Source organism: Bradyrhizobium sp. Mp27 (genome assembly GCF_029953005.1).
Taxonomy (GTDB): domain Bacteria; phylum Pseudomonadota; class Alphaproteobacteria; order Rhizobiales; family Xanthobacteraceae; genus Bradyrhizobium; species Bradyrhizobium barranii.
This window is the reverse complement of the sequence record NZ_JASAUS010000058.1, coordinates 1-51365: the sequence shown is the minus strand read 5'-3', so window position 1 is coordinate 51365 and position 51365 is coordinate 1. Positions and strand designations below refer to the sequence as shown.

Annotated in this window: 43 protein-coding genes and 2 pseudogenes; 33 read left to right on the top strand and 12 right to left on the bottom strand. The window is 64.7% G+C overall.

Translation table 11 applies throughout. The features are described from left to right. The first annotated feature begins 151 nt into the window (after window positions 1-151). Window positions 152-514, top strand: coding sequence for a hypothetical protein (locus QJT78_RS26410; protein ID WP_281460358.1), 363 nt, complete (start codon window positions 152-154; stop codon window positions 512-514). A 6-nt stretch (window positions 515-520) separates the two neighbouring features. On the opposite strand, the gene QJT78_RS26405 is transcribed toward QJT78_RS26410, so the two are convergent. The 6 genes from QJT78_RS26405 to hpaH all read right to left on the bottom strand — a co-directional run bounded on the left by QJT78_RS26405 (window position 521) and on the right by hpaH (window position 7012). Then, the gene (locus QJT78_RS26405; protein WP_028146919.1) at window positions 521-2146 is read right to left on the bottom strand and encodes a thiamine pyrophosphate-dependent enzyme; all 1626 of its coding nucleotides are present in this window, start codon (window positions 2144-2146) and stop codon (window positions 521-523) included. A 25-nt stretch (window positions 2147-2171) separates the two neighbouring features. Further along, complete coding sequence (locus tag QJT78_RS26400) at window positions 2172-3041, bottom strand: fumarylacetoacetate hydrolase family protein (RefSeq protein WP_028146920.1); 870 nt, start codon at window positions 3039-3041, stop codon at window positions 2172-2174. 193 nt (window positions 3042-3234) lie between these two features. Continuing rightward, entirely contained in the window at window positions 3235-4218 is a 984-nt protein-coding gene (gene hpaD / locus QJT78_RS26395) for a 3,4-dihydroxyphenylacetate 2,3-dioxygenase (RefSeq protein ID WP_028146921.1), read from the bottom strand. A 27-nt stretch (window positions 4219-4245) separates the two neighbouring features. Continuing rightward, a complete protein-coding gene (hpaE, locus tag QJT78_RS26390) occupies window positions 4246-5784 on the bottom strand; it encodes a 5-carboxymethyl-2-hydroxymuconate semialdehyde dehydrogenase (RefSeq protein ID WP_028146922.1) in 1539 nt (512 codons plus the stop codon). Beyond that, window positions 5777-6175, bottom strand: a complete 399-nt coding sequence (locus tag QJT78_RS26385; protein ID WP_028146923.1) for a 5-carboxymethyl-2-hydroxymuconate Delta-isomerase — start codon at window positions 6173-6175, stop codon at window positions 5777-5779. Before QJT78_RS26385 ends, hpaE begins: the two co-directional genes overlap by 8 nt. Window positions 6176-6205: 30 nt before the next feature. Further along, entirely contained in the window at window positions 6206-7012 is an 807-nt protein-coding gene (gene hpaH, locus QJT78_RS26380) for a 2-oxo-hept-4-ene-1,7-dioate hydratase (protein ID WP_038942990.1), read from the bottom strand. 125 nt (window positions 7013-7137) lie between these two features. On the opposite strand from hpaH, the gene hpaR reads away from it, so the two are divergent. The 22 genes and pseudogenes from hpaR (at window position 7138) to QJT78_RS26275 (ending at window position 33791) form a co-directional block, all read left to right on the top strand. Next, complete coding sequence (gene hpaR / locus QJT78_RS26375) at window positions 7138-7653, top strand: homoprotocatechuate degradation operon regulator HpaR (RefSeq protein WP_028146925.1); 516 nt, start codon at window positions 7138-7140, stop codon at window positions 7651-7653. A gap of 305 nt (window positions 7654-7958) precedes the next feature. Beyond that, entirely contained in the window at window positions 7959-9104 is a 1146-nt protein-coding gene (locus QJT78_RS26370) for an ABC transporter substrate-binding protein (RefSeq protein WP_014496849.1), read from the top strand. An 83-nt stretch (window positions 9105-9187) separates the two neighbouring features. Continuing rightward, window positions 9188-10063, top strand: coding sequence for a branched-chain amino acid ABC transporter permease (locus QJT78_RS26365; protein ID WP_038942989.1), 876 nt, complete (start codon window positions 9188-9190; stop codon window positions 10061-10063). Beyond that, a complete protein-coding gene (locus tag QJT78_RS26360) occupies window positions 10060-11838 on the top strand; it encodes a branched-chain amino acid ABC transporter ATP-binding protein/permease (protein WP_028146927.1) in 1779 nt (592 codons plus the stop codon). The genes QJT78_RS26365 and QJT78_RS26360 overlap by 4 nt, the downstream gene beginning before the upstream one ends. Continuing rightward, window positions 11838-12566, top strand: coding sequence for an ABC transporter ATP-binding protein (locus tag QJT78_RS26355; RefSeq protein WP_028146928.1), 729 nt, complete (start codon window positions 11838-11840; stop codon window positions 12564-12566). Before QJT78_RS26360 ends, QJT78_RS26355 begins: the two co-directional genes overlap by 1 nt. Window positions 12567-12581: 15 nt before the next feature. After that, window positions 12582-13667 carry a malate/lactate/ureidoglycolate dehydrogenase gene (locus QJT78_RS26350; RefSeq protein ID WP_028146929.1) on the top strand — a complete coding sequence of 362 codons (1086 nt, stop codon included), beginning with the start codon at window positions 12582-12584 and terminating at the stop codon, window positions 13665-13667. Between the two features lie 128 nt (window positions 13668-13795). Beyond that, a complete protein-coding gene (locus tag QJT78_RS26345) occupies window positions 13796-14572 on the top strand; it encodes an aldolase/citrate lyase family protein (RefSeq protein WP_028146930.1) in 777 nt (258 codons plus the stop codon). Window positions 14573-14737: 165 nt separating this feature from the next. Continuing rightward, window positions 14738-16261: an altronate dehydratase family protein gene (locus tag QJT78_RS26340; RefSeq protein WP_028146931.1), complete on the top strand. Its 1524-nt coding sequence runs from the start codon at window positions 14738-14740 to the stop codon at window positions 16259-16261. Window positions 16262-16453: 192 nt separating this feature from the next. Next, a pseudogene (locus tag QJT78_RS53195) lies at window positions 16454-16678 on the top strand (transglutaminase N-terminal domain-containing protein). Further along, a complete protein-coding gene (locus tag QJT78_RS26335; protein ID WP_348652391.1) occupies window positions 16639-19722 on the top strand; it encodes a transglutaminase family protein in 3084 nt (1027 codons plus the stop codon). The pseudogene QJT78_RS53195 and the gene QJT78_RS26335 overlap by 40 nt, the downstream one beginning before the upstream one ends. 27 nt (window positions 19723-19749) lie before the next feature. Further along, window positions 19750-22275 carry a circularly permuted type 2 ATP-grasp protein gene (locus QJT78_RS26330; protein ID WP_028146933.1) on the top strand — a complete coding sequence of 842 codons (2526 nt, stop codon included), beginning with the start codon at window positions 19750-19752 and terminating at the stop codon, window positions 22273-22275. Then, on the top strand, window positions 22272-23150 hold the full coding sequence (locus QJT78_RS26325) for a transglutaminase family protein (protein WP_038942986.1): 879 nt from the start codon (window positions 22272-22274) through the stop codon (window positions 23148-23150). Before QJT78_RS26330 ends, QJT78_RS26325 begins: the two co-directional genes overlap by 4 nt. A 205-nt stretch (window positions 23151-23355) precedes the next feature. Beyond that, entirely contained in the window at window positions 23356-24183 is an 828-nt protein-coding gene (locus QJT78_RS26320) for an HD domain-containing protein (protein ID WP_028146934.1), read from the top strand. A 123-nt stretch (window positions 24184-24306) separates the two neighbouring features. After that, window positions 24307-25197 carry an alpha/beta hydrolase gene (locus QJT78_RS26315; protein ID WP_038942985.1) on the top strand — a complete coding sequence of 297 codons (891 nt, stop codon included), beginning with the start codon at window positions 24307-24309 and terminating at the stop codon, window positions 25195-25197. A gap of 126 nt (window positions 25198-25323) precedes the next feature. Further along, the gene (gene folE / locus QJT78_RS26310) at window positions 25324-25950 is read left to right on the top strand and encodes a GTP cyclohydrolase I FolE (protein WP_028146936.1); all 627 of its coding nucleotides are present in this window, start codon (window positions 25324-25326) and stop codon (window positions 25948-25950) included. A gap of 32 nt (window positions 25951-25982) precedes the next feature. After that, window positions 25983-27506 carry an FAD-dependent oxidoreductase gene (locus QJT78_RS26305; protein ID WP_028146937.1) on the top strand — a complete coding sequence of 508 codons (1524 nt, stop codon included), beginning with the start codon at window positions 25983-25985 and terminating at the stop codon, window positions 27504-27506. Between the two features lie 129 nt (window positions 27507-27635). Next, window positions 27636-28211, top strand: a complete 576-nt coding sequence (locus QJT78_RS26300; RefSeq protein WP_014496836.1) for an HdeD family acid-resistance protein — start codon at window positions 27636-27638, stop codon at window positions 28209-28211. A 92-nt stretch (window positions 28212-28303) separates the two neighbouring features. Then, window positions 28304-28528, top strand: a complete 225-nt coding sequence (locus QJT78_RS26295; protein ID WP_028146938.1) for a hypothetical protein — start codon at window positions 28304-28306, stop codon at window positions 28526-28528. A gap of 113 nt (window positions 28529-28641) precedes the next feature. Then, a complete protein-coding gene (locus QJT78_RS26290; RefSeq protein WP_028146939.1) occupies window positions 28642-29853 on the top strand; it encodes an ABC transporter substrate-binding protein in 1212 nt (403 codons plus the stop codon). A 283-nt stretch (window positions 29854-30136) separates the two neighbouring features. Next, on the top strand, window positions 30137-31351 hold the full coding sequence (locus QJT78_RS26285; protein WP_028146940.1) for an acyl-CoA dehydrogenase family protein: 1215 nt from the start codon (window positions 30137-30139) through the stop codon (window positions 31349-31351). Between the two features lie 558 nt (window positions 31352-31909). Next, complete coding sequence (locus tag QJT78_RS26280) at window positions 31910-33133, top strand: hypothetical protein (RefSeq protein WP_244433428.1); 1224 nt, start codon at window positions 31910-31912, stop codon at window positions 33131-33133. Between the two features lie 148 nt (window positions 33134-33281). Continuing rightward, window positions 33282-33791, top strand: a complete 510-nt coding sequence (locus tag QJT78_RS26275; protein WP_028146942.1) for an AAA family ATPase — start codon at window positions 33282-33284, stop codon at window positions 33789-33791. A 33-nt stretch (window positions 33792-33824) separates the two neighbouring features. Here QJT78_RS26275 and QJT78_RS26270 read toward each other — a convergent pair whose 3' ends face one another. After that, window positions 33825-34139, bottom strand: a complete 315-nt coding sequence (locus QJT78_RS26270; RefSeq protein WP_028146943.1) for a hypothetical protein — start codon at window positions 34137-34139, stop codon at window positions 33825-33827. Window positions 34140-34447: 308 nt separating this feature from the next. After that, window positions 34448-36187: a HAMP domain-containing methyl-accepting chemotaxis protein gene (locus QJT78_RS26265; protein WP_038942982.1), complete on the bottom strand. Its 1740-nt coding sequence runs from the start codon at window positions 36185-36187 to the stop codon at window positions 34448-34450. A gap of 290 nt (window positions 36188-36477) precedes the next feature. On the opposite strand from QJT78_RS26265, the gene QJT78_RS26260 reads away from it, so the two are divergent. The 4 genes from QJT78_RS26260 to QJT78_RS26245 all read left to right on the top strand — a co-directional run bounded on the left by QJT78_RS26260 (window position 36478) and on the right by QJT78_RS26245 (window position 42963). Continuing rightward, a complete protein-coding gene (locus tag QJT78_RS26260; RefSeq protein ID WP_028146945.1) occupies window positions 36478-37860 on the top strand; it encodes an ethanolamine ammonia-lyase subunit EutB in 1383 nt (460 codons plus the stop codon). Window positions 37861-38012: 152 nt separating this feature from the next. Further along, a complete protein-coding gene (locus QJT78_RS26255; RefSeq protein ID WP_028146946.1) occupies window positions 38013-39599 on the top strand; it encodes a B12-binding domain-containing radical SAM protein in 1587 nt (528 codons plus the stop codon). Between the two features lie 6 nt (window positions 39600-39605). After that, complete coding sequence (eutC, locus tag QJT78_RS26250; protein WP_028146947.1) at window positions 39606-40388, top strand: ethanolamine ammonia-lyase subunit EutC; 783 nt, start codon at window positions 39606-39608, stop codon at window positions 40386-40388. 208 nt (window positions 40389-40596) lie between these two features. Further along, a complete protein-coding gene (locus QJT78_RS26245; RefSeq protein WP_028146948.1) occupies window positions 40597-42963 on the top strand; it encodes an MMPL family transporter in 2367 nt (788 codons plus the stop codon). 28 nt (window positions 42964-42991) lie between these two features. On the opposite strand, the gene QJT78_RS53190 is transcribed toward QJT78_RS26245, so the two are convergent. From QJT78_RS53190 to QJT78_RS26235, 3 genes are all read right to left on the bottom strand, one after another. Then, window positions 42992-43486 (bottom strand): hypothetical protein, encoded by a 495-nt coding sequence (locus QJT78_RS53190; RefSeq protein ID WP_348652390.1) that lies wholly within the window; start codon window positions 43484-43486, stop codon window positions 42992-42994. Beyond that, window positions 43480-43824, bottom strand: coding sequence for a hypothetical protein (locus QJT78_RS53185; protein WP_309248362.1), 345 nt, complete (start codon window positions 43822-43824; stop codon window positions 43480-43482). The genes QJT78_RS53190 and QJT78_RS53185 overlap by 7 nt, the downstream gene beginning before the upstream one ends. 75 nt (window positions 43825-43899) lie before the next feature. Beyond that, window positions 43900-44397, bottom strand: coding sequence for a hypothetical protein (locus QJT78_RS26235; protein ID WP_028146949.1), 498 nt, complete (start codon window positions 44395-44397; stop codon window positions 43900-43902). A gap of 457 nt (window positions 44398-44854) precedes the next feature. Here QJT78_RS26235 and QJT78_RS26230 point away from each other — a divergent pair, with 457 nt between their 5' ends. The 6 genes from QJT78_RS26230 to QJT78_RS26205 all read left to right on the top strand — a co-directional run bounded on the left by QJT78_RS26230 (window position 44855) and on the right by QJT78_RS26205 (window position 51014). Beyond that, window positions 44855-45088: a hypothetical protein gene (locus QJT78_RS26230; RefSeq protein WP_028143219.1), complete on the top strand. Its 234-nt coding sequence runs from the start codon at window positions 44855-44857 to the stop codon at window positions 45086-45088. Between the two features lie 192 nt (window positions 45089-45280). Next, window positions 45281-46165 carry a squalene synthase HpnC gene (gene hpnC / locus QJT78_RS26225; protein WP_028146950.1) on the top strand — a complete coding sequence of 295 codons (885 nt, stop codon included), beginning with the start codon at window positions 45281-45283 and terminating at the stop codon, window positions 46163-46165. Beyond that, window positions 46155-46994: a presqualene diphosphate synthase HpnD gene (hpnD, locus tag QJT78_RS26220; RefSeq protein WP_028146951.1), complete on the top strand. Its 840-nt coding sequence runs from the start codon at window positions 46155-46157 to the stop codon at window positions 46992-46994. The genes hpnC and hpnD overlap by 11 nt, the downstream gene beginning before the upstream one ends. Then, entirely contained in the window at window positions 46994-48250 is a 1257-nt protein-coding gene (gene hpnE / locus QJT78_RS26215) for a hydroxysqualene dehydroxylase HpnE (protein WP_028146952.1), read from the top strand. The genes hpnD and hpnE overlap by 1 nt, the downstream gene beginning before the upstream one ends. Window positions 48251-48300: 50 nt before the next feature. Next, window positions 48301-50268: a squalene--hopene cyclase gene (gene shc, locus QJT78_RS26210; RefSeq protein ID WP_028146953.1), complete on the top strand. Its 1968-nt coding sequence runs from the start codon at window positions 48301-48303 to the stop codon at window positions 50266-50268. Then, window positions 50265-51014: a phosphorylase gene (locus QJT78_RS26205; protein ID WP_028146954.1), complete on the top strand. Its 750-nt coding sequence runs from the start codon at window positions 50265-50267 to the stop codon at window positions 51012-51014. Before shc ends, QJT78_RS26205 begins: the two co-directional genes overlap by 4 nt. A gap of 70 nt (window positions 51015-51084) precedes the next feature. Here QJT78_RS26205 and QJT78_RS26200 read toward each other — a convergent pair. After that, window positions 51085-51261 (bottom strand): annotated as a pseudogene (locus QJT78_RS26200) (ROK family protein); the annotation flags it as partial. Window positions 51262-51365: the final 104 nt, after the last annotated feature.

Below are 51365 nucleotides of genomic sequence, written 5' to 3'. Positions count from 1 at the left end.
GCGGGCGTGGCGTTCGCGGTTGGAGGTGATGGGGTTGGCTTCGCAACCGAATCCTACGCCGCATCAGCGCTTTACCCCTGAGGCGCACTCTTACGAATAAGACGGGCTAGATGGGTCGTATGACAACGTTCTTGCCCACGGATATCTCTCTTTGGACGACCGACAGAAGTTAGAGCATGGCGTCATCCGCAACTATACGAGCAACTGTTTGTACCCACTGAACTTGCAAATCATCGATTGGCTTTCGAAGGACGATTATTTCAAAGGCGGAGGCAGACAACAACAGGCCAAAGAGCTCTCAGTAAGATTGCAGACCCTTTTTGCTCATTTGGTATTGTGGCGCGCCAAGTACGAATTTTGGATACCTTCCAGGCCGGAGCGCGCCATCGTATACATGGCTGACGAGGATGCTCACGGCATAAGTTTTCCCACCGGTATCGAGGACCTGATTTCTCGCGTGGCCGATGACATGATCGGCTCGCCGGGCGAGGCGGCGACTGGGAAGAGCCCGTGAGAAGCTCTACGGCTTCGGCGGGTGAATGAACGCCCAGGGGCTCACCTCCGAATCCCGGGTCACCTCGACCGAGATCAGATACGGTCCGCCATGGGCCAGCGCCTTCTCCATCGCCGCCTTGAACTGATCCGGCGCCGTCACACGCGCAGCCGCAACGCCAAAGGACTCCGCGAGCTTGACGAAATCCGGATTGACCAGATCGGACGCCACCACGCGGCCGTTAAAGCGCTCGCGCTGGTCGCGGCGGACATTGCCATAGGCGTTATTGTTGAACACCAGCGTCACCACGCCGATGTTGAACTGCACGGCGGTGGCAAGCTCCTGCACGCCGAACATGAAGCCGCCGTCGCCGGTGATCGCGACCACCGGCTTGTCGGGATTGGCGACCTTGGCGCCGAGCGCGGTGGGGAAGCCCGAGCCGAGCGTGCCCTGATAGCCCGACGTGATGAAGGTGCGCGGCTCGTAGATCGGAAAGCCGTACCAGGACGCGAAGCCGAACTGCGACAACTCATCGGTGACGATCGCGTTCGCCGGCAACACCTCGCGCAGGATGTTGAGATACGCCATCTGCGGCTGGATGCTCTGGATCTCTGCCACCGCGGACGCGGTGGCCTCGCGGATCGCGGCGCGGCGGCCGGCGGACTTGCTGTAGCCGGCCTTGTTGACCGCTTGGATCAGATCGGCGGTCGCGGTTTTGGCATCGGCGACGATGGCGGTGTCGGAGATGAAGCGCCGCATCTCGACGGGATCGATGTCGATGCGGATGCTCTTCAACCCGTCGGGCCGATACGGCCAGCGCGACATGGTCGGCAGCTCCAGCCGCGAGCCGATGCCGATCATGAGATCGGTCTTCGGCCATAGCTTGTAGGCGGCCGCCATCGTGAGCCCCAGCTCGTGCGCGTTGGAGACGATGCCGCGCCCGCTGCGGAAGGCGACGACGGGTGCATCGATCATCTCGGCGAGCTCGAGGATTTCGTCGCGCGCCTCGATCGCGCCGCTGCCGACAAAGATCATCGGCGCCTTGCTGCTCCTGATCACCGCGGCCGCCTGCGTGATCAGATCAGGATCGGGCAACGGCGCGGGCAGCGGCTCCAGCACCTTTGCGGCACAGGTGTCCGCGCGCTGGGTGAAGATGTCCCAGGGCATCTCGACCGAGGCGGGGCCGCGTCGCCCGGACGTCATCTCCTGGAAGGCGCGCGACACGGTGGTCGGCGCGTTGCCGGGCGTTTCGATGCGGTCGGCCCATTTCACATAGGTGCGCAAGGTGGCGAGCTGGTCCGGCATCTCGTGCAGGTGGCCGCGGCCCTTGCCCAGAAACTGCGTCGGCACCTGGCCGGTAACGCACAGCACCGGCTCGTTGCAGCCAAAGGCGGTGAGCAGCGCCGCGCTGGCGTTGAGCACACCGGGGCCGGGCACCACGCTGAACACGCCGGGCTTGCCGCTGGAGCGCGCATAGCCGAACGCCATGTAGCCGCAGGCCTGCTCGTGCCGCGCGCCGATCACGTTGAGCTTAGCCTGGTGAAAGGCGTCGAAAAGGCCGTAGACCTGCGCGCCGGGCAGGCCGAACACGGTGTCGACGCCATGGGCGACAAGGCCGTTTACGATCGCTTCGCCGCCGGTGAGGGTGGTCATTGCACTATTCCATTTCGATTGTTGTTCAGGCTTCGTCGACGACGCCATTCCGTAGCATGCCGATGCCTTCGGCTTCGACCTCGACGACATCGCCGGGCTTCAGATAGCGCGGCGGATCGAACCGCGCACCGGCACCGGTCGGCGTGCCCGTCACAATGATGTCACCGGGGACGAGCGTCGCGAAGGTTGAGATATAGCTGATGAGATAGCGGAACGGGAACATCAGCCGGCTGGTGCGGTCGTCCTGCCTGAGCTCGCCGTTGACATGCGTGGTGAGCCTGATGTCGGCGATCTGAGCTTCCCTGGTGTAGGGCACCAGCCACGGGCCGAGGCCGCCGCTGGAATCAAAATTCTTGCCCTGCGTGACGTTGAACTTGGCATGGCGCAGCCAGTCGCGCACCGAGCCTTCGTTGCAGAGCGTGAGCGCCGCGATGTGATCGAGCGCGGTACTTTCCGCAATGTGCCGGCCGGGCTTGCCGATCACCAGCGCGATCTCGCCTTCGTAGTCGAGCTGCGCTGACGCGCGCGGACGCACCAGCGGCGTGTCGTGGCCGACGAAGGAGCGGGGCGAGCGCATGAACATGCTCGGATATTTCGGTGCCTCCTGGCCGTCCTTGTACTCGGCATTGCGGTCGGGATAGTTGACGCCGATGCAGATGATCTTTTCCGGCGCGGCCACCGGCGGCAGCCATGTGATGTCGCCAACTGCATGATCCGGCGCGCGGCCGGCGGCCTCTTCGGCAAGGCTCACGAGCTTTCCGGCCGCGATCACCTCGCGCAGCGTCGGATAGTCTTTTGCGTGGCGTACGGAGAGATCGACGATGCCGCCCTCAAGGACGGCGCCGTACTTGGTTTCACCCTTGACGGAATAGGTGGCGAGGCGAGGGAGCTTCATAGGCAATCTATCTCTCTTGTCGTCCCTGCCTAGTGCGCAATTGCGCACGGGAGCAGGGACCCATACCGCGTGATCTATCGATAGCGTGCGATGACAATCCCGAACGACCAACCTTCGCCAAACTCCTCCCTGTGGTTATGGGTCCCTGCTTTCGCAGGGACGACGGGGAGAGCTATTTTGCCTGTCATAGGCATCAATCCGCCACCAGCACGTCGGCCACGAACTTCGGCTCGCGCATGGCTTGCCCGCTGAACGGCGAGCCCTGCTCGAACCAGGAGCGCGGCGCCGGCGCGCCCCACAGCGTCTGGCGGCGCGGATCGCGCAGCGACCAGCGCAGCGGCTCGTGGTCATGATCGCCGGTGAAATAATCGCTGGTGTAGAGTTCGAGACGGTGCCCGTCGGGGTCGCGCACGTAGAGGAAGAACGCATTCGAGATGCCGTGGCGTCCCGGCCCGCGCTCGATGTTCTTGACGAAGCCCTGCGAGGCCATGACGTCGCAGAGATGGATGATGTTCATCGCCGTCGGCGTCCAGTAGGCGAAGTGGTGCAGGCGCGGACCCTTGCCGTTGGTGATGGCGAAATCGTGCACGTTGCCCTTGCGATGCATCCAGGCCGCGGCGATGCGCCCGTTCGGCCCGTCCTCCTCGGCGTATTCGGTGAGACGGAAGCCGAGCCGCGCGTAGAACTCGACGGTGTCCTGCACCTCGGCGGCGAAGACGTTGAAATGATCGAGCCGCTGCGGGTGGCATCCCCTGTAGAGATCGTAGCGGCGAAGCAGATGCGGGCGGCGGTCCATCGACGCGTAGAGCTCGATCTGGAAGCCGAAGGGGTCGGTGAATTGCAGCGTGCGGCCCTGGAACGGCTGGTCGACGAAGGCGTAAGAGAGACCGTTCTCCGAAAGGAAGGAGGCGGCCTTGTCGAGGTCTTTGTCGTTGCCGACCTTGAAGCCGAGCCGGGCGCAGGCGGGCACCGCCGCCTTGCGCAACACCAGCGAGTGATGCTGGTGCTCCTCGGCTGCGCGCAGGTACACGACATTGTCGTCGGCGTCCTCGACATGCAGGCCAACGGTGGTCTCGTAGAACGCGCGGCTGAGCTTCAGGTCGGTCACGTCGAGCACGACGTGGCTGGAGCGGATGATGTTGAACGGCGGTTCGAAGATGTGTTGCGGTACGGGCATCGGCGTTTCCCCTCGGCTCGACGAGCGTCAGATTCCCAATTTCTGAATCTTGTGCGTGCCCCGCGCCAGCGAGACGTGCTTGGTTTCCATGTAGAAATCGAACGAGTAGTCGCCGCCGTCGCGGCCGATGCCCGAGGCCTTCATGCCGCCGAACGGCGTCGGCAGATGGCGGACGTTTTCCGAGTTGAGCCAGATCATGCCGGCCTCCAGCGCGTCGGCGACACGTAGCGCGCGGCCGACGTCGTTGGTCCAGACATAGCCGGTCAGGCCATAACGGGTGTCGTTGGCGATCTCGATGGCATCGGCTTCGTCACGGAAAGGCAGCACGGTGAGGAAGGGGCCGAACACCTCCTCCTGCGCCACGCGCATCTTGCCGTTCGCGCCGGTCACCAGCGTCGGCTCGACATAATGCCCGCCGCCCGGGCCGTCATAGGCCTTGCCGCCGACGGCGATGGTCGCACCATCCTGCCGAGCAACGTCGAAATAGGAGCAGACTTTTGCGAGGTGCCGCTCGTGGATCAGCGGTCCGATCTCGGTGGCGGGATCGAGCGGATGGCCGACCCTCAGCGCCTTCACGCGCGCGGTCAGCTTCTCGATGAATGTCTCGGCAATGCTTTGCTGGATCAGCAGGCGGCTCGACGATGTGCAGCGCTCGCCGTTGAGGGAGTAGATCATGAACACGACGGCATCGAGCGCGCGGTCGAGATCGGCGTCGTCGAACACGATCACCGGGTTCTTGCCGCCGAGTTCGAAATGCACGCGCTTCAGGGTCGGCGCGCCCTGGACCATGATCGCCGAGCCCGTCGAGCTCTCGCCGACGAAGCCGATCGCCTTGATGGCGGGATGCTCGGTCAGGGCCTTGCCGGCCTCCTCGCCAAAACCGTGTACGGTGTTGAGCACGCCGTCGGGAATACCGGCTTCCTTGACGAGCCTTGCCAGAATCGCGGCCGTCACCGGCGACCACTCGGCCGGCTTGTGCACGACGGTGCAGCCCGCGGCCAGCGCCGGAGCGATCTTCCAGGTCGAGAGCATGAACGGCGTGTTCCACGGCGTGATCACGCCGACCGGACCGATCGGCACGCGGGTCGAGACATTCCAGTGCTCGTCGCTCGGCGTGTTCTGGCCATCGCGCGCCTCGGCGCACTTGTCGGCGAAGAAGCGAAAATTCTCGGCGGCGCGGATCGCGGCCTTGGCCATGAAGCGATGGGCCTGGCCGGTGTCGATGCATTCGAGCACGGCGATGTCGTCGGCATTGTCCTCGATCGCGTCGGCGACGCGGTGCAGCAGCTTCTTCCGCATCGCCGGTCCCATGTCGCGCCAGGACTTAAAGGCGAGGGCGGCAGAAGTGGCTGCGGCGTCGATGTCCTCGGCGTTGCCGCGCGCGACGCTCGCAAGCGTGGCGCCATCGACCGGCGATTTCGTTTCAAAGGTTTCGCCCGAGATCGAGGCGACGGTCTTGCCGTCGATCATGTGGCCGATGCCGTCGGCCTGCAGCTTCTTCAGCAGCGGTGCGACGCGGTCACGATTGGCCTGGAACACATCGGCTTTCGGCGTGGGCTTATCCATGGGCAGCCTCCACTTTCAGGGCGTCGTGGATGTTGTTGCGCTTCCAGCTCGTGTCCTTGTCGTTGATCTGCATGTCGAACGACAGGGCGAACTTGCTGGCGGCGAAGACGGGATCGAGATGTTTTGAAAGCGCCTGGAAGACGTGCTCGCCGGCTTTCTGACGCGTGGGAAGGTCGCGGCCCTCGCCGATGCGCAGCACCATGTCGAGAAAGCCGTAGTCTTGCCGCGCGTCCGCGATCGCATAGTGCTCGCACCTGACGGCGCGGACGCGGATGCCGCCGAGCGGGAAGATGCCGGTCTCGACCGCCGCCTTCCGCACCACTTCGCAAACCGCGCCGATGTCGAGGCGGCCGTCGAGATTGGCCGAATATTCGATGGTGAAATGCGGCATCGCGGTTTCACTCCCTGTTTTTTTGTTCGTCTAAGCGAAGTAGCAGCTCACCGAGCCGTAGGCGCCATAATCGGCCTGAATTGTGTCGCCCTTGCGGGTCTCGATCGGACGGATGAAGGAGCCGGCGAGCACGATCTGGCCGGGCTCCAGCGCAAGGCCGAGCGGCGCGATCTTGTTGGCGAGCCAGGCCACGGACGTGGCGGGATGATTGAGCACGCCGGCGGCAAGGCCCGTCTCCTCGAGCTGGCCGTTTTTGAAGCAGAGCGCGCCGATCCAGCGCAGGTCGACGTCCAGCGGGCGGATCGGCCGTCCGCCGAGCACGATGCCGGCATTCGCCGCGTTGTCGGCGATGGTGTCGTAGATCTTTCGCGTGGCTTTCGTCTTGGGGTCGACACGTTCGATGCGCGTGTCCAGGATCTCAAGCGCCGGCACGACGAAGTCGGTGGCGTTGAGCACATCGAACATCGTGCAGTCGGGCCCCGTGAGGCGCTTGCTCATGACGAAGGCGAGCTCGGCCTCGACGCGCGTGGCGATGAAGCGCTCGGTCGGGACGAGGCCGCCATCGGCAAAGAACATGTCGTCGAGCAGCACGCCGGAATCCGGCTCGTCGATATTGAGCGCGCTCTGCATCGCCTTCGAGGTCAAGCCGATCTTGTGGCCCTTGACCGTGCGGCCCTCCGCGAGCTTGAGGTCGACCCAGGCCTTCTGAATCGCGTAGGCGTCAGCGATGGTAATGCCTGGAAAATCCTGCGAGAGCTGCCGGATCTGGGTGCGGGTCTTCTCCGCCTGATGCAGACGGTTCGCACAAGCTTGGATATCGTCGTTGGAAAGCGCCATCTGTGATCTTACAAATCGTGGTGCCCGGAGATACTTAACATGTTAAATGAATGCGTCAAACACAATTTGGGTTTGCTGCACTGCAAACATTTTGCGGCTTGAAAGGCCGGCTTTGAAAGGACGACATGGCGAAGAGACCGGCTGATCCCGCGAACGGAAGTGAGCCCGCCGCACGGCAGGTGCCGATGCGCGACTTCTCGCGCTCGCTGCCGATGTCGCTGCTCAGGGCACGTGAAGCGGTGATGCGGCAATTTCGTCCCAAGCTGCGCGAGCACGGTCTGACCGAGCAGCAATGGCGCATTCTCCGCGCATTGGCAGCCATCGAGGCCGCGGAGGTGACAGAGCTCGCGCGCACGGCCTTTCTCCTCGGGCCGAGCCTGTCGCGCATCCTGCGCGATCTCGAGGCGCGCAATCTGATCGAGCGCAAGACCGCGAAGGCGGACCAGCGCCGCAGCATGGTCTCGATCTCGAAAGAGGGCGTGAAGCTGATGGCCGCGGTCGCCCCATCCTCGGAGGCGATCTACGCCGAGATCACGCAACGCTTCGGCACGCGCAAGCTCGCCGAACTGCAGGAGATGCTCGGTCAGTTGGAATCGTGTCTCGCTTCCACTGACGCGAGTGACGTTACGGATGAAACGTAACGGCAAATTTGCATGATCACTTTCCAACTACGCATGACTGTCATCATTGCATAACGCTTGGGCAGCGCGATCGCCGCGAAATGCGTGAAAATGCCGTGAGAAATCGCTGAGAATAGAGAGCCGTCGCTGGTGTTGATCACTATTGGGTGCGCGCTCTGCGCAGTTAGTCGATGTTGGCGCAATATCAATTTACTCGTATCGGCAGAATTCGTAAGTAGCATCCGGTCCTGTATTCAGCGATAGAGCCAAAACAGAACCAAGACCAAGAAGGGCCGACAAGGATGCCCGGCCCCAGGGAGGAATGAATGAGACTGACGAGACGCGACTTCGCAGCCGGAATTGCTGCCGGCATTGCCGCGCCATACCTCATCAAGAGCGCGCACGCGCAAGGCGCCACCATCAAGATCGGCATGTGCGCGCCCGTTACCGGTCCCGCCGCCGAGTCCGGCGGCTACGCCGTCAAGGGCGCCAGGCTCGCGCTCGAAGCCGTCAACAAGGCCGGCGGTATCCTGGGAAAACAGGGCGAGTTGATCGTCGAGGACGATCAGACCACCAATCCCGGCATCGTGCTCGCGTTCTCGAAGCTTGCCGCGCAGTCCGACATCGTCGGGTTCCTCGGCTCGATCCGTTCGACCCAGGTCCATGCGATGGCGCCCGACGTGATCAAGCTCGGCAAGCCCGTGATGATCGGCGGTACCGATCCGAATCTCACCCATATGGGCAATCAGTGGCTGTTCCGCTGCCGTCCCAATGACAGCTATTCCGGCCGCGTCATCGCCGAATACGGCGTCTCCACGCTCGCCAAGAAGAAGTGGGCGGTGCTGCACTCGACCGATGCGTTCGGCACCGCAGGCGGCAAGGCGCTGACGGAAGCACTGACGAAACTCGGCGCGCCGCCGGTGCTCGATCAAGGCTACGCCAACCAGAGCCAGGATTTCACCCCGGTCGTGCTCGCGATCAAGCAGTCCGGCGCCGACATCCTCGGTTCCTACTTCACCTTCGAGAACGATCTCGGCATCTTCGCCCGCCAGCTCCGTCAGCTCGGCGTCAACATCCCGTGGGTCGGCTCGCCCTCGATCGTCAACATCACCGCGCTGAAGCTCGCAGGTCCCGCGCTCTACAACACGTATGGCGTGGCGGACTATGCCGAGGATTCCAGCGAAGGCTCGAAGGCTTTCGGCAAGATCTACCGCGATGCGGTCAAGGTCGCGCCCGACAACCAGAGCTCCTGGACCTTCGACGCGATCAACGTGCTGGCGCAGGGCATCAACAAGGCCGGCACGACCGATCCGGCCAAGGTTCGCGAGGCCATTCTCGCGATCAAGAAGTTCCCGGGAGCCGAGGGCGAGTACAATTTCGACCAGAACGGCGACGGTCTCCACGGCTACAACATCGTGAAGAACGACAAGGGCAAGATCGTCTTCGACAAGCACATCGAATTCAACGACTGACGTTGAAGCGGCCTCCCCGATGCCGGTCGGGGAGGTCGTGGCGTCTTTCGTCGAACGCATCTGACCTCCAACAAAAGCTTGTCATGGATCTCGCCCTACAACTCCTTTTTACCGGCATCGGTATCGGCGCCGTCTACGCGCTCGTCGCGCTCGGCTTCGTGCTGATCTTCCGTGCCACCAATGTGGTGAATTTCGCCCAGGGCGAATTCTCCATGGTCGCGGCCTATCTGATGGTCGTCGCGGTTGAAGCCGGTCTGCCCTATTGGGCGGCCTTCATCGTCGCGCTGCTCGGCATGGCGCTGCTCGGTGTCATCTTCAATCTCGGCGTCTATTATCCGCTGCGTCACCGCACCTATCTGCCTGTCATCATCATCGCCACCATCGGCGCCTCGATCCTGCTTGCCAATTCCGTGCTCGCGATCTACGGCCCGCAGCCGCAGGTGCTGGAAGGCTGGTTCGAGACGCCCGGCATTCAGGTCGGCCCGGTCTATCTCGATAGCCAGTATCTGCTGATCATCGGCGTTACCATCTGTCTCGTGATCTTCAATTTCTGGTTCTTCGAGAAGACGCTGCTCGGCAAGAAGCTGCAGGCGACCTCGCAGGACAAGGAGATGGCCTCGCTGCTCGGCATTTCCGTGTCCACCATGATCATGATCACCTTCATCTATTCGGCGGTGCTCGGCGGCCTTGCCGGCATCCTCGTTGCGCCCGTGCTGTTCGTCTCGATCCAGATGGGATCGACGATCGCGCTGAAGGCGTTCGCGGCCACCATCATCGGCGGCTTCGGCGACGTTGCCGGTGCCATCATCGGCGGGCTCGCGCTCGGCGTGATCGAGACCTTTGGTGCGGCCTATATCTCGGTGCCCTACAAGGACGGCTTCGCCTTCCTGGTGCTGATCGCCTTCCTGATCTTCCGGCCGCAGGGCATCTTCGGCGAACGCGTGGCGGAAAAAGCATGAGCGCGCCCAGCGACAACATGCCGATTCCGGCACCCGCCATTCATTCGAAGCCGCTGCTGGTCCGGCACCTGCCGTATTTCATCGGCGCCGCGATCCTGGTTGCGCTCGCCGCGACCATGCGCTTCGACGGATACGTTCACAACATCCTGCTTCAGGCCACCACGTTTTCGATCGCGGTATTCGGGCTCTCGGTGGTGCTCGGCCTGTGCGGCCAGATCAATCTGGCGCAGGCCGCGTTCTTCGGGCTCGGTGCCTATGCGGTCGGCATGGGCACGACGGATCTGCAGCTCAGCTTCTGGCTGTGCCTCGTCGGCGGCTGCGTCATCTCGCTGCTTGCGGGCGCCTTCCTCGGCATGTCCACGCTGCGACTTGGTGGACACTATCTCGCGATGGTGACGATCTCGTTCCAGCAGATCGTCACGCTGGTCATGATCAACGCGATCTGGCTCACGCGCGGTCCCGACGGCGTCCCCAACATCAAGCGTCCCGAGCTGTTCCAGTCCTCGCAGAGCTATCTCGCCTTCTGCGTGGCGATGCTGGCGATCGTCGGCTACCTGGTCTGGCATCTCGCCGACACCAAGCTCGGCCGCGCCATGCGCGCGGTGCGCGACAACGAGCTTGCGGCCGGCGTCAACGGCATCGACGTCTTCCGCACCAAGATCTACGCCTTCGCGCTCTGTGCGCTGCTCGGCGGGCTCGCGGGCGGATTGTTTGCCGGCGGCTTCGCCTATGTCAGCCCCGATCAGTTCTCCTTTGCGGAATCGATCGTGTTCCTGACCATGTCGCTGCTCGGCGGTGTGGCCTCGCCGATCGGTTCTGCCATCGGCACGGGTCTCTTGATCCTGATCCCGGAATGGCTGCGCTTCCTCAAGAGCGTGCCGGGCCTTTATCTCGCAATCTACGGCCTGTTCGTGATCCTGATCATCCGCTTCATGCCCGACGGCATCTGGGGCTTTGTCGCCGACGCCTTCACGCGCTGGCGCGCCAAGATCAAGGCGCCGCCGGCAGCGGCTGCCCTGCAATTGAAGCCGGCGACGATCGGCGGCGACACGGTGCTGGAAGTCACCGGCCTGTCGAAGCATTTCGGCGGCCTCAAGGCCGTCGACGGCGTCGACATCGCCGTGAAGCGCGGCGGCGTGCATGCGCTGATCGGTCCGAACGGCTCGGGCAAGACCACGACGCTCAACGTGCTCTCGGGTCTCTATGAAGCGACAGCCGGCAGGATCGTGCTCGACGGCACCGACATCACCCACATGCCGCCGCATCAGCGCACGGCTTCTGGTCTCGGCCGCACGTTCCAGAACATTCGCCTGTTCCGTTCGATGACGGCGCTGGAGAATGTCGAGATCGGCGCCGAGCGGCCCGGCAACACCATGGTCGGGAAGGGCGACGACGCCCTGACCGAGCGGGCGATGGAGGCGCTGACCTTCGTCGGCCTCGGCAGCCGCGCCAACGAGCTGATCTCGAGCTTCTCCTACGGCCATCAGCGGCTGATCGAGATTGCCCGTGCGCTGGCGTCGAATCCGACGCTGCTGCTGCTCGACGAGCCGGCGGCCGGCCTCAACTCGACCGAGAAGCTGGAGCTGCACGAGCTGCTCAAGCGCATCGCGGCGCAGGGCCTGACCATCCTGATCATCGATCACGACATGACGCTGGTCTCGGAAGCGGCCCAGCACATCACCGTGCTCAACTTCGGACGCCGCATCGCGGACGGCGAATCCCTGGCCGTGCTGCGTCATCCCGACGTCGTCTCCGCCTATCTCGGGAGCGAATGATGCCGTTGCTCGAAATCCGCAATCTGGTGGTGCGCTACGGCGAGATCGAAGCGCTGCGCGGGGTGACCTGCGCGGTGGAGCAGGGGCAGGTGGTGACGCTGCTCGGGGCCAACGGCGCCGGCAAGTCCACGACCTTGCGCGCTATCTCCGGCCTCGCCAAGCCGACCTCCGGCGACATCCTGTTCGACGGCAAGTCGATCGCAGGTCTTGGTCCGGAAGCGATCGTCCGCATGGGCATCTCGCACGTGCCGGAAGGCCGCAGGGTATTCCCGGGTCTCACCGTGAAAGAGAACATCATGCTCGGCGCGTCCAATCGCCGGGCGCCGACCTCGGAGATCTCGCGGGAGGCGGACGCGATGTTCGACCTGTTCCCCGACATCCGCAAGTTCACCAATGCGCTCGGCTGGACGCTGTCCGGCGGCCAGTTGCAGATGGTGGCGGTCGCGCGCGGCTTGATGGCCAAGCCGCGGCTGTTGCTGCTCGACGAGCCCTCGCTTGGTCTTGCGCCCGTCATCGTGCAGGCCGTGTTCAAGATCATCTCGGAGATCCGGCGCAACACGACGGTGCTGCTCGTCGAGCAGAATGCGCGCATGGGCCTGTCGGTGGCCGATTTCGGCTATGTGCTCGAAACTGGCCGTATCGTGCTCGGCGGCAAGCCGGACGCGCTCTGGGGCAACGAAGCGATCCGCGCCGCCTATCTCGGCGGCCATGCCAAGGTGAGTGCTTAACCGGGGAGTTTCTTGATGGTCACGATCCAGGTCCAGAACCTCATCGATTTCGTCGGCGAGGTGTTCGGCCACGCAAAATCCTCGCCGGAGGAAGCGAAGCGGATCGCGACCTATCTCACCACGGCCAATCTCACCGGCCATGACAGCCATGGCGTGATCCGCGTGCCCGTCTACATCCGCTGGCTGAAGACCGGCTTCGTGGTCCCCAACCAGACCGCGGAAGTGGTGGTCGACACGCCCTCGCTCGCGGTGGTCGACGGCAAGTTCGGCTACGGCCAGACCGTGACGCCGCAGGCGGTCCGGATCGGCATCGAGAAATGCAAGAAGGCGGGCCTTGCCGCTGTTGCGCTGCGCAATGCCGGCCATATCGGCCGCGTTGGCGACTGGGCCGAGATGGCCGCCGCCGAAGGGTTGGTCTCGGTGCATTTTGTCAATGCCGCCGGCTCGCTGCTGGTGGCGCCGTTCGGAGGCGTCGAGAAGCGGCTCTCCACCGCGCCTTACTGCGTCGGCATCCCGCGCGAGGGCCAGGACCCGATCGTGCTGGATTTTGCGACCTCGGTCGTTGCCGAGGGCAAGGTGCTGGTCGCAAGCCGCGGCGGCAAGAAGCTGCCGAAGGGCGCGCTGGTCGATGCTGACGGGACCCTCAGCGAGGACCCGACCGTGCTCTACGGCCCCTTCACGCCGGAAGGGCCGCGCGACCACACCAAGGGCACCGGCGCGATCCGCGCGTTCGGCGACCACAAAGGCTCGGGCCTTGCCTTCATGTGCGAGCTGCTCGGCGGTGCGCTGACCGGAACCGGGGCCACATCGGGCGGGCGGCGCTTCGCCAACGGCATGCTGGCGTTCTATATCGATCCGAAGGTCGTCGATACCTCCCATGTGTTCGACGCAGAGGTATCGCGCTATACGGACTTCATCCGTGCCGCCAAGCCGATGGCGGGGGTCGATCAGGTGCTGATTCCCGGCGATCCCGAGCGGAAAACCCGGGCTGAGCGCACCAAGAACGGCATCCCCTTGCCGGATGACACCTGGGCGGCAATAGTGAACACCGCCCGCGAGGTCGGCGTCAGCGAAGTCAGCATCCAGCGGGCGACCGCATAGGTCTTGCGTCATTGCGAGCGTAGCGCGGAGCCCCGGTTCGCGGTAACAGCAGAGCCGTGCTGTCGCGGCGCTCGTCATGGTGACGAAGGTCCAAACAACGGTCCAAGCAACAAAAGAAGGAAGGCAACGTGGCGAACAAGGTCAAGGAAATCTGGAAGTCGGGCAAGGCCGTGGTCAACGCGTGGCTCGCGATTCCCTCCGGCTTCTCGGCCGAGATGATCGCGCAATGCGGCTTCGACAGCGTCACCGTCGACATGCAGCACGGCGTGCAGGACTATCTCTCGATGGTGCAGTGCTTCCAGGCGATGGACAAGCATCCCGTGACCCCGATGGTCCGCGTGCCCTGGAACGAGCCCGGCATCATCGGCAAGGTGCTCGACGGCGGCGCCTATGGCGTGATCTGCCCGATGGTCAACACGGCGCAGGAGGCCAAGAACCTCGTGTCGTATTCCAAGTATCCGCCGCAGGGCGTCCGCTCCAACGGCCCGATCCGCGCCGGCATGTACGGCACCGCGGGCTCCTACCAGAAGACCGCGAATGCCGACACCATCCTGCTGCCGATGATGGAGACTAGGACCGCGGTCGAGAACATGGAAGCGATCCTCGACGTCGAGGGCATCGACGGCGTCTATATCGGCCCGTCCGATCTCGGCTTCTCCTACGGCCTCGAGCCGAAGCTCGACCGCAGCGAGCCCGAGATCCTCGCGATCTACGACAAGATCATCAAGGAATGCGCCAAGCGCGGTCTCAACCCGGGCATCCATTGCAGCGGCGCAGAAGGCGCGGCGCGTGCGATCAACATGGGCTTCAAGCTGGTGACGTTGTCCAACGAAGTCGGCCTGATGACGACCTACGCCAAGATGCAGGTTAACGCGACCCGCAAGGATTCGGCCGGGAAGGCGTAAGCTCTCGTGTCCCGGACGCGATGCGGCGCATAGCGCCGCTTCGCAGAGCCGGGACCCAGTTGCTGGCGAAGCACATGACGTGACAACCAGGCCCCGGATCTGCAGCGCACCGCTATCGCGCTGCGCAGCGTCCGGGGCACGATAGTTTCGATACAGGAGATACCCATGACCATCAGCCCCGTCATTCGCCTCCATCCCGATGATGGCGTGCTGATCGCGCGCGCGAGCCTGCCGCCGGGAACATTGGTCGCCGACGGCGTGACCACGGTCGAGCGCATTCCCTCCGGCCACAAGGTCGCGATCAAGCCGATCGCATTGGGCGAGCCGGTCAGGCGCTACGGCCAGATCATCGGCTTTGCGACGGTGCCGATCGCGCCGGGGCAGCACGTGCATACGCAGAACTGCGGCATGGGTGATTTCGCCAAGGACTATGCCTATTGCGCCGACGTCAAGCCGACGCCGAATTTCGACCTGCCGGCGACCTTCGAAGGCATCCGCCGTCCGGACGGCCGCGTTGCCACGCGCAACTATATCGGCATCCTCACCTCGGTGAATTGCAGCGCGCATGTCGCGAGCCTCGTCGCCGACGTCTTCAAGAAGAATCCCTTCACCGGCGATAATCCGCTGGCCGATTTTCCCAATGTCGACGGCGTGGTCGCGCTGACCCACAAGACCGGCTGCGGCATGACGCAGAACGAGCCGCTGGCGCTGCTCCGCCGCACGCTCGGCGGCTATGCGCGACATGTCAATTTCTCCCACGTCATCGTGCTCGGCCTCGGCTGCGAGGTGAACCAGATCGGCGGCCTGATGGAGGAGCAGAAGCTCGCCGGCCGCTTGCGCGCAATGGACATCCAGGAGGTCGGCGGCACCCGCAAGACGGTCGAAGCCGGCATCGCCTTCGTGCGCGAGGCTCTCGCCGACGCCAATAAGGTCAAGCGGGAGAGCGTGCCCGCGAGCGAATTGACCGTGGCCCTGCAATGCGGCGGCTCGGACGGCTATTCCGGCGTATCCGCAAATCCGGCGCTTGGAGCTGCCAGCGATCTCATCGTCCGCCACGGCGGCACCGTGATCCTGTCCGAGACGCCGGAGACCTACGGCGCCGAGCATCTGCTCACGCGCCGCGCCGTCAGCCGCGAGGTCGGCGAGAAGCTGGTCGATCTCATGCGCTGGTGGGACGCGTATACCGAGCGCGAGGGCGCCGAGATGAACGCCAATCCGAGCCCCGGCAACAAGGCCGGCGGCCTCACCACCATTTTGGAGAAATCGCTCGGCGCGATGGCCAAGGCCGGCACCACCAATCTCGTCGACGTGCTGCGCTATGCCGAGCCGATCACCAAGAAGGGTTTCATCTTCATGGACACGCCCGGCTACGATCCGGTCGCGGCGACCGGCCAGGTCGCCGGCGGTGCCAATCTGGTCTGCTTCACCACCGGCCGCGGCAGCGTGTTCGGCTGCAAGCCGGCGCCCTCGATCAAGCTCGCCACCAACACGCCCATGTACAAGCGCATGGAAGAGGACATGGACGTCAATTGCGGCACCATCCTCGAAGGCGAGGAGAGCGTCGAGCAGTGCGGCCAGCGCATCTTCGAGCTCATCCTGAAGACGGCGTCCGGACAGCCGACCAAGAGCGAAGGCTTCGATTTCGGCGGCGCCGAATTCGCGCCCTGGGTGCTGGGCGCGACCATGTAGCGTGACCGCGTAGCCCGGATGGAGCGAAGCGAAATCCGGGACGATCCGATCCGGGATGAAGAGCCCCGGATTGCGCTGCGCTCCATCCGGGCTACGGCGGACACTTCGTAGGCACGGTCTGCCCGTTGTTAGTGCTTGATCGAGGTCACCACCGGTGTTCTGCTCAAAAAAGCTGCTGGAGCACCGCACCCCGTGTCGATCTACGTCGCATTACACCACGTCACGCACTACAAATACGACCGCCCGATCGATCTTGGCCCACAGACCATCCGGCTGCGGCCGGCGCCGCATACGCGCACGCCGGTCTGAGCTATTCGCTCAAGGTCACTCCGGCCAATCATTTCGTGAACTGGCAGCAGGACCCGCAGGGCAATTGGCTGGCGCGCTACGTCTTTCCGGAGAAGACGACCGAGCTGAAATTCGAGGTCGACTTCACGGCGCAGATGACCGTGGTCAACCCGTTCGACTTCTTCGTCGAGCCCTATGCCGACAGCTTTCCGTTCGAATATCCCAAGGACCTGAAGACGGAGCTCGCGCCTTATCTCGAGACCATCAAGCCCGATCGTCTGTTCGCGAAATTTCTCGACACGATCCCGCACGAAGCCCCGAACACCGTCAACTTCCTGGTCGATCTCAATCGCGAGCTTCAGAAGCACGTCCGTTACATCATCCGCATGGAGCCCGGCGTGCAGACGCCAGAGGAGACGCTGTCCTCCGGGGCTGGCTCGTGCCGCGACTCTGCCTGGCTCCTGATCCAGACCCTGCGTCATCTCGGACACGCGGCGCGCTTCGTCTCCGGCTATCTGATCCAGATCCGTCCCGACATCGATCCGATCGAGGGACCGCCCGAGGTGGAAAACGATTTCACCGATCTGCACGCCTGGGCCGAGGTCTATCTGCCGGGCGCGGGCTGGATCGGATTCGACGCGACGTCCGGAATGCTCGCGGGCGAGGGGCACATCCCGGTTGCGGCCACGCCGCATTATCGCTCGGCGGCGCCGATTTCCGGCGGCGCCGGCTTTGCCGAGGTCGAGTTCGCTTTCGACATGAGCGTCAAGCGCATCCGCGAGGCGCCGCGCATCACAAAGCCGTTCTCCGACGAATCCTGGACGCGGCTCAACGATCTCGGCGAACAGGTCGATGGCGATCTCGCAAGCCAGGACGTGCGCCTCACCATGGGCGGCGAGCCGACCTTCGTCTCCGTCGATGATCTCGAAGCGGCGGAGTGGAACACCGAGGCCGTCGGCCCGACCAAGCGCGCATTGGCCGACGATCTGATCCGCCGCCTGCGCACGCGTTTCGGGCAGGGCGGCTTGCTGCATTACGGCCAGGGCAAATGGTATCCGGGCGAGAGCCTGCCGCGCTGGGCCTTTGGGCTCTATTGGCGCAAGGACGGCGTGCCGATCTGGAAGAACGCCGACCTCATCGCCAAAATCGAAAATCCGCGGCCCGCGCAGGTGAAGGACGCCGAGACCTTCATGGAAGGTACGGCGTTGCGGCTCGGGCTCGATCCCGGCTACATCATGCCGGCCTACGAGGACACCGCGCTCTGGCTTCAGAAGGTAGCCGAGCTTCCCGTCAATGTCGATCCATCCGACTCCAAATTGTCCGATCCGGAGGCACGCGTGCGGATCGCGCGGGTGTTCGAGCAAGGCCTCAACACCCCGCGCGGATTCGTGCTGCCGGTACAGCGATGGAACGCACCGCCGCGCTGGCGCAGCGAGCGCTGGCAACTCCGGCGCAATCATCTGTTCCTGATGCCGGGCGATTCCCCGCTCGGTCTGCGCCTGCCGATCGGTTCGCTCGGCTACGTTCCACCCGATCAATATCCCTACATCGTCGAACGCGACCCGATGGAGCCGCGCGGCAAGCTGCCGGTGTTCAGCCTTCCGGCGCGTCCGGAAGCGCCGCCGCGGGCCGCGCCCGAGAAACTCAACACGTCGGTCCCGGTCCGCACCGCAATGTCGGTCGAAGTTCGCGACGGCGTGCTCTGCGCCTTCATGCCACCGGTCGAGCGTATCGAGGATTATCTCGAACTGGTCGCGGCCCTCGAAGCCACCGCCGAGGAGATGCAGCTCCAGGTCCATGTCGAGGGCTACCCGCCGCCATTCGATCCGCGCGTCGAGGTCATCAAGGTGACGCCGGATCCCGGCGTCATCGAGATCAACATCCAGCCGGCCAAGAGCTGGCGCGACGCGGTCGACATCACCTCCGGTCTCTATGAGGACGCCGGCAAGGTGCGCCTCGGGGCCAACCGCTTCCTGGTCGATGGCCGCCACACCGGCACCGGCGGCGGCAACCACGTCGTCGTCGGCGGCTCCTCGCCACAGGATTCGCCGTTCCTGCGCCGTCCCGATCTGTTGAAGAGTCTGGTGCTGCACTGGCAGCGGCATCCGTCGCTGTCCTATTTCTTCTCAGGCCTGTTCATCGGTCCGACCAGCCAGGCGCCGCGCATCGACGAAGCCCGCCACGACAGCATCTACGAGCTCGAGATTGCGCTCTCGCATGTGCCGCCACCGGGCTACCAGACGCCGCTGTGGCTGGTCGACCGGCTGTTCCGGCATCTGCTCGTCGACATCACCGGCAACACCCATCGCGCCGAGATCTGCATCGACAAGCTCTATTCGCCCGATGGCACCACGGGCCGGCTCGGCCTCGTCGAATTCCGCGCGCTCGAAATGCCGCCCGACCCGCGCATGTCGCTGGCGCAGCAGCTCCTGATCCGCGCGCTGATCGCAAAATTCTGGCGCGAGCCGCAGACCGGCAAATTCGTGCGCTGGGGCACCGCGCTGCACGATCGCTACATGCTGCCTCACTTCATCTGGGAGGATTTTCTTGATGTACTTTCTGAGTTGAAGCAGTCCGGCTATCCCTTTGAGCCGGAATGGTATCTGGCCCAGCTCGAATTCCGCTTCCCCGCCTTCGGCCGCATCCATCATGGCGGCGTGACGCTGGAGCTGCGCCAGGCGCTGGAGCCCTGGCATGTGCTCGGCGAGGAGGGCTCGGCCGGCGGCACGGTGCGTTATGTCGACAGTTCGGTTGAACGGCTTCAGGTGAAAGCTGAGGGCTTTGTCGAGGGCCGCCACGTCGTGACCTGCAACGGCCGCCGCCTGCCGATGACCTCGACCGGCCGCTCGGGCGAAGCCGTGGCCGGCGTCCGCTTCAAGGCCTGGCAGCCGGCCTCCGGCCTGCACCCGACCATCCCCGTTCACGCGCCCCTGACCTTCGACCTGATCGACACCTGGAACGGCCGCTCGCTGGGCGGCTGCGTCTATCACGTCGCCCATCCCGGCGGCCGCAGCTACGACACCAAGCCGGTCAACACCTACGAGGCCGAGGCGCGGCGGCTGGCGCGCTTCCAGGACCACGGCCATACGCCGGGTCCGATGCAGCCCCCGCCCGAGGAACGCACAAATGAGTTTCCGCTGACCCTCGACTTGCGGACCCCGCTCCTGCAATGAGAATGATGGTGGGGCAGGGAGAGGCGCATGGGCGAGGGCGCAGCCGAACAGGACGACAAGACAGGTAAGGCGCAAGGTCAGCGCGAAGGCCAGCGCCGCCTCGCGCAATGGGTCCGCGACTATAGCCGTCTGCCCGGCACCCCCGACGAGTTCCTGGGGCCCGATGGCGCCCCCCGCGCGGTCTGGAGCCGCTTCTTCGACGCCTTCGGCGCGCTCGCGCCGGACGAGATCGAACGGCGGTTCGGCATGGCCGACCGCCATTTGCGCGAGGCCGGCGTTACCTACCGTGCGCCCGGCGACAGCGCTGACCGGCCGTGGTCGATCAGCCATCTGCCGCTGCTGATCGACGAGGCCGACTGGAAGCAGCTGTCCGCCGGCATCACCCAGCGCGCCGAGCTGCTCGAGCTCGTGCTGCGCGACATCTATGGCGAGGGGCGGCTGGTCGCGGAAGGCGCGCTGCCGGCCGCCGCGATCGCCGGCAGCCCCGAATATCTCCGTCCCGTCTGCGGCGTGCCGCCGCCCGGCGGGCGCTATCTCTCGCTCTATGCCGCCGATGTCGGCCGCGGGCCCGACGGGCGCTGGTGGGTGCTCGGCGACCGCACGCAGGCGCCGTCGGGCGCGGGCTATGCGCTGGAGAACCGCCTGGTGCTCTCGCGCGCCTTCTCCGATCTCTACAAGTCGATGAACGTGCCGCGCGTCGCGCCGTTCTTCGAGGCGTTTCGCGACAGTCTGCGCGCGCGCGCCGATCGCGACGAGCCGCGCATCGGCGTGCTTACGCCGGGCAGCTTCAGCGAGACCTATTTCGAGCACGCGACGCTGGCGCGCTATCTCGGCTTCCTGCTGGTCGAGGGTGACGATCTCGCCGTCAGCGACAACCGTATCCACATCCGCACCGTCGCCGGCCTCAAGCGGCTCGACGTGCTGCTCCGCCGGGTCGATTCCAACTCGCTCGATCCGCTCGAGCTCGATGCGTCCTCGCATCTCGGCGTGCCCGGCCTGATCGACGTGCTGCGCAAGGACGGCGTCGTCGTCGCCAACATGCCGGGCTCGGGCGTGCTGGAGGCGCGCGCGCTGCTCGGCTTCCTGCCGGCTCTGAGCCGCCGCCTGCTCGGCGAGGAGCTCAAGATGCCGCATATCGCGACCTGGTGGTGCGGCCAGCGCATCGCGCGCGATGAGGTGCTGTCACGGCTCGACGAGGTCGCGATCGAGGGCGCCTATCGGCGTGGCGTTCCCGGCTTCGACAGCAACGGCCCGGTGCTCGCGAGCGAGCTCGACGCCGCCGGGCGCCAGCGTCTCGTCGACGCCATCAGCGCGCGCGGCATGGACTATGTCGGCCAGGAGGTGGTGCGGCTTTCGACCATGCCGGTGTGGGAGCAGGGCCAGCTCACGCCGCGTCCCTTCGTGCTGCGCGTGTTCGCGGCCGCGACGCCCGACGGCTGGGCCATCATGCCCGGCGGCTTCTGCCGGATCGCCGAGCAGGCGGATGCGCGCGCGGTGTCGATGGGCGACGGCGCGCGCGCCGCCGACGTCTGGGTGGTCTCGGACAAGAAGGTGTCGATCGCGACGCTGTTGCCCGCGACCGACAAGGTGCGGATCCGCCGCATCGCCGGCGTGCTGCCGAGCCGCGCCGCGGACAATCTGTTCTGGCTCGGCCGCTATCTCGAACGCGCCGAGGCAACGCTGCGGCTGGTGCGCGCGCTGGGTTCGCCGAGCGGGCCCAACAAGGGCACCGCGGCCTCGCTGCAATCGGCCGACCGCATCCAGCGCCTGCTGGTAGCCTGGGGCGCGATCTCACAGGCCTCGCGCACTGCGCCGGGGCGCATAGTCGCCGAAGCGCTGCAGAGCCCGGAGCGTTTCGGCTCGGCGCTGTCGCTGGTGCGCGCGGCGCAGCGCACGGCGACATCCTTGCGCGAGCGGCTGTCGCCCGACGCCTGGCAGGTCATCACCGAGATGGCCGATCGGCTGGCCTACGAGGTCGAGGACGACGACGATGTGCTGAGCGCGGCCGAGCTGACCTTGCAGGAGCTTGCGAGCTTGGCGGGGCTGGCGCAGGAGAACATGAACCGCGCCGCCGGCTGGCGCTTCCTCGATATCGGCCGCCGCACCGAGCGCGCCATCAACACCACGCGCTTCGCGCGCCAGTTCGCCTATGACGAGGCCTGCGACGAGGATCTCGATATCCTGCTGACGCTGGTGGATTCCCAGATCACCTACCGCTCGCGCTATCTGCTGGCGCCGATCCTGGCGCCGGTGCGCGACCTCGCCGTGCTCGACAGCTACAATCCGCGTTCGGTCGCATTCCAGGTGACGACGTTGAACGAGCACATCGCGTCGCTGCCGAGCCTGAAGGAGCACGGCCTGATCGAGCAGCCGCAGCGGCTCGCAGTGGCGGTGCAGTCCATGCTGGCGACCGCCGAGGCCGAGAAGCTCGAGGTCAAGACCCTGTTCTCGCTGGAACAGGACCTGCTCAGCCTCGCCGAGGCGATCGGGCTGCACTACTTCCCGCACGGCCCCAATGCCAGCCGGCCGGAAAAGCTGACGGGGCTGGCGTGATCTACGACATTCGTCACGTCACGACTTACGAATACGAGAGTCCAGTCAGCTTCGCCCGCTGCACGCTGCGGCTGGAGCCGAAGAGCGGCAATGGCCAGGAGCTGATCTCGCACAAGGTCGAGATACGGCCGCGCCCGTCCGAGCGCCACGTCCGCCGCGACTTCTTCGGCACGCTCACCGAGAGCGTGGTGATCGAAGCCGCGCACCGAAACTTGCGCATCGACTCGCGCTCGCGCGTGTCCGTCTCGCGCAAACCGCCGGCGCGCGATGCCGTCAGCCCGCCCTGGGAGAGCATCCGCGATATCGCGTTTGAAGCAACGAGCCTCGGGCCGTCCTCGCCGGTCGGCTATGTCTTTGCGAGCCCGCTGGTGCCGGTGCTGCACCCCGTCAGCGCCTATGCGGCCACGAGCTTTGCGCCCGGCGCAGGGATCCTTGCCGGCGCGACCGATCTCATGCATCGCATCCGCACCGAATTCCGCTACGATCCGAAGGCGACGGTGATCTCGACGCCGCTTGGCGAGGTCTTCGACAAGCGCCACGGCGTTTGCCAGGACTTTGCCCATGTGATGATCGCAGGGCTGCGCGGGCTCGGCCTTCCGGCAGCCTATGTCAGCGGCTATCTCCGTACCATTCCGCCGCCGGGCCAGCCGCGCTTGCAGGGCGCCGATGCCACCCATGCCTGGGTGTCGCTGTGGTGCGGGGCTGAGCTTGGCTGGGTCGATTTCGATCCGACCAATGATTTGCTGGTCGCCAACGATCACATCGTGCTCGCGGTCGGCCGCGACTTTTCCGACGTCTCGCCGGTCGACGGCATTATCGTCGGCTCGCCGAAGCAGAAGCTCGGCGTCGCCGTGGACGTGCTGCTGGTGGAATAAAAGCGGTCCCGCCGGCCCGGCCAGGCTGTGTTGCGGCCCGATCGCAACCGTGGTGTCGCAGGGCACAACAGCAACATATTTCCGTAAATTCGTCCCGGCGTTTGGTCACTTGGCCCAAGATGGGCTATGCTGGCCGTTGCGTTGAGGACACGAATGAGACGTCGGGAGCTGGCGTGGGACACCACCGACAAGCGGGGCTGCATCCATGATGACGTTACCGAGACTGGCGGCTGAATCCCTGGAGAAGTTGCTGGGCTCGTTCATGCGTCGCAGGTACGACGATTCCTATGCCAGGGTGGTGGAGGCCTCGACGCGCACCGCGATGGAATGCATCGGCAACAGCGATGCGCTCTATCACAATATCGAGCATACGATGCTGGTGACGCTGGCGGCCCAAGCGATCATGCTTGGCCGCAATCTGCACACGCACCTCGATGCCGAGGACTACATCCATATCCTGATCGCCTGCCTTGCGCACGACATCGGCTATGTTCGCGGGCTGTTTCCGGAGGACGACGAAGACGGTTTCGTGGTCGACGAGGCCGGCACCAAGGTGTCGCTGCCGCGCGGCGCGTCGGATGCCAGTCTGATGATGTATCACGTTGATCGTTCGATGCTTTTCGTGCGGCGGCGGCTGCCACCGATCCGCGGTATCGACAGTGAGCGCGTCGCCCGCGCCATCGAGGGCACCCGCTTCCCGGCCCGTGAAGGCCAGGAGTATGACGACGAAGCCTCGATCCTGCGCGCCGCCGACTTCATCGGCCAGCTCGGCGATCCCAACTATCTGCGCAAGGCCAACGCGCTCTATTACGAATTCGAAGAGGTCGGCATCAATCGCCAGCTCGGCTACGACTCCCCCGCCGACATCGTGAACCGCTATCCACAATTCTACTGGAACAGCGTCGCACCGCACATCCAGACCGAGATCGGCTATCTCAACAAGACCGAGATCGGCCGGCAGTGGATCGCCAATCTCTACAGCAACGTGTTCCGCGCCGAACGCGAGATCTCGCTGTCAGGCCCGCAGAAATAGTTGTGCCCTTGTAGCCCGGATGGAGCGTAGCGAAATCCGGGATTCGCGGATGCTAGCGTCCCGGATTACGCTGCGCTCCATCCGGGCTACGAAGCTACGGCCTCTCAACTCCGTGAGAAAATCATGCAACAAAAAACCATCGCCACGGATGTCCTCGACATCGCCTATCTCGAATACGGCGCGCCGGATGGCTGGCCCTGCATCATGGGCCACGGCTTTCCCTATGATGTGAACGCATATTTCGAGACCGCGCCGCTGATCGCGGAAGCGGGCGCGCGGGTGCTTGTGCCCTGGCTGCGCGGTTACGGGCCGACGCGTTTCCGGTCCGCCGCGACGCTGCGTTCCGGCGAGCAGGCGGCGCTCGGCGCCGATCTGCTGGCCTTCATGGATGCGCTTCGCATCGAACGCGCGGTCATCGGCGGTTACGATTGGGGCGGGCGCGCGGCCTGCGTGGTCTCGGTGCTGCATCCCGAGCGCGTGATCGCCCTGGTCTCCGGCAATTCCTACAACATCCAGAACATCGCGCGTGCGATGGAGCCGGCTTCGCCACCGGAGGAGGCGGCACTCTGGTATCAATATCTCTTCCACAACGAGCGCGGCCGCCGCGCGCTGGAGCGCAACCGGCGCGGATTTGCGCGCCAGCTCTGGGCGATGTGGTCGCCGAAATGGGGCTTCGACGACGCGACGTTCGAGACGAGTGCGGTGTCGTTCGACAATCCTGATTTCGTCGATGTCGTGATCCATTCCTATCGTCACCGCTATGGGCTGGTCGAAGGCGATCCCGCCTATGCCGCGATCGAGGCCAAGCTCGCCGCGCAGCCGCCGGTCCGTGTCCCGACGATCGCGATCGACGGCGACAGCGACGGTGTCAATCCCGGCACCGCCCATCATGCGCCCAGGTTCGAAGGCATGTTCGAGCGGCGTGTCTTCGCTGGAGCCGGCCACAACCTGCCGCAGGAGCGGCCTGCCGAATGGTCGCAAGCCGTGCTCGACGTGCGGAAAGCAGCCTCGTAAAGCCCGGCTTTCCCGCCCTGCCGGCCGGACGCCCGATTTTTCGCGACTTCGGGAACCTTTTCCGATTGCAGCCGTCCAAGCTGAGGGACCGCCAGATGTGCGCGGCTCATTGCAGGGAGGCTATTGATGAATTCACATGCGCGCAGGTTGGAGGGCGTCGCGGTGGCGCAGCTGCCGGACGAACGGCCTGGCAGGGCCGAGGTCGAGCAGGCGGTCCGGACCATGATCCGCTGGGCGGGCGACGATCCCGCGCGCGATGGTCTGCACGACACGCCGGACCGGGTTGCGCGCGCCTTCGAAGAGTATTTTTCCGGCTATGCGCAGGATCCGACCGAAATCCTGCAAAAGACCTTTGAGGAGATCGAAGGCTATGACGAGATGATCGTCCTGCGCGGCGTTCGCTTCGAAAGCCATTGCGAGCACCACATGGCGCCGATCGTGGGCCGCGCCTGGGTTGCCTATATCCCGCAGGGGCGCGTCGTCGGCATCAGCAAGCTCGCGCGGGTGGTGGACATCTACGCAACACGCCTCCAGATTCAGGAGAAGATGACCGCGCAGATCGCCAATACGATCAACGATGTGTTGAAGCCCGAAGGCGTCGGCGTCATCATCAAGGCGACGCATCACTGCATGACCACGCGTGGCGCGCACAAACCTGGAACCGATCTCGTCACCAGCCGCATGCTGGGCGTGTTCCGTGACAATGCGCTGACACGTCAGGAACTGTTGGGGCTGGCCAATTCGGACGCGTGACCCGCGCGGCGCTAGCTTGAGGAGACGACACCATGACCGAGCACAAGACGCCGAGCGGACCGGACCTCACCAGGGGCGTGTTGCTGACCGCGTTCGAGGACGGCAAGCTGCTCGGCCATGTCGGCGAGGAAGACGTCTTGCTGGTGCAAGCCGGCAGCGAAATCTTCGCGATCGAGCCGTCCTGCAGCCACTACCACGGCCCACTCGCCGAAGGGCTGGTCGTCGGCGACACGATCCGTTGCCCCTGGCACCACGCCTGCTTCTCCTTGCGCACCGGCGAGGCCACCCGCCCGCCGGCGCTGAACGCGCTGGCGGTCTGGGAGGTCACGCGCGACCAGGATAGGATCTCGGTTCAGCGCAAGCGCGAGATGCCGCAGCCTGCAGCGTCACATCGCAGCGCGCCGACGCCGGAAAAATTCGTCATCGTCGGCGGCGGTGCGGCCGGCTTTGCGGCCGCCGAGACGCTTCGGCGCGAGGGCTTTGCCGGCGCCATCACCATGCTCAGCGATGACGGCGCGATGCCGGTCGACCGGCCGAACCTCTCCAAGGATTACCTCGCCGGCAGTGCACCCGAGGATTGGCTGCCGCTGCGGGGCGAGGACTATTATCAGGACGCGGGCATCGATCTCAGGCTCAACATCAACGTTGCAGCGATCGATCCGAAGGCGCGCATCATCACGCTCGGCAATGGCGACAAGCTGCCGTTCGAGCGGCTGCTGCTCGCGACCGGCGCCGAGCCGGTCAAATTGCAGATTCCGGGCGCGGACCAGCCACACGTGCACACCTTGCGCACCGTTGCCGACAGCCGCGCCATCATCAAGGCGGCGGGCAGCGCGAAGCGCGCGCTGGTGATCGGCGCCAGCTTCATTGGCCTCGAAGTCGCGGCCTCCTTGCGGGCCCGCAAGCTGGAGGTGCATGTGGTTGCCCCCGAGCAGCGGCCGATGCAGCGCGTGCTCGGCCCCGAGATGGGCGATTTCGTCCGCGCGCTGCATGAAGACAACGGCGTCCACTTTCACCTCGAGGACACCGTCGAAAAGATCGACGGCAAACGCGCCACGCTGAAGAGCGGCAGCGTGATCGAGGCCGATCTGGTCGTGGTCGGGATCGGCGTCAAGCCGCGCCTTGTGCTCGCCGAGCAGGCGGGGCTCGCCATCGATCGTGGCGTCAACGTGAACGAGTATCTCGAGACCAGCGCATCAGGCATCTTCGCTGCCGGCGACATCGCGCGCTGGCCCGATCCGCATTCGGGCCAGAACATCCGCGTCGAGCACTGGGTGGTAGCGGAGCGGCAGGGCCAGGCCGCCGCGCGCAACATGCTCGGCAGGCGCGAACGTTTCGACGCCGTGCCGTTCTTCTGGTCGCAGCACTACGATGTTCCGATCAACTATGTCGGCCATGCCGAGAGCTTCGACGACATCACCATCGACGGCAGCATCGACAGCAGGGACTGCCTGCTGAAGTATCGCAAGGGCGGGCGCGTGCTGGCGGTTGCTTCGATCTATCGCGATCTCGATAGTCTCAAGGCCGAGCTCGACATGGAGCGCTCGCGCGCGTGAGGCGCCCCGTCCGCTCTTGACTTAAGTCAATGGGGGCTCCCGCGGGGGCTGCTCTACTGGCTGTTGTCCCGGCGCGGCTCGTGCTATCCTGAGATGTGCCTTGGGACTTCGCATGCAGGAGTAGCCGTCATGACAAGTGCTTCTGATACGTCTCCAAACTTGGGTCTTGGGTCCGGCATTGCTGCGCTGCACGCCAAGTGGGGCTGGATCGTCGCCCTCGGCGTCGTCTATCTCATCACCGGCTTCATCGCGCTCGGCAGCATGATGATGGCGACGGTGGCGAGCGTGCTCGTGGTTGGTGTGATGATGATCATCGCCGGGGTCACCGAGGTGATCGGCGCGTTCCAGATGAAGAGCTGGGGCAAGTTCCTGATCTGGGCCTTGCTCGGCGTGCTCTATATCGTCGCGGGCTTCCTGACCTTCGAGAACCCGTTGTTCGCCGCGGTGCTGCTCACCTTGTTCCTCGGCGCGTCGCTGCTGGCCTCGGGCGCCGTCAGGCTGTTTCTCGCCTTCAGCATGAAAAGGGAAAGCCCGTGGGTGTGGGTGGCGCTGTCTGCGGTCATCACCCTGCTGCTCGGGCTCTTGATCCTGGCGCGCTGGCCGGTCAACAGCGTCTATATCCTCGGCCTGTTCCTCGGCATCGACCTGATCATGGCCGGCGCCGGCTGGGTCAGTCTGGGCTTTAGCCTGCGGCGGCGCCATTAAGGCTTGATCCGGAGAAGGACCGTGGTCGCCCAACAGCGCGATGACGGTTCATCCAGATTTCATCGCGCGTCGGGTGACGCTGAGGGATTGTCATGCGCTGGTTTCATCTCGCCGTGATCGTGTTTTTCGCCGCAGCGACAATCGTCTTCGCCGTGCAGAATCTCGACACGGTCACGATCTCCTTCTTCAAGATGAATCTCAGTCTGCCGCTCGCGCTCCAAACCCTCGTTGTCTATCTCGTTGGAGCCGCGACCGGCGGCAGCCTGTTCGCCCTGCTGCGGCGTTCATACGCAGGTTCGAAACGAGGCGTCGAATGAACCAGCAACTCGACGCAAGACCGTGTTGCGGAACTCCGCTGATCTGACGTGCTGGCAAAAAGCAGCACGCCGCGCGGTCGCCTCGCGTGGACGATCATCACCGGGGAGAAACCATGAGAGCCGCTTTGGTCCTGGCCGCAGCGCTGGCTGCCGCCTGCCTGTCCACGCCCGTCTCCGCGCAAAAGTCCTACGGTCCCGGCGTCAGCGACACCGAGATCAAGATCGGCAACACCATGCCCTATAGCGGCCCGGCGTCGCCGCTCGGCATCACCGGCAGGGTGATCTCCGCTTATTTCGATGAGGTCAACGAGAAAGGCGGGGTCAACGGCCGCAAGCTCAATCTGTTGTCGCTCGACGACGCGTTCTCGCCGCCGAAGACCATGGAAGCCGTGCGACGCCTGGTCGAGGGCGACGGCGTCGCCTTCATCTTCGCGACCATGGGCACCGCGCCGAGCTCGGCGATCGCAAAATATCTCAACAGCAACAAGGTGCCGCAGCTCTTTTTGATCAGCTCGGCCTCGAAGTGGAACGATCCCACCAACATGCCGTGGTCGATGGCGCTGCCCTGGGCGCCGAACTACACCAGCGAGGCCGCGATCGACGTCGCCTATGCCCGTGCCAAGAACCCGAATGCGCGCTTCGCGGTGCTCTATCAGAACGACGACGCCGGCAAGGAATATTTTCGCGGCGTCAAGGAAGCGCTTGGTGCCGACGCCGACAAGGCGCTCGCGATGGCCTCGAGCTTCGAGGTCACCGATCCCACCGTCGATTCCCAGGTGCTGACGCTGGCCAACACCAAGGCCGACGTTTTCATGATCTATTCGGTGACGCCGCGCGCCTGCGCGCAGGCGATCCGCAAGGCCCATGAGGTCGGCTGGCAGCCGACGCGCTTCCTCGCCTCCGGCTGCGCCAACAAGGCGACCGTCATGGTCCCTGCGGGCCTCGATGCCGGCAAGGGCGTGCTGTCGCTCGGCTCGCTCAAGCCGTTTGTCGAGCAGCCGAAGGACGACCCGTCGATGATGGCCTATATCGAGTTCATGAAGAAGCGTCTGCCCAATGCCGACATCAACAACGTCGCCGGGCTCTACGGCTACACCGTCGCCGAGGCATTGGTCGTCCTGCTCAAGCAGTGCAAGGACAATCTGACGCGCGAGAACATCATGGCGCAGGCGGCGAACCTCAAGAACGTACCGCTGTCGCTGTTGATGCCCGGCATCACCCTCAACACCACACCGCAGGATTTCCGCCCGATCAAGGACGGCTATATGCTCCAGTTCGACGGCAACGACTGGATCGTGGCAAGCGAGCTGCTGCGCGGGACGTGAGACTGAGTGAGCCGGCGTCTCTCCGCTAGCTCGGAAGCGTCGGGTGGGCAAAGGCGCCCTTGCGCCGTGCCCACCACCGGTCCAACCCTGGAACAGGCGCGTGGGCACGCTCCGCTTTGCCCACCCTACGAGACTGCATCCGTCTGGCAGACACCGGTGTTCCCACAACGTCATGGCCGGGCTTGTCCGGCCATCCACGCCTTTCCGCACGGCACGAAGAACGTGGATGCCCGGGACAAGCCCGGGCATGACGACCTCAAAAGTAGCGAACAGGAGACCCACCATGGACTTTCAACACTCCGCCCGTTCGCTGGAGCTGCAGGAACGCGTTCGCCAATTCATGCTTGCGCATGTCGAGCCGGTCGAGGAGCTCTATTACGAGCAGGTGAAGCCGGAAGCCGCGCGTTACAAGACGCCGCATGTGCTGCAGGACTTGAAGCGGTTGGCGCGCGAGCAGGGGCTTTGGAACCTGTTCCTCTCCGGCGAGCACGGTCCAGGCCTGACCAATCTTGAATACGCCCCCGTGAAAGAAATCATGGGCCGCATCCTCTGGGCGCCTGAAATCTTCAACTGCTCCGCGCCCGATGTCGGCAACATGGAGGTGCTGGCCAATTACGGCACGCCGGCGCAGCAGGAGCGCTGGCTGAAGCCGCTGCTGGAGGGGCGCATCCGCTCCGGCTTCTCGATGACGGAACCGCAGGTCGCCTCCAGCGACGCCACCAACATCCAGTGCGAGACCAAGCGCGACGGCGGCGACTACGTCATCAACGGCCGCAAATGGTTCACGTCAGGCGCGATGAACGAGGATTGCGAGATCCTGATCGTGATGGGCAAGACCGCGCCCGATGATCCCGACCGCCATCGCCAGCAATCCATGATCCTGGTGCCCAAGGCGACGCCCGGCGTGCGCATCGTCCGCGACATGCTGACCTACGGCTACGACGACGCGCCGGTCGGCCATCCCGAAATCGTCTACGAGAATGTCCGTGTACCGGCCGAGAACATCCTGCTCGGCGAAGGCCGCGGCTTCGAGATCGCGCAAGGCCGGCTCGGCCCCGGCCGCATCCACCATTGCATGCGGCTGATCGGCTGCGCCCAGCGCGCGCTCGAATTGATGTGCCAGCGCTCGGTATCGCGCACGGCCTTCGGCAAGCCGCTCGCAGACCAGGGTTCGGTGCGCGAGGACATCGCGCACTCCTTCTGCGAGATCGGGCAGGCGCGACTGCTCACCTTGCAAGCTGCCGACAAGATGGACCGCGAAGGCAACAAGGCCGCGCGCGACCTGATCGCCGCGGCCAAGATCGTGGTGCCCAGCATGGCCGCCCGCGTCATCGACCGCGCCATCCAGATCCACGGCGCGGCCGGCGTCTCGCAGGACACCTTCCTCGCCCGCGCCTATGTCTACGCCCGCTTCATCCGCATCGGCGACGGCCCCGACCAAGTGCACCTTGCCGCGGTCGGCAAGGAGCTGATCAAGCGCGGCGGGGTGATGGGGTAGCGCCTGACCCTCTCCAGGGGCGCGTGCAGCTTGATGTGGGATGAACGCTCATAACGGCGCGCAGGATGCGGCGCGCAACCCCAGGCGTCTCGCCATTCGGCCTGGCATTTAACCATGAAACGGCACTGTTTCAGGTCGTTACGGCATTGTTTCAGAACATTGTAGCACAATAGTAACGACTCTCGATTGAAAGTGGCGCTGAGTGCGCGCTGCGGCAGGTTCGCGCACGGGTGAGAGACAATAGACCGCTTCCGTTCGAGGAGAGGGCCTTTGCCGGCGTCAAAAGAGGCGGTCACGCCCCTGGCCATGTCAGGAAGCACGTTTAGCATGAGCTACCGCTGGATCATCGTGTCGGCGATCCTGCTGATAGCCTTGCTCGTTCAAATGCCTGTCGTTCTCAACGCGGATTTGAGCTGCCTGCTGACCGAAGGCGAGAAGGTTCTCGATGGCGGAAAGCTTGGCGTCGACGTCTTCGAGCTGAATCCGCCGCTGTCGGTCTATTTGTATATGCCGGCGTTGCAGCTTGCGCGCATCACCGGCATTGCCCCCGAGATCATCGTGATCATCCTGGTGATGATCGAGATCGTTGCCGCGCTCGTCATCATCGATCGCGCCGCTGCGGCGGCAAAGCTGGAAGCCGACGAGAGGAGCATTACGGCGTGCGTGCTCGCATTCCTGTTCGCAATTTTTCCCAGCGCCGTATTCGGACAGCGTGAACACATCGCCGTCATTGCGATGACGCCATTCGTCGCCATCGCTGCGATCCGCTGGCGCGGGCTTGCGCCCGGACCGGTTGCGATCCTGGCAGGACTGGGTGCTGGGTTGGGCATGAGCCTCAAGCCCTACCTGACCCTCGTGGTCGGCCTGCCGATCATCCTCTGCGTCCTCCGTCAACGCTCCATCAGACCCTTGTTCACCCCCGAAGCCTGTGCGGCCGCTGCTGTCGTCATCGGCTACGGAGCGATGCTCGCCATCTTCTTTCCGGCTTATCTGTTGACCTTTGCCCCGATGGTCACTGCCGCTTATGTGCCATTGAGGATGGATTTCGGCGATCTGCTTTTTTTCCCGGCCGTTATGCTGGTCGCTTCCGTCGGCCTCGTGCGCCTGTTGGCGCCGCAGGACTTCAAATGGGAAGGCGGCGCAACGCCGTGGCTGGCCGCGGCGGTTGGCGGAGCGGCGAGTTTCATCATCCAGGGCAAGGGCTGGACCTACACCGCATTTGCGCTTTGCATGTTTGCGAGTGCCGCGCCGTTGCTGCAGGCTCGCACGAAGACGTTGCGCCTGCCTGTCATGATCTGCGCCCTTGCTGCGATTGTGTGCATCGGCTCCCGTTTGTCCCTTCAGGTGCGGCCGTTCCCGCCACTGGAGGAGCGTATCCTGGCCCTTGCAAAGCATCCGCGCCTGATCACGATCGGCGATCACGTCGCTCTCGGGCATCCGCTCGTCCGCCAGATCAATGCGACCTGGGCGGGCAACACGTGTGGGCAGGCGTTGGCGGCCGGCTCGATGCTCCAGCAGAAGAGCTCGCAACTGCCTGAGGGTGAGCGAGCGAAACTGGACGGCATCATCAATTTCGAGCGGCGGCTGCTGTTGGCGGACCTGCGAGCCGGTCGTCCGAATGTGATTCTCGTGGATACCTATCTGCTGAGCTCAATGCCGTTCGATTGGCTGGCCTGGGCCAATTCGGATCCCGACCTCAAGGCGGAGTTGAGCCGTTATCGTGAAGTCGCGGATGCCGACGGCCGCGTTCGCATATTGGTCGATCCTTCCGGTTCGGAATGATAGTCCCGCCTCGTTCGATGTGAGCTGTCGATGGCGGTGCTTACCGGGGTTGCAGTGGCTAATAGCCGCTTTCGTTTGCTTGGCCGCTTATTCGTGGTGGCCGACGTCACGTCCCTAAGGGGCCGGTCCAACGCAATTCGGGTGTGCAATGGCGAGACTCATCACGCTTGCTGGTTTGCCGGGGGTCGGCAAGTCGACCATTGCCCGGGTTCTGGCGCGGCGTACCGGAGCCGCCTGGCTGCGGATCGATTCGATGGATCAAGCGATCTGGGCATCCGGTACTGCACCGGCTGATCTGCTGGACTGGACCTATCGCGCCGCTCAGGCCGTCGCGACAGATAACCTCGCCCTCGGCCTGGACGTGATTGCCGACTGCGTCAATGATTGCGAGGAGGCGCGGGAAGGCTGGGAAATCGCTGCGCGAAAGGCTGGCGCCGAGATCGTCTGGATCGAGGTGGCGTGCAGCGATGCCGACGAGCACCGACGCAGGATTGAGACGAGATCGACCGACATTGCCGGGCTGTCGTTGCCCGGCTGGAATGCGGTCGCCGGCCGAGCCTACGCTCCGTGGGAGCGCGATCATTTTACGGTCGACACAGCACGGCGCAGTCTCGAGGAGTGCGTGGAAGAAGCGCTCGGCTTGCTTGACCGTCGGTAGCCGCTTCTGGCGCCTCCTTCCGCAAACACAAGTCTACTGAAGCTGACCCAGCTCATCCGTGGCGATGACGATGCCAACGAATGCAAGCAATCCTAGAAACAACACAATGGAATAGAGAAACTCTCGCGTGAACGTCGCCCGAAACATCGTCTCCAGGGAGAAAATTGACGCTCCGGGCCTGAGAGCCTTTCGGTACATTTGCTCCTGCAAGAAGGAGGCGTAAGCCACTGCCGCAAATACGATTGCGGTCGCAACAGCGATGATCCTGGCTCGTCCCTCTCCTGTGATCCCTATGTAGGCAAAACACGAGAACAGGATGATCAGAACGACAATTTGGGCCTTCCGCATGTTGGGTTTCGCTGGCTCCAGGCCATCCAAATTTGACGATCGACTTTAGGGTGCGCAGTTGAAGCCGCGCAGATAACCCCGGCGTCCGGCTTCCATGACGCCTGGCGGCGCCACGATGACATCATGCCAGTGTTTTGCCCGACGCGTCAATGCGATTTCGTAAAATCAGCAATCACCCGAGCGCGAGGCCAAGCCATTGATATCGCTGGCCCCGGCTACTGTGCATGAGGTTGTTTTTCAGTTTTTGGTTCTGGCAGGCCTGCCGCCGGCCTGATGGCGCCGGGGGGCGCCCGATCATTTCGCCTTCATCATCCCGCTTTGGCGATACGGCTATCGGCCGCTCCCGAACGCAGGTTCTGGAAGAACTTTTCCACCTCGCGCGACAGCGTGTCCGCCGTCTCCGTCAGGCTGCTCGCCGCCGTCAGCACGAAGGCCGCCGCCGTGTCGGTCTCGCCGATGGCGTCGCGCAGCGAGGTGATGTTGGCGACCAGGGTCTCGTTGCCCTGCGCGGCCGATTGGGCGTTGGACGAGATCTCGCGCGTGGCGGCGTCCTGCTGGCCGATGGCACCGGCGATGGCCGAGGTGACATCGTTGATCTCGCGCACGGCGCCGCCGATCTCGCGCACGGCATCGACCGCGTTGCGGGTAGACGCCTGGATCATCGAGACGTTCTCGCCGATCTCGGCGGTCGCCTTGGCGGTCTGACCCGCCAGCGCCTTCACTTCGTGCGCGACCACGGCAAAGCCGCGGCCGGCGTCACCGGCGCGCGCGGCTTCGATGGTGGCGTTGAGCGCGAGCAGGTTGGTCTGCTCGGCGATGGCCTGGATCAGGTTGAGCACGCCGTCGATGCGCTGGGTGGCGGCCGCGAGGCTTTCGATCTCGGAGATCGACTTCTCGGTGCGCTGGCCGGTCTGCTCGACCGCGCCTGCGGACTGCCGGACCTGGCGGCCGATCTCCACCACCGACGCGGACAGCTCCTCGGCCGCGCCTGCCACCGCCGTGACGTTGTGCGAGGCCTGCTCGGTGGCGTTCGCCGCGGTGCCGGCGCGACTGCTGGCATCCGCCGTGACGCGGGTGATGGTCTGTGCCGTCTCGCGCATGACGGAGGCGTTGTCGCTGAGGCCGCGCATGATCGCGCCGATCGCCTCGCGAAACGCCTCGACGGATTGCTCGATGTGGCGGGCGCGCTGCTCGCGCGCCGCGGAGTCCTGCGAGACCTGCGAGGCGAGATTGCGGTTGCGGCCCATCGCGTCCTGGAAGATCTGGATGGCGCGTGCCAGCGCGCCGATCTCGTCGGCGCGGTCAGAGTGCGGCACTACGACATTCTCGGCGCCGTCGGCGACCTGCTCGATGGTCGCGGTGATCGCGGAGAGGGGGCGTGCGATCGAGCGGGCGATGATGACGATGCCGATCACGACGAGGGCCAGCGCCACGCCGCCGAGGCAGGTCAGCACGAAGGAGAGGGTGCGATTGGTCTCGGTCTCGTGCGCGATCTGCCTGGCGCGTTCGGCATAGACCTTGGACAGCGCCTCGAGATCCTTGTTCAGCGCCGAGCGCACCGCGCGATTGGCATCGTTGTCGCCCCATTCGCGGCCCGCGGCCGCATTGATCTCGACGCCGCGGCGCACCAGTTCCTTGCGGAATTCGACGAATTGCTCGATGCGCTTCTTGAAGGTGGCGAACTGCTCGGCATCGTCGGCTTTGACGATGGTCTCCCAGCGCTTCACGACATCGAGGATCTGGGCGTTGAACTTGAGCAGGCCTTCGCCGTATTTCTTCACGACGGCCGGTTCGGTCGACATGTAGACGCCGCGTGATTCCATCACGACCGCGTAGACCAGCGAGTTGACCCGCTCGACATTGAGTGCTGCGGCGTTCGCCGTCTCGATCGCGCTCGTCAACTCGGCGCTGCGGCGGCTGTTGTAGTCGGACAGCGTCGCGATCGCCGCCGTGAGCAGCGCGAACAGAGCGAAGATCGCGTAGAGCTTGATCGCAAGCGTGAAACGGCCTGCCACCCCCGTGGCATTCCCAGAACGGTCGGTTGTCATGCTTTTCAGAGGCCCCAATGGCCGGCAGTGGCCGGAGAGCGCGGTCGTATAAAATTGATGCAAAACTATGCAGAATGAAGATGGACGCCGTCTTAACGCAGTGGCCCGGCTACTTCGTCCTTAGTCGAAAGAAAGGTCAGCTATTTCAGCCGCTTGGTCCCGTTGTCTCGGTTTCCGCGGGGCCGGCCCGGGATTCGCCCGCAGTGCCCCAAACATCGGCGTGCACGCCGGCCGCCAAGCGCGTATTCGATTTTGAGTCGGCCACTGGCCGATGAACCCCGGAGGGGCCTTTGGTCTACCGCCACACCATCGACGCCACGACCTACACATTCCCGGACCTGCGCGACCTGCTCGCCAAGGCGACGCCGCCGCGCTCCGGCGACCGGCTGGCCGGAATTGCCGCCGCAAGTGCCGAGCAGATGATCGCGGCGCGGATGGCGCTCGCCGACGTCCCGCTCGGGCAGTTCTTGCAGGAAGCGGTCATCCCGTACGAAGCCGACGAGGTCACCCGCCTCGTCATCGACAGCCACGATGCCAGGGCATTCGCGCCGGTGGCTTCGCTGACGGTCGGCGCCTTTCGCGACTGGCTGCTGTCGGACGCGGCGACATCCGAGGTTTTGCGCGGGCTGGCAGGCGGCATCACCCCGGAGATGGCAGCCGCGGTCTCAAAGCTGATGCGCAACCAGGACCTAATCCTGGCGGCGCGGAAATGCGAGGTCACCACCGCCTTTCGCAACACCATCGGCCTGAAGGAGCGGATGAGCACGCGGCTCCAGCCCAATCATCCCTTCGACGACGCCAGGGGCATCACCGCCTCGATCCTCGACGGCATCCTGCTAGGGGCTGGCGATGCCTGCATCGGCATCAATCCGGCCAGCGACGATCCCGCTGTCATCGCGCAATTGCTGCGGCTGCTCGACGAGATCATCGCGCGGCTGAAGATCCCGACGCAAGCTTGCGTGCTGACCCATGTCACGACGACGCTGTCGCTGATCGGGCACGGCGTGCCGGTCGACCTCGTCTTCCAGTCGGTCGCCGGCACCGAGGCCGCCAACCGCAGCTTTGGCGTCGACCTCGCGCTCCTGAAGGAGGCGCAGCAGGCGGGCCTGTCGCAGAAGCGCGGCACGGTCGGCGAGAACGTGATGTATTTCGAGACCGGCCAGGGCTCGGCGCTGTCGGCGGGCGCCCATCACGGCGTCGACCAGCAGACCTGCGAGGCGCGGGCCTATGCGGTCGCCCGCGCCTTTGCGCCATTGCTGGTCAACAGCGTGGTCGGCTTCATCGGCCCGGAATATCTCTACGACGGCAAGGAAATCATCCGCGCCGGGCTGGAGGATCATTTTTGCGGCAAGCTGCTCGGCCTGCCGCTCGGGATCGACATCTGCTATACCAACCATGCCGAGGCGGACCAGGACGACATGGACAATCTGCTGACGCTGCTGGCGGCCGCCGGCGTCACCTTCATCATGGGTGTCCCCGGGGCCGACGACGTCATGCTGAACTACCAGTCGACGTCTTTTCACGACGCGCTCTATGTCCGCGACGTCTTCGGCCTGCGCCGGGCGCCGGAATTCGACGACTGGCTGGTGCAGTCGGGGATCGCGGGCGCCGATTTCCGTCTTGCCGGCGACGCAGGCCTGCTGCCCGATTTTGCCTCACGGCTGATCGCGTGACGCGGCGGGAGCGCCCGGCGGCTTGAGGAAACCATTGGTCCCTCTCGGAATTATGGTCCTGCCACAATATTGAGAAATTCCGGCGACAGCATTACGCTATGTGTCTGGCTGGCAATTTCCGCAGCTATGTCGACCGTGGCGGGGGAGCTTTGATGCGAGCTGAAAGTAACGGTACGACCCGGCGGATTCTGTGCGTGTTTCCCCGGTACACCTCGTCGTTCGGGACGTTCGAGCATTCCTATCCATTGACCGACGGCGTCTGCGCCTTCATGCCCCCGCAGGGGCTCTTGCTGCTCGCGGCCTATCTGCCCGAGGAGTGGGAGGTCAAGTTCGTCGACGAGAATCTCCGTCGCGCGACCAACGAAGAGCTCGCGTGGGCGGAGGCGGTCTTCGTCAGCGGCATGCACATCCAGCGCCAGCAGATGAACGACATCTGCCGCCGCGCCCATGAATTCGATCTCCCGGTCGCGCTCGGCGGTCCCTCCGTCAGCGCCTGCCCCGACTATTATCCGTCCTTCGACTATCTCCATGTCGGCGAACTCGGCGACGCCACCAATCGGCTGATCGAGATTTTGGCGCGCGACGCGTCGCGTCCCGGGGAGCAGGTGGTGCTCACCACCAAGGACCGCGTGCCGATGACGGAGTTTCCGATCCCGGCCTACGAACTCGCCGACGTGAAGAAATACTTCCTCGGCAGCATCCAGTATTCCAGCGGCTGCCCCTATCAGTGCGAGTTCTGCGACATCCCCGGCCTCTACGGCCGCAATCCGCGCCTCAAGTCGCCCGAGCAGATCATCGCCGAGCTCGACCGCCTGCGCGAATGCGGGATGACCGACACGGTCTATTTCGTCGACGACAATTTCATCGGCAACCGCAAGGCGGCAATGGACCTGCTGCCGCATCTGATCGAATGGCAGAAGCGGACCGGCTATGTGGTGCGGCTCGCCTGCGAGGCGACGCTCAACATCGCCAAGCGGCCCGAGATCCTCGAGAAGATGCGCGAGGCCTATTTCATCACCATCTTCTGCGGCATCGAGACGCCCGATCCCGACGCGCTGAAGGCGATGCACAAGGACCACAACATGATGGTCCCGATCCTCGAGGGCGTGCAAACGATCAACTCCTACGGCATGGAGGTCGTGTCCGGCATCATCATGGGGCTCGACACCGACAAGCCGAACACGTCGGAGGCGCTGCTGGCCTTCGTCGAGGAGTCCCGGATTCCGCTGCTCACCATCAACCTGCTCCAGGCGCTGCCGAAGACGCCGCTCTGGGACCGTCTGGAGCGCGAGGGGCGCTTGATCGAGGATGACGGCCGCGATTCCAACGTCGACTTCCTGTTGCCCTATGACGAGGTCGTCGCATCCTGGAAGCACGCCATGGGCGTCGCCTACGAGCCCGAGAAGGTCTACGCGCGCTTCCAGTATCAATGCGACAACGTCTATGTGCACCGCCTGAAGATGCCGACGCCCGACGAGATGAAGACCTGGCCCAACATCCGGCGCGGTCTCGTCATGCTGCGCAACATCTTCTGGAAGGTCGGTGTGCTTGGCGACTACAGGCGCGTGTTCTGGAAGTTTGCGCTCGGGCGCATCAAGCGCGGCGACCTCGAAGGGCTGATCGGCTGCACCTTGATCGCGCACCATCTGATTACGTTTGCGCGCGCGGCGTCCAGCGGCAGGCAAAACGCCTCGAACTATTCGATCCGCCTGCGGGAAGCCTCCGTTCCCGCCGAATGACGCGACATGTCTGATCCGGCCGTCCCGCGCCGCCCGACCCTCGATCTGCGGTCGCTGACGCCTGCGCGCGTCGCGCTCGGGCGCAGCGGCGCGAGCGTGCCGACAAGGGCCTTGCTGGATTTCACGCTGGACCATGCCCGCGCCCGCGATGCCGTGCATGCAGTGTTCGACGCGCCGCGTCTGGTCGCCGATCTCCGCGCGCTTGGCTTCGTCGTCACCGAGGCGCGGAGCCAGGCGGTCGACCGCAGGGATTATCTGCGGCGGCCGGATCTGGGGCGACAGCTCGATGCCGGCTCGGTCGAATTGTTGGCACGACATGCCTCGGAGCCGTGCCAGCTCGCGGTCGTGATCGGTGACGGCCTGTCGGCGGCGGCGGTCCACGCCCATGCGGTGGCGCTGGTGTCTCACCTGCGGCCGCTGCTCGCGGAAGGCGACGACGTCGCGATTGGACATGTCGTTGTCGCCTCAGGCGCGCGCGTCGCGCTCGGCGACGAGATCGGAGCGGTTCTCGGCGCGCGCATGGTGGTGACGCTGATCGGCGAGCGGCCGGGCCTGTCCGCGCCCGACAGCCTCGGCGCCTACCTGACCTTCGCGCCGAAGCCGGGCCGTACCGATGCCGAGCGCAATTGCGTCTCGAACATCCACAAGGCCGGGCTGAGCCATGACGAGGCCGCCTTCAAGATCGCGTGGCTGGTCCGTGAGGGGATGGCCCGGGAGGTCACCGGCGTGGCGCTCAAAGACGAGAGCGGCGATCCTCCCGCTCGAATCGGGACGATCCGGCCGGAATGACCGATATCAAGGGTCGAAATCGCCGCATGTTGATCCAATTTGTGCGCTTGCGCGCGCTTGCGAGAGGGCGTTTGGACCTGCTAAACCCCTCGCGGCAATTTTCCGCGCATTTTCAAAGGGCAAGCCTCCCATTGGTATGGCATTTTCGAGCCGTTCGCGGGACGCAATAAGCTCACAGACCCGAGCCGATTTAGGAACTGGACAAGGCATGCTCGAAAAGCACCGCGAGAATGAGGTTCATGTCGACAAGGTCGAGCAGGGACCGACGTCCTCGATCGCCTTCGGGCTCGAGCGCATCGGGCTGATCGCCGTCCGCGCGCCGATCCTCTCCTGCATCGTTCTGCTCGCTCTGATCGTCGGTGCCGTGTTCGGCATCTACCGGATCAAGATCGACGATTCGCTGTCGCAGCTGTTCCGCTCCGACACCCGCGAATTCAAGCAGTATGAAGAGGTGACCAAGAAATTCCCGGCCGAGGAGTTCGACGTTCTCGTCGTGGTCGAAGGCAAGAACCTCCTGGCGCGAAACAACCTCGAGAAGCTGCGCGACTTCGTCACCGACATGCAGCTGGTCGAAGGCACGCGCGGCCTGGTCTCGCTGTTCTCGGCGCGGCAGGCGCCGGCGCCGGGCAAGCTGCCGGCGGCGCTGTTCCCGCCGGAGCTGCCCGAGGGCGCGGCCTATGACAAGTTCATCGAGACCGTCAAGAACAACGAGATCATCCGCGGCAAGCTGCTGTCGGAGGACGGCACGCTGGCGCTGATCGTGCTGTCGCTCGATCCGCAGGTGGTCGCCTCCAGCAAGCTGACCAAGACCGTCGGCGACATCCGGGCGCTGATGAAGGAAGACCTCGGCGATACCGGCCTCAACGTGCAGCTCTCCGGCGTGCCGGTGATGCAGCTCGAGATCCGCAACGCGGTCGAGCGCGACGGGCTCACCTACAACATCCTCGGCATTCTCGCCGGCTGTATCATCGCCATCATCTTCTTCCGCAAGATCTCGTTCATGGTGGCGGCGGCGTTCCCGCCGATGATCGCGATCCTGCTGGCGCTCGGTGCGCTCGGCTGGGCCAATTTCAATCTCAACATGTTCCTGAACGTGATGACGCCGCTTATCATGGTCATCAGCTTCTCCGACTCGATGCAGCTCACCTTCGCCGCGCGCGACCGGCTGATCGCGGGCCAGGACAAGTTCACCGCGTTCAAGAACGCGGTGCTGGTGGTGGGACCGGCCTGCGTGCTGACGCACGGCACCGCCGGCATTTCCTTCATTGCGTTGCAATTCTCTGACTCCGACCTGATCCGCAAGTTCGGCGAGGCGGGCCTCGCCGCCACCATCATCGCGCTGGTCGCGGTGCTGTCGCTGGTGCCGGTGTTCGGCGTGCTGCTCGTGCGCAACGAGAAGCTGTTCGCGGTCAAGTTCCAGAGCGCGGATGCCGGCGTCCAGGCGCTGCGCAATTTCTGCTACTGGATCGCGGTGCGCATGGTGGGCCGTCCCGGCCTGTTCAGCCTGATCGCGGTGCTGTTCGTCGCCGGCCTCGGCGTGATCTATGCCAATCTGGAGCCGCGCTACCGGCTCGCCGACCAGGTGCCGGACAAGCGCCAGGCCGTTGCCGCCAGCGACCGGCTCGACGCCAAGCTCACCGGCGCCAATCCGGTCAACGTGCTGATCCAGTTCCCCAAGGGTGAAACGCTCTATTCGCCGGAGACGCTCCAGACCATCGCTGACGTGCATGCGACCGTCGAGAAGGCGGCCGGTGTCGGCAACGTCTGGTCGCTCGAGACCCTGCGCCGCTGGCTTGCGGAAAAGGCCGGCAGCGCCGACGTCGCGACGCTGAAGGAGTATGTCAGCGTCATCCCCGAGCATCTGGTGCGGCGCTTCATCGATGCCGAACAGGATGCGGTGGTGGTCGCAGGCCGCGTGCCGGACAAGGATTCCAGCCAGCTGCTGCCGATCGTCGACAAGCTCGACACGGAGCTCGACGCCGTCCGCAAGAAGCATCCGGGCTACGAGATCGCGGTGACGGGCCTTGCCGCGATTGCGGCGCGCAACTCGGCCAGCATGATCGAGAAGCTGAACCGCGGCCTCACCGTCGAGTTCGCGCTGGTCGCGATCTTCATCGGGCTCGCCTTCCGCTCCTGGGTGGTGATGTTCGCCTGTATCCTGCCGGGTATCTTCCCCGTGGTGATGTCGGGAACGGTGCTGTGGGCGATGGGCGAGGGGCTGCAATTCGCCAGCGTCGTCGCGCTCACCGTCTCGTTCGGCCTGGGCTTGAGTGCCACCATCCACTTCCTCAACCGCCTGCGACTCGAGAGCAAGCCGGGTGTCGGCTCGGCGCTTGCGGTGGAGCGGGCAACCGTGCTGGTCGGACCGGCGCTGATTCTGACCACGGTGGTGCTGGCCTGCGGCCTCGTCGTCACCGTGTTCTCCGATCTGCCGTCGCTGCGGCTGTTCGGCTGGCTCAGCGCCTTCTCGATGGTGATGGCCCTTGTCGCCGACCTCTTCATCCTGCGGCCGACGGCGATGTGGCTGATCAACCTGCACGCCAAGCTTCAGGGCCCCGACAAGCCGGCGATCTGAGCGGGCGGCGGCATACGCCGCCCCTTGCTCACGCCTCGACGCGGACGATCCCGTACGGATTGAACTTGAAATCGTCCTCGGCGTAGTCCCGCTCCCGCGAGAGCGTAAGCTTGCGATCGCGTAGCGTCGCTTCGATGCCGCGCTCGGCCATGGCGTTGGCAATCTCCTCCATGAGCATCACCGCCGACCATTCGTTGCCGTGCGATTTCGCGACATAGATCTCCGGCAAGCCGACGAGGTGATAGCCGACGGTCTCGTAATAGCGATCGCCGCCGAGCGGACGCTTGGCGAAAGCAAGACGACACGCCTTGGCGACGGCGAGGGTCATGCCAAGGCCCTGACTGGTCTTTGCGCCCTTGCGTGCCTGATCGCCGAGACTGCGCCACCGCTCGAGGCCGTGGGCAACGCCGGCGCTTTCGCCCTTCGCGGCGGTGGCACCGGCTTCGGTCATCTCCTCGACGATGCGCAAGGCCGCGGCCGAAAAGGCGACTGCCTTCTGCTGCTCCAGCGGCGGGCTCAGCAAATAGAGCACGCCTTGTGGTTGGCCACGGCTGCTTCGTCCGCGGCAGACCAGGCTTTCGGGAAGACGCGATCCCAGCACACGCCGAACGACTGCTCCATGTGCGGATCGGGCTTGGCTTGCGAATAGGTGCGGTCGATCTCGAAGTTGAAATCCCCGATTGTCTTGGCCACCGCCTTCGGCGGATGCAGCAGGCTCTCGTCCTTACCGAGGAAGCAGAGCACGTGACGCGGTTTCACCGACGAAGGCTGCATGCTCGTTCCCTGCTGGTCATTGGCGAAGGCGCGGCTGGCTACGAAGAGCCCGGCGGCCTTGAGCAGATGTCTGCGAATTGGGTCCATGTCTGCAACAATGTCAGCAAAAAGCCCCCGGCTCGCGAGAACCGGGGGCGTGTTCCCTGTCCGTTGGGAAGGGCGTCAGCCCTTCGTCATCGTGATGTTGACGCCGCGGATCTCGCCCTTCGAGCTGATCTGCACCGTCTGCTTGGTGCCGTTGGTGCGCAGCGACAGGTTGGCGGCGAAGCCGTTGGCCTCGACGAACACCTCGATCTGGCCGCCGCCGGCGGTGCCCTGGAGATTGCCGAAGATGTTGCGGTTGGTCTCGCTCCAGTTGCCGGAGATTCGCTCGCCCTGGCTCGTCACGTCGCTGGTGAGGTCGAACTTGTAGCTGTCGGACGCGCAGTGAAGGGCCTGCTTGAGGCTGAGACCGGTGCCGGCGACCTTGTAGTCGGCCTTGCAGCGGATGCGCTCGGTGCTGCCATCGGACAGCGACACCGTGCCGGTGCCGCTCCACGCACCGTCGAAACCTGCAAACGGTCCGGACGACTGAGCATGGCTTGCCGAAACTGAGAAGAGCAGCGCAGCCCCGATGCCGGCCGCCTTGATTGCCTGTCCAGATCGCCCAAAGAATTGCATTTTGAATATCCCGTTTTCGAACGACGCTCGCTTAGGATGAACGTCTCGCCACATCGAAAGTTTAGTGTTCCGAGCCTGTGTCTGGTTCAAAGCCTGACAGCCAGGGACGGCGGTTCACGACGCCCTCGCACCAGGTCAGGCTGCGCGATTCTCTCTGTTTCGCTGTGTTTCTGGCGGGAAAAGCAGGGCGGAGAGATGCAGCTCTGCAACAGGTACGCATCAAAACGCGGTGTGCCAGAATTATGACGTAGTATCAATCTCTTACATCTGCCAATGAAGAGTGAGGGAAGACCTGATTTGGTGGATGTGGCGCCAATTTGGCCGCATTTGCCAGTGCTTGTGGCTTCTCCGAGGCCGCGCGTTCCGCGGCGACTTGCCATCAGAACAATCCGTTCCGGTCGTTCGCCCTGTGCTGTCCGGGATCGGTGCGGTTCTGCCGCCAGAATGAAGGAATACAATGCGTAAGCTTCTCGTCGCTCTCACCCTGCTGTCGGCCTCCCTTTCGACGGCGGCATTCGCCCAGGCAGGACGCGGCACGGACGCCGAACAGAAGGCCTGCACGCGCGATGTGCAGAAGTTCTGCCGTCCGGTCATCGACCAGGGCGATTTCACCATCCTGGCCTGCCTCAAGGAGAACCGGGCCAAGATCTCGCAGGCCTGCGACCAGGTCCTGAAGACCCACAACCAGTAAGCTCGGCCACTGGCCCACCAAGGGCGGCCCCGGGGCCGCCTTTTCGGGCCGGATCCGGAAGGGCAGCCATCGAGAGACAGGATTGGTTTTGCGGCCGTATTCCCCTATATGGGGGCCGCGGCGGCATCGTCGGCATGAGCCCGCGCGAGCGAAAAAGCCCTTCCTGTCCAAACGATTGTAAACCAGCCCTCGATGACCTCTGCGAGCGAATTGCGATCCGGCAAGGGTGACCGCGACGAGAATTTTCCCGTCGCGTCCTGGATCATTCATCCGCGCCATCGCGCGCTGATCCTGGCGTACTACAATTTCGTCCGTACCGCCGACGACATCGCCGATCACGCGACGCTGCCGCCCGACCAGAAGCTCGCTTATCTCGACCTGCTCGAGGCGGAACTGCTCGGCGAAGGCGAGACCCAGGCCGAAGCCGTCATTCTGCGGCGGGCGCTGGCCGAGCGAGGCATGGCGCCGCGACACGCGCTCGACGTGCTCATCGCGTTCCGCATGGACGTCACCAAGCTGCGCTACGAGAACTGGGACGAGGTCATCCACTATTGCCGCTACTCGGCGATGCCGGTCGGCCGTTTCATGCTCGACGTCCACGGCGAGAGCACGTCGACATGGGCGGCCTCGGACGCGCTCTGCGCAGGCCTTCAGATCAACAACCACCTCCAGGATTGCGGCAAGGATTTTCGCGAGCTCAATCGCGTCTATCTGCCGCGCGACGCGCTGGCCGCGAGCGGCGCCTCGGTCGAGCAGCTCGGGCTGACGCAGTCGCCGCCGGCGATGCTGGCCTGCCTTCAGGCGCTCGCCGTGCGCAACGCAGCCTTGCTCGACGAGGGCAGGTCGCTCAGCGCGGAGATCCGCGATTTCCGCCTCGGCGTCGATGTCGCGGTGATCCAGGCCTATGCCGATCGTATCGTGCGTCTGTTGAAGGTGCGCGATCCCCTGCGCGAGCGCGTGCATCTGAACAAGTTCGAGCTTCTCATTTTCAGCCTCGCCGGCATGATCGGCGAAGTCGGCCGCCGCGCGATCGGACGCAAGGCCATTTCCAGACCGGGGACTGCACATGACGCTTGAGGCGACCTCGCCCAGCGCCAATTACGGCTCGACCGCATCGAACAGCTCCTTCTACGCTGCGATGCGCATCCTGCCGCATGACCAGCGCGAAGCGATGTTCCAGATCTACAGCTTCTGCCGACAGGTCGACGACATCGCCGATTCCGACGGCCCGCGCGACGAGCGGCTCGCCGCGCTTCAGGAGTGGCGCAACGACATCGACGCGCTCTATCAGGGCCATCCGCCGCCGCGGCTGAAGGACTACGTCGCCTCGGTGAAGACCTTCGGCCTCAAGCGCGAGGATTTCCTTGCGATCGTCGACGGCATGGAGATGGACGTGCCGCAGGACATCCGCGCGCCCGACATGGCGACTCTCGATCTTTACTGCGATCGCGTCGCCAGCGCCGTGGGGCGGCTGTCGGTACGAGTGTTCGGCCTGCCGGAAGAGGACGGCATCGAGCTCGCCTACCATCTCGGCCGCGCGCTCCAGCTCACCAATATCCTGCGCGACATCGACGAGGACGCAGGCCTTGGCCGGCTCTATCTGCCGCGCGAGGCACTGCTGCATGCCGGCATCACCTCCAACGACCCGAACCGCGTGATCACCGAGCGCGCGCTGCCGAAGGTCTGCCAGCCGCTGACGCAGCGCGCGAAAGCGCATTTCGAGAAGTCGGACGAGATCATGAACCGCAACAAGCGCCGCGCCGTGCGCGCGCCGCGGATCATGTCGAAGTACTACCACTCCATTCTGGACCTCCTGATCGCGCGCGGCTTCAACGCGCCGCGTGAGCCGGTGCGTGTGTCGAAGGTCACGCGCATCCTGATCCTGCTCCGTTACGCTTTCATCTGATGCAAAAGACAGCTCACATCATCGGTGCTGGAATTTCCGGCCTCTCCGCCGCCGTGCGGCTCGCCAATGCCGGCTTCAAGGTCGCCGTGCACGAGGCGACGCACCAGGCCGGCGGCCGCTGCCGTTCCTATTTCGACGGCGCCACCAATCTCACCATCGACAACGGCAATCATCTGCTGCTGTCGGGCAACAGCCATGCGCGCGCCTATGCGCGCTCGATCGGCACCGAGGCGGGCCTCGTCGGCCCCGAACGCGCGCAGTTTCCGTTCGTCGACATCAAGACCGGGCAGCGCTGGCAGATCGATCTCGGCGATGGCCGGCTGCCGACCTGGGTGCTCGACGAAAGCCGCCGCGTTCCCGACACCGGGCTCAGCGATTATCTCAAGCTGGCGCCGCTGATCTGGGCGTCGGAGGAGACGCTGGTCGGCAAGTCGATTCCCTGCGAGGGCATCCTGTATCAACGGCTGGTGCAGCCGCTGCTGCTTGCGGCACTCAACGTCGATCCGCCCGAGGGCTCGGCCGGGCTTGCCGGCGCGATCGTGCGCGAGACGCTGCTTGCGGGCGGACAGGCGTGCCGGCCGCTGATTGCGCGCGACGGCTTGAGCGCCGTGCTGATCGAGCCTGCCGTGAAGTTCTTGCAGGAGCGTGGCCACACCGTTCAGCTCGGCCATGAGCTGCGTTCGTTTACGACCGGTGACGGCAAGGCCAGCGCGCTGAATTTCGGCGGCGAGGATGTGATCCAGCTCGGTGAGGGCGATGTCGTCGTGATGGCGGTGCCGCCGCGTGCCGCTGCGAGCCTGCTGCCGGGGCTGAAGACGCCGACCGAATTCCGCGCCATCGTGAACGCGCATTTCCGGTTCGAGCCGCCGCCGGGCTCGGCGCCGATCCTCGGCGTGATCGGCGGCGTCGTTGAATGGCTGTTCGCGTTCCCGAATCGGCTCTCCGTGACCATCAGCAATGGCGACCGCCTGGTCGACATGCCGCGCGAGGAACTCGCGCAGGCGATCTGGAACGACGTCTGCGAGGCGGGCGGCGTGTCCGGCGAGCTGCCCCCCTGGCAGATCGTTCGCGAGCGCCGTGCCACATTTGCGGCCACACCGGCCCAGAATGCCCTGCGTCCGGGACCTGCGACTGCGCTGAAAAACCTGTTTCTTGCCGGCGACTGGACTGCTACGGGATTGCCTGCAACCATCGAGGGATCGGTACGGTCCGGTGATCGCGCCGCCGATCTGGTTTTGGCCGCAAAGCGGCCCTGACGGGCAAAGTCCCGGTCAATTTCAATCGACTATCGGAGCAATCGAGCGACATGGATGCCGTGAACGCGACCAGCCGCGAAGCCTTGGAATCGGGCGTCCTGGAATCGAGCATTGCGTCGGCGACGCAAGGCGTTCTCGGCTTCCAGCAATCCGACGGCCATTGGGTGTTCGAGCTCGAGGCCGACTGCACCATTCCGGCCGAATACATCCTGCTGCGCCATTATCTCGCAGAGCCCGTGGACGCCGTGCTCGAGGCCAAGCTCGGCAATTATCTCCGCCGCGTTCAGGGCGCCCATGGCGGCTGGCCGCTCGTGCATGACGGCGAGTTCGACATGAGCGCGAGCGTGAAGTCCTACTTCGCGCTCAAGATGATCGGCGATTCCGTCGACGCCCCGCACATGGTGCGTGCGCGCGAGGCGATCCATGCCCGCGGCGGCGCGATCAACAGCAACGTCTTCACGCGCTTCCTGCTTGCGATGTTCGGCGTGCTGACCTGGCGCGCGGTGCCGGTGCTGCCGATCGAGATCGTGCTGCTGCCGTTCTGGTCGCCGTTCCACCTCAACAAGATTTCCTACTGGGCCCGCACCACCATGGTGCCGCTGATGGTTCTCGCCGCGCTGAAGCCGCTGGCGAAGAATCCGAAGGGCGTCGGGATCGACGAGCTGTTTCTCCAGGATCCGCGCTCGATCGGCATGACCGCGAAGGCGCCGCACCAGAGCATGGCCTGGTTCGTGCTGTTCCGCGCGCTCGACGGCATTTTGCGCGTGATCGAGCCGATGTTTCCGAAGAGCCTGCGCCAGCGCGCGATCGATGCGGCGCTCGCCTTCACCGAGGAGCGGCTCAACGGCGAGGACGGCATGGGTGCGATCTATCCGCCCATGGCCAACATCGTCATGATGTATGACGCGCTCGGCAAGGACGAGAATTATCCGCCGCGCGCGGTCACGCGCCGGGGCATCGACAAGCTGCTCGTGTTCAATGGCGACGAGGCCTACTGCCAGCCCTGCGTCTCCCCGGTGTGGGACACGACGCTGACCGCCCACGCGCTGCTGGAAGCCGGCGGTGACATAGCCGTGCCTGCGGCCAAGCAGGGCCTCGACTGGCTGATCCCGAAGCAGGAGCTCGAGGTGAAGGGCGACTGGGCGGTGAAGCGGCCCGACGTGCGCCCGGGCGGCTGGGCCTTCCAGTACAACAATGCCTATTATCCCGATCTCGACGACACCGCGGTGGTGGTGATGTCGATGGACCGCATGCGACGGGAGCACGGTGCGACCGGCTATGACGCCGCGATCGACCGCGGCCGGGAGTGGATCGAGGGCATGCAGAGCGACGATGGCGGCTGGGCCGCCTTCGACGTCAACAATCTCGAATATTATCTGAACAACATCCCGTTCTCGGATCATGGCGCGCTGCTCGATCCGCCGACCGAGGACGTCACCGCGCGCTGCATCTCCATGCTGGCCCAGCTCGGCGAGACCGAGAAGTCCAGCAAGCATGTGGCCGACGGGGTCGCCTACCTCCGGAAGACCCAACACGCGGAAGGGTCCTGGTACGGCCGCTGGGGCATGAACTTCATCTACGGAACCTGGTCGGTGCTCTGTGCCCTCAACATGGCCGGCGTCCGCCATGACGACCCCATGATTCGGAAGGCCGCCGACTGGCTGGCCTCGATCCAGAACAAGGACGGCGGCTGGGGCGAGGACGCCGTCAGCTACCGTCTCGACTACAAGGGCTGGGAGGCCGCTCCCTCGACCGCCTCGCAAACGGCATGGGCCTTGCTTGCCCTGATGGCTGCTGGTGAGGTTGATCACCCGGCCGTCGCCCGCGGGGTGGAGTACCTGATTGCAACACAGAACAAAAAAGGACTGTGGGACGAGCAGCGGTACACCGCCACAGGCTTTCCTCGTGTATTCTATCTGCGTTATCACGGTTACCCGAAGTTCTTCCCGCTGTGGGCGTTGGCGCGGTATCGGAACTTGCGGAACACCAACAGCAGGGTGGTAGGGGTCGGGATGTGACTTTGGGGACGGGGGACTATCTGACCGTGGGTAATGCCATCGACCCGCGGCCGATATTGATCGTGACTGGACTGGTTCAGGAGGCCCGTATCGCGGCTGGGCCCGGAATGGCGGTCATTTGCTCGTCGAGCAGCCCGACCCAGTTGCGGGCGCTGCTGACGGTGGTGGATCCCGAGACGATTCGCGGCGTGATCTCGTTCGGCGTGGCCGGCGGGCTCGACCCGACGCTGCGCTCCGGCGACGTCGTGCTGGCGACCGAGGTGCTCTCCGGCGATACCCGCTGGGCCGCAGGCCTGTCGCTCGGCGATGAACTGATCGACCGCCTGACGTCCGGGCGCCGCCGCGTGGTGCGCGGCAGCCTTGCCGGCGCCGAGGAGGTGGTCACGAAGCGGTCTTGCAAGGCGGCGCTGCATTCGGAGACCGGAGCCTCTGCCGTCGACATGGAGAGCCACATCGCGGCCGCCTACGCCGCCGAGGCGGGGCTGCCCTTTGCCGCGGTCCGCGTCATCAGCGATCCCGCCCATCGCGCGCTGCCGGCGCTCGCCCGCGCCGCCATCAAGCCGAACGGCCAGATCGATCTCGCAGCCGTGTTCCGTGGCATCGTGCGCAATCCGACCACGCTGCATGCGCTGGTCTCGACCGGCATCGACTTCAACCGCGCGCTGCGTAGCTTGCGCGGCTGCCGCGACTATTTGATCGGCACCGAGCTCGTCGACAGCGAGGCCCTGGTCTCCAAGGCGGCCTGACCTCTTGATGCGATAAAGCAAAAGGCCCGGTCGCCATTGGCGACCGGGCCTTTTGCGTTTCGGTGCCTGTTCACTCGGTCGCCTCCATGCGGTTTCGGTCCACGACCCACAGCGTCCGTCGCATCATGCCCTCGACGATTGCCGCCGACTCGCTTGGACGCAGATAGATCGCCGTGGACTTGAGCAGCCATGGCAACACCGCTTGTTCGAGCCGCTCCTCATAGGCGCGGCGCATCATGTCGAATGCCCCGCGGGTCACTTCAAATTCCTCCGGGTGTGGTCAGTCAAATTCCTCCACCCGCGAGGCAGGACAAGGGACTGTTAGTTTGAGTTTGTTTCCCGGGCAAGAGC

Bases quoted from the DNA above. Each gene is read 5' to 3' on its own strand.
- QJT78_RS26230 (WP_028143219.1), top strand. From the start codon at position 44,855: ATGCGTAAGCTTCTCGTCGCTCTCACCCTGCTGTCGGCCTCCCTTTCG.
- QJT78_RS26350 (WP_028146929.1), top strand. From the start codon at position 12,582: ATGGTCACGATCCAGGTCCAGAACCTCATCGATTTCGTCGGCGAGGTG.
- QJT78_RS26245 (WP_028146948.1), top strand. From the start codon at position 40,597: ATGCTCGAAAAGCACCGCGAGAATGAGGTTCATGTCGACAAGGTCGAG.
- QJT78_RS26330 (WP_028146933.1), top strand. From the start codon at position 19,750: ATGGGCGAGGGCGCAGCCGAACAGGACGACAAGACAGGTAAGGCGCAA.
- eutC (WP_028146947.1), top strand. From the start codon at position 39,606: ATGTCTGATCCGGCCGTCCCGCGCCGCCCGACCCTCGATCTGCGGTCG.
- QJT78_RS26355 (WP_028146928.1), top strand. From the start codon at position 11,838: ATGCCGTTGCTCGAAATCCGCAATCTGGTGGTGCGCTACGGCGAGATC.
- hpnC (WP_028146950.1), top strand. From the start codon at position 45,281: ATGACCTCTGCGAGCGAATTGCGATCCGGCAAGGGTGACCGCGACGAG.
- QJT78_RS26305 (WP_028146937.1), top strand. From the start codon at position 25,983: ATGACCGAGCACAAGACGCCGAGCGGACCGGACCTCACCAGGGGCGTG.
- hpaE (WP_028146922.1), bottom strand. From the start codon at position 5,784: ATGGATAAGCCCACGCCGAAAGCCGATGTGTTCCAGGCCAATCGTGAC.
- QJT78_RS26320 (WP_028146934.1), top strand. From the start codon at position 23,356: ATGATGACGTTACCGAGACTGGCGGCTGAATCCCTGGAGAAGTTGCTG.
- hpnD (WP_028146951.1), top strand. From the start codon at position 46,155: ATGACGCTTGAGGCGACCTCGCCCAGCGCCAATTACGGCTCGACCGCA.
- QJT78_RS53185 (WP_309248362.1), bottom strand. From the start codon at position 43,824: ATGGACCCAATTCGCAGACATCTGCTCAAGGCCGCCGGGCTCTTCGTA.
- QJT78_RS26235 (WP_028146949.1), bottom strand. From the start codon at position 44,397: ATGCAATTCTTTGGGCGATCTGGACAGGCAATCAAGGCGGCCGGCATC.
- QJT78_RS26405 (WP_028146919.1), bottom strand. From the start codon at position 2,146: ATGACCACCCTCACCGGCGGCGAAGCGATCGTAAACGGCCTTGTCGCC.
- folE (WP_028146936.1), top strand. From the start codon at position 25,324: ATGAATTCACATGCGCGCAGGTTGGAGGGCGTCGCGGTGGCGCAGCTG.
- QJT78_RS26275 (WP_028146942.1), top strand. From the start codon at position 33,282: ATGGCGAGACTCATCACGCTTGCTGGTTTGCCGGGGGTCGGCAAGTCG.
- QJT78_RS26255 (WP_028146946.1), top strand. From the start codon at position 38,013: ATGCGAGCTGAAAGTAACGGTACGACCCGGCGGATTCTGTGCGTGTTT.
- QJT78_RS26270 (WP_028146943.1), bottom strand. From the start codon at position 34,139: ATGCGGAAGGCCCAAATTGTCGTTCTGATCATCCTGTTCTCGTGTTTT.
- QJT78_RS26315 (WP_038942985.1), top strand. From the start codon at position 24,307: ATGCAACAAAAAACCATCGCCACGGATGTCCTCGACATCGCCTATCTC.
- QJT78_RS26290 (WP_028146939.1), top strand. From the start codon at position 28,642: ATGAGAGCCGCTTTGGTCCTGGCCGCAGCGCTGGCTGCCGCCTGCCTG.
- shc (WP_028146953.1), top strand. From the start codon at position 48,301: ATGGATGCCGTGAACGCGACCAGCCGCGAAGCCTTGGAATCGGGCGTC.
- hpnE (WP_028146952.1), top strand. From the start codon at position 46,994: ATGCAAAAGACAGCTCACATCATCGGTGCTGGAATTTCCGGCCTCTCC.
- hpaD (WP_028146921.1), bottom strand. From the start codon at position 4,218: ATGCCCGTACCGCAACACATCTTCGAACCGCCGTTCAACATCATCCGC.
- QJT78_RS26265 (WP_038942982.1), bottom strand. From the start codon at position 36,187: ATGACAACCGACCGTTCTGGGAATGCCACGGGGGTGGCAGGCCGTTTC.
- QJT78_RS26365 (WP_038942989.1), top strand. From the start codon at position 9,188: ATGGATCTCGCCCTACAACTCCTTTTTACCGGCATCGGTATCGGCGCC.
- hpaH (WP_038942990.1), bottom strand. From the start codon at position 7,012: ATGGCGCTTTCCAACGACGATATCCAAGCTTGTGCGAACCGTCTGCAT.
- QJT78_RS26370 (WP_014496849.1), top strand. From the start codon at position 7,959: ATGAGACTGACGAGACGCGACTTCGCAGCCGGAATTGCTGCCGGCATT.
- QJT78_RS26300 (WP_014496836.1), top strand. From the start codon at position 27,636: ATGACAAGTGCTTCTGATACGTCTCCAAACTTGGGTCTTGGGTCCGGC.
- QJT78_RS26340 (WP_028146931.1), top strand. From the start codon at position 14,738: ATGACCATCAGCCCCGTCATTCGCCTCCATCCCGATGATGGCGTGCTG.
- QJT78_RS26400 (WP_028146920.1), bottom strand. From the start codon at position 3,041: ATGAAGCTCCCTCGCCTCGCCACCTATTCCGTCAAGGGTGAAACCAAG.
- QJT78_RS26360 (WP_028146927.1), top strand. From the start codon at position 10,060: ATGAGCGCGCCCAGCGACAACATGCCGATTCCGGCACCCGCCATTCAT.
- QJT78_RS26385 (WP_028146923.1), bottom strand. From the start codon at position 6,175: ATGCCGCATTTCACCATCGAATATTCGGCCAATCTCGACGGCCGCCTC.
- QJT78_RS26295 (WP_028146938.1), top strand. From the start codon at position 28,304: ATGCGCTGGTTTCATCTCGCCGTGATCGTGTTTTTCGCCGCAGCGACA.
- hpaR (WP_028146925.1), top strand. From the start codon at position 7,138: ATGGCGAAGAGACCGGCTGATCCCGCGAACGGAAGTGAGCCCGCCGCA.
- QJT78_RS26285 (WP_028146940.1), top strand. From the start codon at position 30,137: ATGGACTTTCAACACTCCGCCCGTTCGCTGGAGCTGCAGGAACGCGTT.